The following is a 55736-nucleotide window of genomic DNA, read 5'->3' on the forward strand; positions in this document are numbered from 1 at the left end:
GAACTCCTGAGGGTAAGGCTTGGGCACAGCGACATCCTCCCAGCTCACCATCACGGCAAGCCAACTCAGATGTCACCAATCCGTGCAGCAGACCCATGAGCATGGCGAGGCGATGGGGTGTGCCCGCGGTGTGGATGTTGGTGGTGTGTTCGGTGGCGGTCGCGCCGATGTGGGAGGGGTCGAGGGGGTGACTCTGGCCGGGATCGGTTGCGGCGAGGAGAGCGTGTTCGAGGGTGAGGATCGAGCGGGCTCGGACGGCTGCGAGATTGAGCAGTTGGGAATGGAAGGCGGCGGTGCACAGCAGCGGGAACGGCAGGAGGCTTATCGCCCAGCCGAGGAGATCGAGTTTGTCGTAGAAGGCGATCGTGCCGATGAGGTAGGTCGTGGCGACGCCGATCGTCGCGAGGCTCACGGTCAGGGTGGTGGCTCGGTCGGCTCGTTCTGATTGGTAGATGGCGGTGAGTACGTGGAGCCGGTCCGGCATGGCTGCTGCTCCTGGCTGATCTCTGCGACTCACTGACGGTGGCTTCGGGTTCACGCGAGTGGTCATTCGAGCGGTGCGGGTCGCTTGACTTTCCGGGGCTGGCTGACCGTGAACGTGATTGCCGCGACTCCGGTCGACAATCTCAACACCAAGCGATTAGCGCAATGGACGAGCGGCAGGGTCTGTTACACCGATTGGAGACATCTGAGTTGGTTTGCTGTGATGGTGAACCGGAAGGATGTCGCTGTGCCCAAGCCAGCCGGCGATCACGCAACCAGACAGGCAAGCGCCGCCCCATGCGGAGTCCAGGCACCCCACGCGCTGAACGCCGCTGCGTTTGAGCCGGCCGCTCCCGTGGTATCGACCAGGATCATTTCCGTCCCGTTCCGGAGGGTGCTCATGCAGATCCAGGTCAACACCGACCACAACATCCACGGTGGCGAACGACTGGCCGCCTATGTGACGACCGACCTGGAGAGCAGCCTGTCCCGGTTCAGCGGATGGCTGACCCGAGTGGAAGTGCACCTCAGTGAGGACGGGGGCGGCAAGCCCGAGGACAAGAAGTGCGTCATCGAGGCGCGGCCGGGAGGCAAACAGCCGGTCGCGGTCACCCACCACGCGACCACTGTGGACGACGCGTACGCCGGGGCGGCGCACAAGCTGGGAAGGGTGCTGGATTCCCGATACAGCCGCGCCCACGACCACAAGGGCAGTGACAGCATCCGTCACATGCCCGCTCCGGAAGACCCGGAGCTGGTCGGCGCGATCGAGGACGAGCCTCGGGGCTGATCAAGGCGACATGGCGCTGCGGGCCTCATCGGCCGAACCTCTGGTCGGGTGTGCTCGGCCAAAGCCGACGCTGTGCCGACTTCCATCACAAGGAACACGTGCACCCGCTTCAAAGTGACCGCCCAGTACGTTCAATCAGCCCCACGACGGTCTCGTCGATCTGCGGTCGACGAGACCGATCGGGTAGGTCCGCTTCTCCGCGACCAAGCGCTGATGCCACCGCAACACCGTGCCTGGAAGACGGGGTTCCGCGTCGAGGGATCCGCGTGCCTTCGTGTGACCGCACGACTCGCGGCATTCGCATCGCGATCCGTACCGCTAATCGGCTCTCACGCGTCTGGTGTCGTATGCCCACATCGCGATCTCGACGCGGTTGCGGGCGCCGAGCTTGGTCATCAACGATGCGACGTGGTACTTGACCGTGCTCAGGCCGACGAAGAGCTCGGTGGCGATCTCGGCGTTGGTCAGGCCCCGTGCCACCAGCGCGAGCACCTCCTCCTCGCGCTCGGTGAGCAGGTCGATGGGCTGGACCGGTACCACCGGCGCCTGGCCGGCGAAGATCGCCAGCAGCCGGCTGGTGACGTTGGGGGCGATCAGCGCGTCCCCGTTGGCCGCCGCGTGGACGGCCTGCACGAGGAGCGCCGGACCGGCGTCTTTGAGCAGGAAACCGCGGGCGCCGGCGCGTAGGGCGCCGAGGACGTACTCATCGAGGTCGAAGGTGGTGATCACGACGACCGCCATCGGGTCGGTCACGTCCGGCCCGGCCAGGCGCCGCGTCACCTCGACGCCGTCGAGCCCTGGCATCCGGATGTCGACGAGGAGGACATCGGGACGCAGCCGGGTCGCCAGGTCGAGCGCTGCGAGCCCGTCTGCGGCCTCCCCCACGACCTCGAGGTCGGGTTGCGCGTCGAGGATCACCACCAGGGCGGTCCGGACCAGGTCCTGGTCGTCGGCTACGACAACGCGGATGCTCATCCCGACGCCTCCACCGGCAGCACGGCCTCGACCACCCAGCCGCCTTCGGGCCCCGGCCCCGCGGAGAACGATCCGCCGAGGAGCTGGGCGCGTTCGGCCATGCCCAGCAGGCCGAACCCGGGCTCCGGGGCCGGGCCCGGCTCGGTCCGTCCATCGTCGCTGACGCGCAGCCTGACGGCGTCGCCCTCCCGTCGTACGTCGATCCCGACGCGGGTCGCGCTCCGGGCGTGGCGTACGGCGTTGGTCAGCGACTCCTGCGCGAGCCGGTAGAGCGCGGTGTCCACGGGTCGTGCCAGCCGAGTCGACGAACCGTCCAGCGAGACCTCGACGGTGGGCGTCGCGTCGGCGCGCGCCAGAGCAGGCAGGTCCGCCACACCCAGCCGCGGTGAGTAGGCGACGGCTTCCTCCTCCCGCAGCACCCGCACCATGGATCTCATCTCCGCCAGGGTCCGCGACGCTTCTGACTCGATCACGGCCAGGAACTCGGCGGCCTTCTCAGGCTGGATGCCGGCGACCACACCACCGGCCTGCGCCTGCACCGCGATGGCCGAGACGTGGTGGGCCACTGTGTCGTGCAGCTCGCGCGCCAGCGCCACCCGCTCCTGATTGCGGATCTCGCGCTGTTGGCGATGCCAGAGGGCCGCGCGGTAGCGGAACACCGCCGCGAGGGCGACGAGCAACAGCAAGAGGACGCTCCCGCCGAAAACGTCGGCCAAGCCCGTGGGGGAGGCGTACGTCCCCAGCGCGACGACGACTGTCACGAACGCCGTCCCCAGGACCATCTCCCGTCCCGAGCCCCACCGCACCAGGGAGTAGAGCAGGATCAGGACGGCCATCGTGGAGTAGAGGCCGAGGTCCCCGGCGTGCGCAATCAGCTGGAGGACCGAGAGCAGCCCGGCGACGCCCCACCCGGCCAGGGCGGCCATCAGGGGGTGGCCCCGCCGCCAGAGCAGGGCAGGCGTCAGCGCGAGGGCGAGCACCGTGACAAGTGGCCGCCAGGCCAAGTCAGGCCGAGCGATGCCCTCGACCAAGGAAGCGGCCGCGACCACGCCCACCAGCAGCCAGTCGAGCCGACCGATGGGTGGGGCGTCAGCAGGCCGCGGCTCACGCCAGATGGAGCGCCGGACAGTGACCACGGCCCCAGCCTAGAGATCGGCGTGCCTCGGCGTACCCGCCGAAAGAACAGGAGAGAGACCATGCCATCGGCCAGGCGAACCCGAGCCTCCGGGCCGAGGCGCCCACCGCCGGGTTCAGCGATCGTGGGTCTACCGATTCCTCACCACGACAACGGAGCCCACGATGAGAACACGTCGACCCACCACCGCCACACTGGAAGACCAGCGGATCCCGGTGAGAGCGAAGCTCGCCGCAACGTGGACGAGCTTCATGTTCCTGTACGCCTACGTGGACATTCTCAACTTCTTCACGCCCGGCGTCGTCAAAGACATCCTCGACGGCAAGGTCTTCGAGTTCGACCTCTCCCAGACCTTCTCGACCACAGCGCTGACCCTCGTGGCCATCCCAGGCCTCATGGTCGTGCTGTCGATGACGCTGCCCGCCCGGGCGAGCCGCATCACCAACCTCACCGTCGCCTCGCTCTACGTCCCCGTCACGGCGTTCAACGCGGTGGGCGAGTCCTGGCTGTACTTCTACGGCCTCGGCGTCGCACTGGAACTGATCCTTCTCGCCCTCGTCGTGCGGTATGCCTGGACCTGGCCCCGTACCGCACCGTCGGCGACCGTGGCGACTGGCCCGGACCGTGAAACCGTTCGCGCCCAACAGCAAGCGTGAACCAAGAGCAGTCCCCGTCCTGATCGGAGCCACACCTCCACGCCGGCTCGTTCAGCCGGGCGACCACTTCGCGGCGCCCGCTAGGAGACCTTGCGGCGGTAGGTGATCGTGGCGAGGACGTACGCGATGACGAGGATGCCGATGCACCAGGCGAGGGCGATCCAGATGTCGGTGCCGACCGGCTGCCGCGTGTACAGGGCACGGATGGCGTTGACGATGGACGTCACCGGCTGGTTCTCGGCGAAGGCGCGTACCGGGCCGGACATGGTGTCGGTGGGCACGAAGGCCGAGCTGAGGAACGGCAGGAAGATCAGCGGGTAGGAGAACGCGCTCGCGCCGTCCACGGACTTCGCGGTGAGACCGGGGATGACCGCGAGCCACGTCAACGCCAGGGTGAACAGGATCAGGATGCCGGTGACCGCGAGCCACGCGAGCGGTCCCGCCCCTGAGCGGAAGCCCATGAGCAGAGCGACGAGCACGACGACCACGAGTGAGATCAGGTTGGCGACCAGCGAGGTCAGCACGTGTGCCCACAGCACGGACGACCGTGCGATCGGCATGGACTGGAACCGCTCGAAGATGCCGCTCTGCATGTCCGTGAAGAGCCGGAACGCGGTGTAGGCGATGCCGGAGGCGACCGTGATGAGCAGGATGCCGGGCAGCAGGTAGTTCACGTACGAGTCAGATCCGGTTTGGATCGCGCCGCCGAACACGTAGACGAACATGAGCATCATGACGATCGGCGTGATGACGGTCGTGAGGATGGTGTCCAGGCTGCGCGTGATGTGACTCAGCGATCGTCCCAAAAGGACGATCGTGTCGATGAAGAAGTGTTTGGTCATCGTCGCTCCTCTGTCAGCGTCGGGTCCTTGCGGGCACCGACCAGTGCGAGGAAGACGTCCTCGAGGCTCGGTTGTTTCTCCACGTACTCGAGCTTGGCGGGCGGAAGCAGCTGCTTGAGCTCGGCGAGGGTCCCGTGCACGATGATCCGGCCCTCGTGCAGGATCGCGATCCGGTCGGCGAGTTGTTCGGCCTCGTCCAGGTGCTGCGTCGTGAGCAGGACCGTCGTGCCCTGGCCGGTGAGTTCCCTGACGGCCTGCCACACTTCGAGGCGTCCTTCGGGGTCGAGGCCGGTCGTCGGCTCGTCGAGGAAGATGACCGGCGGGTTCCCGACGAGGCTCATCGCGATGTCGAGGCGGCGGCGCATGCCGCCCGAGTAGGTCGACACCCTCCGCGCGCCCGCGTCGGTCAGCGAGAATCGGGCCAGCAGACCGTCCGCGATCTTGCCGGGGCCTTCGAGGTGTCGCAGCCGGGCGACCAGCACGAGGTTCTCCCGGCCGCTGAGGATCTCGTCGACGGCGGCGAACTGCCCGGTGAGGCTGATGGACTCACGTACCTTCGCGGCCTGCGTGGTGACGTCGAAGCCGTTGACGCCGGCAGTTCCCTCGTCGGCTTTCAGCAGTGTGGACAGGATCTTCACGACCGTGGTCTTGCCTGCGCCGTTCGAGCCGAGCAGCGCGAAGATGCTGCCCCGCGCCACGTCGAAGTCCACGCCACGCAGCACGTGCAGCGTTTTGTACGACTTCTCCAGGCCCTGCACGTGGATTGCGGGTTGTGTCGTCATTGGACGCTCCCGAGACTGAGGACGAGCTCACGCACGGCCTGGGCGACGGCCGGCGAGTCGTTGCGCAGGATCTTGCTGTGGTTGCTCGCTACCTTCGCGCTCACCTTCAGGTTCGGGTTGGCTGCGAGCACCTGGTCGAGCACCTTCCTGCCCTCCTCCATCTCCCCCGCCCCACTGCCGAGGCTGTCGCCCGTGGCCATGACGAACCGCATCGGGCGGGTCAGGCGTTCGAGGACCGGCACGCTGTCGGCGGCGATCTGGTTGAGTTCGATGTTGACGTCGGCGTGCTCGTCGGCGCTCATCCGCGCGCCCATGCCGAATAGGGCTGCGATCGGCAGCAGCAAACGCCACTGGCGGAACATCTTCCGGATCCGCTCCCGGCCGACCTCACCGGTCAGACCGATCGGAAAAGCGTCCACGGTCACCGCGGCCAGGACGCGGTCCGGGTTCCTGTCGGTCCAGTACCAGCCGACGATGCCTCCGTAGGACCAGCCGACCAGCAGCGGCCTCTCCACACCCCTGGCGTTGAGAACGGCGTCCAGATCTCGCAGGCATGCCTCGAACGAGTAGTCCGCCGAGCGCTTGGACTTGCCGCGGGCGCGCTCGTCGTAGGTGATGTGGCGGTAGCCGGGGCCGAGGTCGGCGATGACGCGCTTCCAGTGTTTGTGGTCGGCGTAGGCGCCGTTGAGGTAGACCACAGGCCGGCCGGGACCGCCTGTGTCACGCACGTACAGCTCGGTGTCGTCGACCCGGAGCATGCCGGTCCACGCGGACGAGTTCACGGTTCTCTCCTAAGCAGACGGTGGTTCAGGCCCAGGCGACCGGGAGCTCGTGGACGCCGTAGATGTGCATGTCGGTCCTGAGTTTCACTTCGCCGGCGGGTACGGCGAGCTGAAGGGTCGGGAAGCGGCGCAACAACCCTTCGAAGCCGGCGCGCATCTCGATGCGGGCCAGTTGCTGGCCAAGACACTGGTGGATGCCGTGGCCGAAGGCGACCTGGCCGCGGACCTTGCGGTGCACGTCCAGAACATCCGGGTTCTCGAACCGCTGCGGGTCGCGGTTGGCGGCCAGCAGCGAGACGACGACGGTCGAGCCGGCGGGGATGGTCTCGCCGCCGAGTTCGACGTCCTCCGTGGCGTAGCGGTAGAAGATGTCGGCCACGGACAGGTAGCGCATGAGCTCCTCGACCGCGTCGGGGAGCAGTTCCGGGTTCTCACGCAGTTGCGCCAGTTCCGCGGGGTGCTCCAGGAGAGCGAACGTCCCCAGCGCCAGCATGTTCGCGGTCGTCTCATGTCCCGCGAGCAACAGCAGGAAAGCCATCCCGGACAGTTCCTCGATGGTGAGGTCCTCGTCGCGGGCCAGGTCGGACAGGACGTCCTCGCCGGGGTTGGCGCGCTTGCCCATGACCAGTTCGGCGAGGTAGCCGAACATGGCGCCGATCGCGGCCATCTTGTCCTCGAGCGTGATGTCCCGTTCCATGAACTTCGAGGAGTTCGACTGGAAGGTCTCGCGGTCCGCGTAGGGGACGCCGAGCAGCTCGCAGATCACCAGCGACGGCACCGGCAGCGCGAACTCCTTCACCAGGTCGACCGGCGGGGTCAGGCGAGCCAGCTCGTCCAGCTGCTGCTCGGTGATCGCGATGATGCCCTCTTCGAGCTGCTTCATCCGCTTGACCGTGAACGCGCCGGTCAGCTTGCGGCGCAACCGGGTGTGGTCCGGCGGGTCCATGCTGATGAACAGGCCCGGCGTCTGCGGGGACGGTTCGGCGGCCCCCGGCATGCCGGGGGTCTCGAACGGCACGTGGATGATGCCGATGTCCTGGCGGTTGCTGAACCTGGTGTCGGCCATGACCTGGCGCACCGCGTCGTACCCGGTGACCAGCCAGCCCTCGTGACCGTCGGGGAACACCATGGGGCTGACGGGCCGGGCCCCGCGCACGGCGGTGATCGCGCTGGGCGGGTCGAACGGGCCCGCGTCACGCTCCATCGGCAGGCCCTGCAGGACAGAAGCCGTGTGGCTCATCGGATTCCCTTCGTGGTGGTTGTCGTCACCACGATCACCGGGAGCCCAGACATGGGACTGTCACGGCGCTGACACGGGCCGTGCCCGTGTCAGTTCGGCACGTCAGGGAGCGAGTGCGACCGCCACCAGGTCACTCCAGCTCGTCTCCGCACCCACTCGAACCGCCTCGCCGAACGCCGCGTCGCCGAGGTGGCTTCGCGCTGCCCGCTCGATCCGGTCCACGTCGGGGTGTGAAAGATCCGGCAGTCCGCGCACGGCGGTGCTCGCGGCGAGCAGCTGTGTGGCCTGCTCGTGCCGGCCGCGGCGCAGTGCCAGGTCCGCGACCGCGACGAGCACAGTTGCGATCGTGGGCGCGTACCCCACCTCGGCCGCCGCCTGGCATGCGCCTGCGAGGAATTCCCGTGCCTCGTCGAGATCGTCGGTCAGGTAGCTGGACAGTGCGTGGGTCGCGGCGCGAATGCTCTCCTGGTCCGCTTCGTCGCCCCACACGCTGGTCGCGACGCCGAGCTGCTCGCGCACCGCGGCGACATCGCCGCTCCTCCTGGCGAGATCCGCCTTCGTGAGAGCGAGCATGGCCAGCGCGTCCGGCCAGGTGACGCCTTCCGCGCACCGCCCGGCTTCGGCCATGGCGGCCGCACTCGCGTCCTCGTCGCCCATCAACCAGTACAGCTGAGCTTGTCGCGCGCGCATCCTGATGACGTCGTCGACGGCACCGATTTCGCTGATGACCGCGATCGCCTCCTCGTAGTGCTCGCACGCCTCGGCGAACTCGCCACGCGTGGCGATCCGGTCCGCCAGCTCGGACAGGGCGAACGAGATCCCGAACCGCTCGCCGAGCACCCGGAACTCGACGAGCGCCTCCTCCAGGAACTGATCCGCCTCCTGCCCGCCTTCGCCGACCGCGATTCGCATCTTCCCGAGCTGCAGCCGGCCTATCGCGCGCACCCAGGGATCCTCGCTGTCCAGCGCCACTTCCCACGCGGACGGACTCTTGTCAGGCTCCTGCAACATTCGTTCCAGCGAGGCAACCAGGCCCAGCATCGGGTGGCGAACCTCAAGGCGCTGGTAGAGCTCGTAAGTCCGGTGGATCCACTCCGCCGCCTGGCGTTCGTCTCCCAGCCCGGAACTCACGAACGTCACGACGAGGCCGTACACCCACGCCCGGATCTCGTCGGGCACCTCGCCCGGAATCCCGGTGGCCGCGAGGATCAGTTCCAGGCCTTCGGACTTGTGCCCGACGAGCCACCAGTACCAGCCGGCGCCCGCCGCCAGCCGCATCGCCGCATGCGCTTCACCGGCCGCGAGCGCACCACGCATCGCAGCGCTGATGTTGTCGTGCTCGGCACTCAGTGCGGCGAGCCAGGTCAGCTGCTCGGCGCGCAGCAGGTGCGGAGCCGCTGTTTCGGCGAGCTCGGAGAAGAAGGCGAGGTGCGCCTGCCGAGCCAGCTCCGACTCCCCCGCCTCGGCGAGCCGGTGCGCGGCGTACTCCTTGATCGTGCCGAGCATCCGGTACCGCGGTGCGCCCTCGTCACCGACGACCAGCAGCGACTTCTCGGTCAGCGAGGTGAGCAGGTCCAGAACCTCGTACTCCTCGACGGCCTCGTCCGCGCAGACCCGCTCGGCCGCTTCCAGACTCGCCCCGCCGGAGAACACCGCGAGCCTGCGCAGCACCACCCGTTCGGCGTCGGTCAGCAGTTCCCAGCTCCAGTCGACCATCGCGCGCAACGTCCGGTGGCGGGGCAACGCGGTGCGACTGCCTCCGGTCAGCAGACGGAAGCGATCGTCGAGCCGAGCGGCCAGCTGGTCGACGGACATGGTGCGCAACCTGGCCGCGGCCAGTTCGATCGCGAGCGGCATCCCGTCCAGCGCCCGGCAGACGCGCGTCATCGTCGCCAACGTGCCGGCGCCGACTACGAGGCCAGCGCGCACCGCGGCCGCTCGTTCCCGCAACAACTGCACCGCCGCCGGCAGGTCCAGCGGTCCGACCGGCCACAACGCCTCACCGGTGATGCCGAGCGGCTCCCTGCTGGTCGCCAGGATTCGCAGCCGGCGGCACTCCCCCAGCAGCCGATGAGCGAACGCCGCCGCCGACTCGATCACGTGCTCGCAGTTGTCCAGGATCAGCAGCACCTCACGCTCACGGATCGCGGTGATGAGCCGCTCCACCGGTTCCGCGTTCGGCGCGTCCCCGAGCAGCGCGTCCCGGAGGCTGAGTGCGGCGAGCGTCGCCTGCACCACGTCACCATCCGGACCGATGGGCGCAAGCTCCACGAGCCACGCGCCGTCCGGCATGTCGCCGAGCAGCGTGCGCGCGGTTTCCGTTGCCAGCCTGGTCTTTCCTGAACCGCCGGGGCCGATCAGAGTGGTGAGCCGACGCTCGGCGACGAGGCCGCGGACCGCGGTGACGTCCTTGTCCTTGCCGATGTAGCTGGTCAGCTCGGCACGCAGGTTGGTCCTGCGGTTCTCGTCACGCCGGCCGACCTCGCCGCGCAACAGTGCGACGTGCAGCGCGGACAGCTCCGGTGAGGGGTCGACGCCCAGCTCGTCGGCCAGGGCTTCCCTCATGCGCTGGTACGCGAGAAGCGCCTCGCTGTTGCGGCCGGCCGCGACGAGTGCGCGCATCAGCGCGATGACGAGTTTCTCCCGCACGGGATGCGCGGCCACCAGGTCGGTCAGTTCAGCGACCAGCTCCGCACCACGCCCCAGCCCGAGCTCCGCGTCGAACCTGTCCTCCACCGTGGTCAGGCGCAGCCCTTCCAACCGGGTGGCCGCGGCCTCGAATGCAGCGCTGTCCGGCAAACCGACGTCCTGCAAGGCCGGACCACGCCACAACTCGAGAGCGTCACGCAGCCGCTGAACCCGAAGCGGTCCCTCGTCGGCACGAGCACGGGCGCCGAGGCGTTCGAACCGCACCGCATCCACAGCGTCGTGCTCCACCGCCAGGCGGTACCCGTCCGTCAGCCCCTCGACCGACAGGCCCGGCAGCGCCTTGCGCAGCCGGGAAACCAAGCGTTGCAAGGCGTTGGGCGCGTCGGCAGGCGGGTTCTCTCCCCAGATCCAGTCGACCAGCGTCGCCTTCGGGACCACGCGACCCGGTTGGAGCGCGAGGGCGACCAGCAGCGCACGCAGCCGTGCACCTGGCACGTCCGCGAGAGTGCCATCGTCCGCGCGAACCTCGAACGGTCCCAGAATCCCGATTTGCACCTGCCCGATCCTGCCACGGCCGACTGGCAGTCCCCTGACAGCTGACTCAGCCGGCAACGCGGTGGACGACGATGTCGTCGAGCCGGCTGCGGGCATGAACCTCGACCTCGGGGTTGTCCTGCGTGAACACCGTGCTGCGCACCAGACCCTTCGTGCTCTTCGCGTCGACCTCGGCGGAGGTGCCCTCACTGACGCCGATCTCGATGCCACCGGAGGCGTTCATCGCCTCCACCCGGCCACGCGTGACCCGTCCGATCCGAATAGGACAGCCAGCCCCTTTGGCGACGACGCCGCCGTCGGCCCGGCCGATGTCGAAGCTGCCGTTCGAGCCGCCCAGATCGACGTCGGAGCGGGCGTGGCCGATCCAGACCTTGCCGGTCGTGCCCTGGTACCTGACGACGCCCTCGACCTCGCCGATCCGCACATCGGCCGAGCTGCCCTCGATCACGGCGGACCCGGTGACGTGCCTGACCGCGAGCCCGCCCGTCCCGAGGTTGCCCCGCAGCGCGGCGACGCGGTCGAGCTGGACCTGCCCCGACCCGATGTTGACCTCGCAGTCGCCGAGCACGCCGTCGGCCCGCACCTCCGTCCACGCCGTGTTCAGGACCAGGCCGGATCCAGCGGGCAGTTCGATCGTAATGGCGACGGAGCCGTTCCGGCCCCCCGACTTGGTCGTCTTGACCGCCAGCACGCCATCGGCGAAGTCGACCCTGGTCTTCCCGGCGACTTTCACGTCCTTCGAGTTCGCGCTGTTGACGGGCTCGACCCGCACCACCGTGTCCGCCCGTTCACCGGCGGTGATCCGGACACGGGCACCCGCGGTGGTCAGCGTGGCGGTGATCGGGTTCGGCGTGGTGAACGTGGACATGTCGCGTCTCCCCGTGTCGGCTTTCGTGGTTGTCGTGACCACGTTCGCCAACTGGCCGGACACCGAGCTGTCACGGCCCTGACACCGGCGACATCACCAGCTGTCTTCGAGCCGGACCTCGTAGCCGTCGTCGTCGGCGGCCCGTCTCCTCGACGGTGGTGCCTTCGGCACCGGTCCGGCGGGGGGTCGTTGTGCCCTGAGCTGCTCACCGCGGCGCTCCGCCGCCTGAGCCTGTCCGGCCAGCACCGCCGCATGCTCCCGCAGCGCCGCGAACGACCGCGTGCAGTGCTGGGTCGTGTCGGCGACACGGGCGCGGAAGCGGAGGAGGTCGGCGTCGTCGATCATGCGCCCATGTCCTGCTTGAGCTTGCGGAACATCTCCGCGTCGGTGTGCTTCTTCAGCAGTTCGAGCATCGACTGGTAGTTCTCGGACGTCGTCTGCTTCACGGCGTCGGTCGCGGTGTACCAGAAGTTGACGAGCATCGGGATACCGCTGACCTGGTTCTGCGACTCCCGCAGGACGGTGCCGACGTCCTGCTCGTGGTCGACGCCCTCGGTCCACTCCCAGCCGTACCAGCGGTACCACTTCTCGGTGGCGATGTGGTTGGAGGCGAACGCCCTGGCCACGGCCCGGCGTCCGTGGACGCTGGGGTCGAATCCCATCGGGATCTCGTAGATCTCTCCCTGCCCGGGCTCCTCGCCGTGGCAGCCGAGGCCGCACAACGGGATGTGGTCGATCTTCTCGCCGTCGAGGCGGTGGATCTCGTGCGGCTTCGGCACACCCTCGAACTCGAAGAGCCGCTCGGAGAACGCCCGATAGCCGTTCTCACCGCGGCCGTAGAGCTCGCGCGTCTTGCGCATCGTCTCCTCGACCGCCCTGCCCGCGTTGTGCAGCGAGGCGCTGTACGCGGTCAGCCCGACCACGAGCTGCTGGACGCGTTCCTGGAAGGCGTCGGCCGCCGCGCCGTCCCAGGAGTCCTCGATCTTCGCCGCCCCGTCCTTCAGACAGCGCGCGATGTCGGCGAGGCCCGCGGCCAGACCGGACAGGCGGGCGCCCTCGCGTTCGACCTTGCCCCAGTGCACGCCCGAGATCTCGGCCCGCTTCTCGCCCGGCTTCGGTCGCAGGCCGAGTTCCAGCTTCTCGTCGTACTCCGGCAGCAGCGTCTCGACACCGCGGTCGAGCGGCCGCCCGATCTCGTCGGAGCTGTCACCGGTCCCCGCGGTGTCGAGCAGCGTCCGCTTCATCTCGTCGACGGCGTCAGGCTTGGCGAAGGTCATCCCGTCACCCCTGAACCGGCCGGTGTGCGGCATCCAGCCGCACGCCCTGGGCGTCGTCGGTGCCGACCATCGTCTCGGCGGACTCGGACATGGTGGCGCGCATGTGCTCGAGCACGTCCGCGAGATCGCCGAGGTCGAGCTCGATCCGGTCGAACTGCCGGACGAACTCGGTGCCCTCGGCGTGCCACGACTCGCCGAACTCGGCCTCGGTCAGTTCCGGCTTCATCATCGACGAGCGGATCTCCTCGACCTGCTCGCGCGCCGAGTCGAACACCTCGGCGAAGGCGGCGATGGCGTCCTTGTCGTACTTCACCAAGTCAGCATGCCAGCGCCGCCTTCGTCCCGTGGGGCTTTCCGGAGTCGTCTGCGCTCCAGCAGCGGAAATCGTGCGTTGCCGCGCTGACAAGCAGAACCACCGGTGACGTCGAGGGCAACGAACGCGCCTCCAGCACGCACCCCACCAAGAAAGAAGCGAGCGCGAAGGGCCGCGAGACCGCTGTCGAGCACGGCGTGGAGCACATCATCCGCAATCAGGACGGCACGATCGGCGAGCGCAACACCCACCCGCGCAGTCGAGACCCGCGCAACATCCCCGGCTGTTCGCAGCGCGGCGCGGCCACGAAGCCGGCTGGGCCGCAGAATTCCAGCCGACGTGGCCACACTGGACAGTCCTTTTTGCACAGAAGGCGGCCTGACAGAGCGACTGCCGACCTACGGGAGCGTGCCGGCACCGGCGCAGCGAAGCGTGGCGTAGACCGTCTTCCCGCCACCGGGAAGCGTGCGAGTCCCCCACTCGTTCGCCACCTCGTCGACCATCACGATGCCTCTGCCGCGAACGTCGCTCAGCCGCGACTGCCCGCGCACCGGTTCCAGTGGCGAGGAATCATCGATCTCGATCACGACCTCGTGCCGGGCCCTGGTTCGCAGGAGACGCAGCCTGCCAGGTCCTTGCGTGTGGTCCAGCACGTTGCTCACGAGTTCGCTCACCACGAGCAAGACGTCATAACGATCGTCCTCGTCGGCGTCGGACAACGCGGTGGTGATCTGACCGCGCAACGCCGACAGGTCGATGCTCCGCTCGATGGGCAGGTCGAGCACCAACGAGGTGGAATCCTCACTGGCGATGGTCACTCGGGCGCCTCCGCAGGTCCGCGATGAGCCGCTGGGGCGGTCGTCACGAAGCTACATGCGCTCACTTGACACAGCGGGACCGGATTGAACTCGGCAGGTTCCGAGCACGGGTTGGGCACGTGCCCGCCTTCGAGCGGTCCCCCTCGCCGGCTTCCGCCGCGAATGGCCGGTAGCCGTACGATGCACCGAACGTGCGTCAAGCAGCGGCGCTGTGGACTCCACCTGGATGGCGAAGGGGTGCCGCGGCATGGCGGACTACGAAGAACCTGGGCGAGCGGGGGGCGGGCCTCGGCCAGCAGCGCCCGCGCCCGCCACGATCACCAGCGACCAGCTCGACCACATGCACTCGTGCACGCAGGCTGACGCGTTCGCGATGCTGGTGCAGCGATCCCGGCACGAGAACGCGAACTCCGCCACGATCGCCAGCGACCTGATCGACACGGTCCAACGGTCCTGAACGATCTCGTCGTTCCAGTAATCTCGATCAAAGTTCACTGAGGCGCGCTTGAGCACACAGGTGTCCCTCTCATCTGGGTTCCGCCATGCCGTGGAGGCAGCAGCGATGAGTGGCACCACTACGCCGAGAGCCGTCGACCTGCCGGAGCTGCGACAGTTGCTCGCGGGTCTGACGGCGGTGCGAGACGGCGACTTCGGAATCCGTCTGCCCGACGACTCCGACGGGCTGCTGGGCGAGATCGCCACCGTGTTCAACGGCATGGTCGATCAGCTGTCGCAGTTCACCTCCGAGGTCACCCGCGTCTCCCGGGAGGTCGGTACCGAGGGCAACCTGGGCGGGCAGGCGGACGTCAAGGGCGTCTCCGGCACGTGGAAGGACCTCACCGACTCGGTGAACGCCATGGCGGGCAACCTGACCAGCCAGGTCCGCGACATCGCCCAGGTCGCCACGGCGGTGGCACGCGGCGACCTCAGCCAGAAGATCGACGTCGACGCGCGCGGCGAGATCCTCGAGCTGAAGAACACCGTGAACACGATGGTGGACCAGCTCTCCAGCTTCGCCGACGAGGTCACCCGCGTGGCCCGTGAGGTCGGCAGCGAGGGCCGGCTCGGCGGCCAGGCCGAGGTTCCGGGCGTCGGCGGCGTGTGGCTGGACCTCACGAACTCCGTGAACTTCATGGCCGGCAACCTCACCGACCAGGTCCGCAACATCGCCCAGGTGACCACCGCCGTGGCGCGCGGCGACCTCAGCCAGAAGATCACCGTCACCGCGCGCGGCGAGATCCTCGAACTGAAGAACACCATCAACACGATGGTCGACCAGCTCAGCTCCTTCGCCGACGAGGTCACCCGCGTCTCCCGGGAGGTCGGCACCGAGGGCGCGCTCGGCGGGCAGGCCGACGTGAAGGGGGTCTCGGGCACCTGGCGCGACCTCACCGACTCGGTGAACTTCATGGCGGGCAACCTCACCGCGCAGGTCCGCTCGATCGCGCAGGTCGCCACCGCGGTCGCCCGCGGCGACCTCAGCCAGAAGATCCGGGTCGACGCCCGCGGCGAGATCCTCGAACTCAAGAACACCATCAACACGATGGTCGACCAGCTCAGCTCCTTCGCCGACGAGGTCACCCGCGTCTCCCGGGAGGTGGGCACGGACGGCCGCCTCGGCGGCCAGGCGGACGTGAAGGGTGTGTCCGGCACCTGGAAGGACCTCACCGAGTCGGTCAACGTCATGGCGGACAACCTCACCGCCCAGGTGCGGTCGATCGCCCAGGTGACGACGGCGGTGGCGAAGGGCGACCTGAGCCAGAAGATCCGGGTCGACGCCCGCGGCGAGATCCTGGAGCTCAAGGAGACCATCAACACGATGGTCGACCAGCTGTCGGGTTTCGCCGACGAGGTCACGCGGGTGTCCCGCGAGGTCGGCACCGAGGGCAACCTGGGCGGCCAGGCCACGGTGCGCGGGGTCTCGGGCACCTGGAAGCACTTGACGGACAACGTGAACGTCATGGCCTCGAACCTGACCAACCAGGTGCGGTCGATCGCGCAGGTCGCCACCGCGGTCGCCCGCGGCGACCTCAGCCAGAAGATCACCGTCGAGGCCAAGGGCGAGGTGGCCGCGCTGGCCGGCGTGATCAACACGATGGTCGACACGCTGTCGGCGTTCGCCGACGAGGTCACCCGTGTCGCGCGTGAGGTCGGCACCGAGGGCATGCTGGGCGGCCAGGCTCGCGTGCCGAACGTCGCCGGCACCTGGAAGGACCTCACCGACAACGTCAACTTCATGGCGAACAACCTGACGAACCAGGTGCGCAACATCGCCCAGGTCACCACCGCCGTGGCCCAGGGCGACCTGACGAAGAAGATCGACGTCGACGCCCGCGGTGAGATCCTCGAGCTGAAGACCACGATCAACACGATGGTCGACCAGCTGTCGAGCTTCGCCGCCGAGGTGACGCGCGTGGCGCGCGAGGTCGGCAGTGAGGGCCGCCTGGGCGGTCAGGCCGAGGTCGAGGGCGTGTCGGGCACGTGGAAGCGGCTCACGGAGAACGTCAACGAGCTCGCCGGCAACCTGACCCGGCAGGTCCGTGCCATCGCGGAGGTGACGAGCGCGGTCGCCGAAGGCGACCTGACCAGGTCGATCACCGTCGTGGCCTCCGGTGAGGTCGCCGAGCTCAAGGACAACATCAACTCGATGGTGGAGTCGCTGCGTGAATCCACCAAGGCCAACCAGGACCAGGACTGGCTGAAGTCCAACCTGGCCCGCATCTCCGGCCTCATGCAGGGCCGCAGGGACCTCGCCGTCGTCGCTGAGCTGATCATGGACGAGCTGACGCCGCTGGCGTCGGCGCAGTTCGGCGCGTTCTACCTGGCCGACGACGCCGACGACCGCCAGGAGCTGCGCCTGATCAGCTCCTACGGCAACCCCGCCGACGACGCCAGGCCCACGAGATTCCGCTTTGGACAGTCACTCGTCGGCCAGGCCGCACGCAGCCGCCGCACCATCGCCGTCGACACCATGCCGGACGACTACATCGCCATCACGTCCGGACTCGGGCGGACGGCGCCGGTGAACCTGGTCGTGCTGCCGATCGTCGTCGAGGACCAGGTGCTCGGCGTGATCGAGCTGGCATCGGTGCACCACTTCACCGACATCCACCGCGACTTCCTCGAACAGCTGATGGAGACCATCGGCGTCAACGTCAACACCATCATCGCCAACGCCCGCACCGACGAACTGCTGGCCGAGTCGCAGCGCCTCGCCTCCGAACTGCAGTCGCGGTCGGGTGAACTGCAGGTGCGGCAGGAGGAACTCCAGCTCTCGAACGCCGAACTCGAGGAGAAGGCGGCACTGCTGGCCACCCAGAACCGCGACATCGAGGCGAAGAACCTGGAGATCGAGCAGGCCCGCCAGGAGCTGGAGACCCGTGCACGGGAACTCTCACTCGCCTCGAAGTACAAGTCGGAGTTCCTGGCCAACATGAGCCACGAGCTGCGCACCCCGCTCAACAGCCTGCTGATCCTCGCCCAGCTGCTGGCCCAGAACCCGAGCCGCAACCTCACCCCGAAGCAGGTCGAGTACGCGGGCATCATCCACTCCGCGGGATCGGACCTGCTGCAGCTGATCAACGACATCCTCGACCTGTCCAAGATCGAGGCGGGGAAGATGGACATCACGCCCGAACGAGTGCCGTTGCGGCAGCTGCTGGACTACGTCGAGCGGTCGTTCCGGCCGCTCACCTCCCAGAAGGGCCTCAGCTTCCAGATCACGACCGCTCCCGGCACCCCGCCGGAGCTGGTCACCGACGACACGCGCCTACAGCAGGTTCTGCGCAACCTGCTCTCCAACGCCGTGAAGTTCACCGAGACCGGCGGCGTCGAGCTGCGCATCGAACTCGCGGATCCGGACCAACTGCCGACGGGGGTGCGCGAGCACGGGCCGGCGATCATGTTCCGGGTCAGCGACACCGGAATCGGCATCGCCGAGCACCAGCTCGAGTCGATCTTCGGTGCGTTCCAGCAGGCCGACGGCACCACCAGCCGCAAGTACGGCGGCACCGGCCTCGGCCTGTCGATCAGCCGGGAGATCGCCTACCTGCTCGGCGGATCGATCGCCGCGGAGAGCACGCTCGGCACGGGCAGCGACTTCACCCTGTACCTGCCGGTCCACCGCTCCGACTTCGTCGAGCTCACGGCCGGCTCCCCCGGCGCGAAGGCACTTCCCGTGGTCGCGGCTCCGGCCGCCGTCAACGGGCATCGACGCAGGCTTCTGGTGATCGAGGAACGGCCGCAGGGGTTGCTTTCCCTGGTCGCGCAGAGCGCGGTGAACGACCTGTCCGCGAACGACGACCCGCGCGGCCCCGTGGACGTCGTCACCGCGGTCGGCCGCGAGGAGGCGGCGGCAGCGCTGGCGACCGACCCGTGCCACTGCGTGGTGCTGGAACTCGACATGCCCGACGAAGCGGCTTTGCGGTTCCTGGAAGCACTCGACGGTGACCCGGCGGCGAGCGCTGTTCCCGTGCTGGCACACCACAACCGCAGGCTCGCCGCCACCTACGAGCAGCGTCTGCTGGAACGTGGCGGCTCCCGGCCTCTGGAGCTGCTGTCCAGTTTGGACGAGCTCCGGGAGCGGATCGCGTTGCACCTCAACGCCAAGGGCCCGCAGGACGTGCTACCGCTGGTACGGCCGGAGCAGCCGAGGCCGCCGATGCCGGAGCAGGCCACCGGTCAGCTCGCCGGGCGGACCGTGCTCATCGTCGACGACGACGCCCGCAACCTGTTCGCCCTCAGCAGCATCCTGGAACTGCACGGCGTCCGGGTGCTGCACGCCGAGAACGGCAGAGAGGGAATCGAGGCGCTCGTCGGCAATCCGGAGATCGACCTCATCCTGATGGACGTCATGATGCCCGAGATGGACGGCTACGCCGCCACGACGGCGATCCGCGCCATGCCCGACCACGAGCGGTTGCCGATCATCGCGGTGACCGCGAAGGCGATGCCGGGAGACCGGGACAAGAGCATCGCCTCCGGTGCCAACGACTACGTCACCAAGCCGGTCGACGCCGACCAGCTCGTCTCCTGCGTCCGCCGCTGGATGCGGACCCGGTGACGACCGACGAGATCGGAGTCGATCGGCTCGCCGGCACGGTCGAGCGCCTGCGCCGGGAACTCGAGGAGAGCAGAGCCGCCGCCGACAGCCGGGCTCTCGTCGAACTCGCCAAGGGCGTGCTCGTCGAACGACTGCGCTGCGGTCCCGCTCAGGCAGCCGAGCAGCTCGTCCTGCTCGCCGACCGTGCGGGCACCACGCAGGTCGAGCTCGCGGTGGACATCATCAACGAGGCGTCCGGCGACCAGTTCGGCGTCGTGCCGGCCGAGTCGCCGGCAGGCGAACCGGACGACGGTGTCGCGGTTCGCCTGCGGACAGCGCAGAGCGGCGCGTTGCACGCGGACGACACCCAGTCCGTCGCACGGTCGCTGTTCGCCCACGCGCTCGCACCACTGGGCGCGACCGCGGTGGCGATCTGGTCGGCGAGCGCGGACTCCTCGCTGACCTTGGCGGGGCATGCGGGTTTCACCGCGGGCGAGGCTCAGCGCTGGCACCACGTACCACCCGGTGTGGCGACACCCGCTCGGCGGGCGTTGAGCGAGCGCGACGCCGTCTGGATCCCCGACCTCGATCTCTCGGGACTGCCGTCGATCGGAGCAGACCTGCGCGGCCGCGTCGCCGTCCCCGCCGGCACCGGTGGCCGGATCACCGGTGTTCTGGAGATCTGCTGGCCCGGTTCGCTCGAACCGCAGCCGATGAGCGTGCGCAAGCAGGTGGAGGCGCTGGCCGAACTGTGCGCCACGACGCTCGACGTCAGCGAGTCCGCGGGCCATGTCCTGTCAGCACCGTCCGAGCTCGCGGACCTGGCGGACGGGCTGCTCGATCCGGCTCTCGTCCTGGGCCCGGAGATCTCGGCGGACGGCACACTCGTCGACTTCCGGGTACATCACGCGAACATCCGTTTCGCCGATCTCGCGGGCAGGCCACGCGACGCGGTGGCAGGCAAGCTGTTGCTGGAGGCCTACCCGCTGGCCGCCGCCGAGGGTGATCTGTTCGACAAGATCGAGCGCGTGCACGCGACCGGGGAACCCTTCCGCGCCGAGCGCATGACGCTGGCGGCCCTCATCGACGAGGTGCCGCTCACCGTCAGTGCCAGCGTCAGCATCACCAGGCACGGCGTGCTGGTGCTGGTCGTGTGGCGGGTGCAGGACGAGGCCGCGCGCCTGGCGAACCTCCTGCAGCACGCCCAGCGCCTCGGCCGCATCGGAGGGTTCGAGGAGGAGCCGCACCGGGGCAAGGTCATCTGGAACAGTCAGCTGTACGCGCTCTACGGTCTGCGGCCCGGTGAGGCTCCTGTCCCCCTGGCGGACATCGCCGATCACGCTCATCCCGACGACCTGGCCTCCCTCAGCGGGTTTCTCCGCAACGTCCTGCACCACCACCGGCCCGCGTCCGCGGCCTTCCGGTTGCAGCGCGCCGAGGGCGTGATCCGGCACGTTCGCATCATCGCCGAACCCGTGCTCGACTCGCAGGGCGCGTTGCTCGCGGTCCGGGGCGCGTACCAGGACGTCTCGGCCCAGCACTGGACCGAGGTCGCGCTGTCCGCCGCGAAGGACCAGCTCGCCATCACCGCACAGGAAGTGTTGGAGCGCAACAAGCTCACGCTGCAACTGCAGCAGGTGATCATGCCGCCCACGCATCCCACGATCGACGCTTTCGGCCTGCGGATGGCCGTGCGCTACCAGCCCGCGGCGCAGGAGGAGATGGTGGGCGGCGACTGGTACGACGTGGTCGTGCTGCCGTCCAAGCAGATCCTGGTGTCGGTCGGCGACATCACCGGGCACGGAATCAAGGGCGCGACCGGAATGGTGGCCTTGCGCAACGCTCTGCGCGGTCTCGCCGCCACTGGTGCCGGACCCTCGCAACTGCTGCAGTGGCTGAACCTCGTGGCCCACCACCTCGCGGACAACATCATCGCGACGGCGATCTGCGGAATCTACGACCCGCTCACCCGAATTCTGCGCTGGGCCCGCGCAGGACACCTGCCACCCGTGCTGATCAGGAACGGGCAGAGCGAGTTCCTGCCGACCCTGCGAGGCCTGCTGCTCGGCGCGATGACGGACGTGTCCTACGAGGAGGGCGAGTTGACGCTCGAGCCGGGCGACACCTTGTTGCTCTACACCGACGGGCTGGTCGAGCGCCGGGACACGCCACTGGACGATTGCTTGGAGCGGCTGCTCGCGGCAGTGCGGGACAACCACAAGGAGCTGGACGATCTGTTGAACGACCTGCTGGCCGGCAGCGAGTCGAACACTGACGACGACACCTGCATCGTCGGCCTTCAGCTGCCGTGAGTCTCGAACATGAGCCCTCCGACGGTCCGCATCACGGCGCTGCTGCGCACCCGCCACGGCACAGCCCGCCCATGAACTGGTTGGTCCCGTCACGAACCAGGGATCGAAAGGCGTGGGCCCGAGAACCGCGACACTGCCGCGGTTCGCTGCTTCCCCTGGGCGGTGGCCTTCTCAGGCAGTCACGATCCGCAGCACCAATGCGGCTCCCGCAAGCAGCGTGAGCACGACCGCCGGCACGGTCTCGGCGACCTTGTCCTTGGCGCGCACGTGGACGATCACCGCACCCGCCATCAGCAGCGTCAGACCGAGGGCCGCCGCGATACCCAGCGGCGCCCACCACAGACCGATGAGCAGGCCCGCGGCGCCCGCGACCTCGAGCAGGCCGATGTTGCGGTAGCCGTCCGCGGTGAACCCGTGCGTCTCGGCGGCGGCGACCATCGCAGGCACCTTCATGACCTTCGAGACCCCGGCCCCGAGGAAGGCGACGGCGAGTAGTGCGCTGAGAACAAGCGTTGCGATGAACATACGGTGGAACATAGCAGATCGTTGAACCATCTCAATGGTTTAGTCGACCGCTATAGTTGTGGGGTGGACGGGGAACGGGTTGGAATGCTCCTGATGCACCTGGGCAGGGATGTCGACGCCCGGCTGCGCAGGCAGTTGAGCGTCTACGGCCTCACGCCCAGGCACGGCTTCACGCTGTCGCACCTGTGCGACAACGGCCCGACGAGCCAGCAGAGCCTGCTCGACGTGCTGGACGTCGACCCCAGCGTCCTCGTCGCGATCCTCAACGACCTGGAGAACGCCGGCCTCGCCGAGCGCAAGCGCGATCCCGAGGACCGCCGCAGGCACATCGTCGAGATGTCCGAACAGGGCCGCGCCGCGCTGACGGCCATGCAGGGCACCATCGACACGATCGAACGCGAACTGCTGGCCGACCTGTCCCCCGCGGACGCCGACCAGCTGCGCTCACTCCTGTCGAAGGTCCGCTCCCCTGCCGGTAACTCCTGCACGGGCGACTAGGAACGCTTCGTCAGGTGCTGGCCAGCCGCACCAGATCCCGCAGCCGGATGCCGGCGGGCAGGGTCGAGAGCCAGTGGCCGGTGGGCTCGCCGACGACGCACAGACCTGCAGTCCAGTCTCCGATTTCGTTGGCATGAACCGTGTCGCGGTCAGGTTCACCCGGTTCCACTGGCAACGGCACCACCGTCCCCGACATCCGCGCGGTGGCCGACCTCGGGACGTCCGGACATCGGTTGGCACGGTGAGCCGGATTCACGACCAGGCGATCTCGCCCTCGCGGGACACGAAGCGTCCGGTTCCGGCGCCGGGACCTTCCGTGGCCAGGGCGACGATCGCGTCCGTGCCCTCCGTGACGGTCTGGAAGCCGCTGTGACCGTTGAGATCGGTCGCGGTGTAGCCGGGGTCGGCGGCGTTGACCCGGATGTCCTTCAGCCCCTTGGCGTACTGCGTTGTCATCATCGTCAGCGCCGCCTTCGACGCGGTGTAGAGCGGTGCGATGACGCGCGACTCGGCCCGAGCCGGGTCGTGGGTGAGAGCGAGGGAGCCCATGCCGCTGCTGACGTTGATGATCACCGGGTCGTCCGAGCGGCGCAGCAGGGGCAGGAACGCGCTCGTGGTGCGGACGACACCGATGACGTTGACCTGGAAGACGGCCAGGGCCTCGGCGCCGGTGAGGTCTCCGAGGTCTCCCCCTGCGGGGCCGTGCACACCGGCGTTGTTGATCAGCACGTCGATCCTGCCCTCGTGGTGACCGACGTTCGCCGCCGCAGCGGCGACGGACGCGTCATCGGTCACGTCGATGGGAACGTGGCGCGCACCGAGTGCGGCGGCGGCCTCCTCACCTCGTGCCTGGTCGCGAGCTCCTGTCAGGACGGTGTGGCCGAGCTCGATCAGGCGGCGGGCGGTTTCCTGGCCGAGCCCCTTGTTGGCCCCGGTGATGAAGATGATCGTCATGCGTTCGATGCTGGTCCCGCACCGACGGGTGAACCAGGAACGGTTCGACGGTAGGAAGACCAGTACCACCCTCACACCCGGCCGGCCGCCATCGCAGGCGGGAAGATGGACGTCGTGACGAGGACATCCGGAAGCGAGCTCGGCGCGATGATTCGCGTGTGGCGGGATCGCCTGCCTCCGTCGGCCGCCGGGCTGCGCTCGGCGCGTGGAAGGCGGGCGTCGGGACTGCGGCGGGAAGAACTGGCCGAACTGGCCGGGGTGTCGGTCGACTACGTCGTGCGTCTCGAGCAAGGGCGGGCGACGACGCCCTCCGCATCGGTCGTGGCGTCCCTGGCGCGCGCCCTGCAGTTGTCCACAGAGGAGCGGGACCACCTGTATCGGCTCGCCAGGCTCGTTGCGCCGTCGAAAGGCGTGATCTCCGACCACCTGCCGCCCGGCGTGCAGCGGGTGCTCGCCCGCCTGGATGGCGCGGCGGTGGCTGTGTTCGCCGCGGACTGGCAACTGGTGTGGTGGAACCGCGGGTGGACGGCTCTCCTCGGTGATCCCGCCGCGTCGTCACCCGGGCTGCGCAACTTCGCCCGTGACAGGTTTCCGTTGGACGGCAGCGCCCCTCACCTCGCGCGGTGGCCGGTGAGCGAGGCCGACCGCGACGCCACCGATGCCGCGGTCGTGTCCGACCTCCGCCGCGCCACCGGCCGTTACCCGCAGGACGCCCGCCTGACGGCGCTCGTCCGTGACCTGAACGCCGGCAACAGCAGGTTCGCCGCGCTGTGGGCGAACGGGGAAGTCGGCACGCACCGCGAAGACCGCAAGACGATCCACCACCCGTCGGTGGGCCCGGTCACGGTGGACTGCGATGTCCTGACCGAGGGCGACTCCGAACTCAAGATCGTCATCATGACGGCCGCGCCCGGTAGCGAGGACGAGACCAAACTCCAGCTCACCACCATCGCCGGGCAACCGGCCACCGCACAGATCTGACCCTGTGCGGGCCGGAACCACGTCCATGCAGGTCAAGCCACATGGCGATACTCGTGGATGCTTCGCCCAAGGCGGTCACGTCGAATGAGCGCGCCGACGCCTGCTGACCTCTACGGAGGTACTTCCCGGCACGCACAACCACGACGTCAAGGTGTCCGTTCTAGGGTGGACGGATGAAGGTTCTGTCCATCCAGTCCGTCGTCGCCCACGGCCACGTCGGCAACTCCGCCGCCGTGTTCCCGCTGCAGCGCCTCGGGGTCGAGGTCGTCCCGGTCCCCACGGTGAACTTCTCCAACCACACCGGGTACGGCGCCTGGCGCGGCCCGCTCCTGCCGCCGTCGGACGTGGCCGAGATCCTGCTCGGGGTGGAGGAACGCGGGGTGTTCGGGCAGGTCGACGCCGTGCTGTCCGGCTACCAGGGCGGCACGGGCATCGCCGATGTGATCATCGACGCGGTGCGCAGGGTGAAGGCCGCGAACCCGGCGGCGCTCTACGCGTGCGACCCGGTGATGGGCAACGCCAAGTCCGGCTGCTTCGTCGCGCCCGAGATCCCCGTGCTGCTGCGCGACCGGGTCGTGCCGGTGGCCGACATCATCACCCCGAACCAGTTCGAGCTGGGCTTCCTCACCGGCACCGAGCCGGCGAGCATCGAGGAGACGCTGGCGTCGGCCGACCTCGCCCGCGCGATGGGCCCGTCGACCGTGCTGGTCACGAGCGTCGAGCGGCCCGACCGGGAGGAGGGCACGATCGAGATGCTCGTCGTGGACACCGCCGGGTCGTGGCTCGTGAGCACCCCGCACCTGCCGTTCAAGGCGAACGGGTCCGGCGACGTCACAGCCGCGCTGTTCACCGCCCACTACGTCCAGACCAACGACGCGGCGCTGGCGCTGGAACGCACCGCGTCGAGCGTCTTCGACCTGATCGACCTGACCCACCGCTCCGGTGAGCGCGAACTGCGGCTGGTGCAGGCGCAGGAGTTCTACGCGATGCCGCGGATGCAGTTCAAGGCCGAGCAGGTGCGCTGAGCCCGACCGACAACACCGGGATGGCGGGCCGGACCGAGCCGCCCGGCACCGTGCGGGAGAACGAGAAGCCACGTGCGCTCGCGCACTTGCCGTGCCGATCAGAAGTACTGGCCGCCGCAGCAGGACGCGATGGCCTGATGTCCACGAGCGGTTCTGTCCATCTGCGGCGAAAGCCCTCTACTCCAGCCAGGTCGCCGGGGTGGATCGGCCGGGCCGGCACCCGCCGCCACGGTGTCAACGCGACACCAGCATCCGGTCATGCCGAATCGAGGATGCCGAAGTACGAACCTGCCGGGTCCGAACAGGCCAAGTCAGCCTCTGGTATCGGCTGATGTGCGAGGACCAGGACGAAGTCAGATGCCCGGGGTTGATCGGGTGGTCACGGGCCCTGCTTCTTGGCGCGTCGCCCAGAGCCGAAAAATGAGAATCGTGACCGGGCCGGACTCCCAGAACCTGGCAGGTTGACCGTACCGACAACACCCAGTTGGACCAGGTTACCGTGGACGGTGCCGGTGTTGACGTTGTACGCCCTCTTGGCCCGGGGACCGAACAGCACCTCGGGCCACAGAGCGTCGAGCAGGACGGAGAAAGCGCCACCACCGTCATAGGCGGCCTTGAGGCCGTTCGCCAGTTCCTCCGCGAGGTGGATCGTGTCGGACTCGCTTTCCGCGCGAGCCGCATCCAGCGCATCGCCCAGGCCGGGCACCGCACGGACCGCTTTCTCCAGCTGCGTCAGAGCTGCGGAATCCGACTCCCCCACGGAACCGATGAGTGCGGCGGCAACGGACAACATCCACATGTCCACCATGGTCAATCCCCCCAAGAGACCCTGCGCCCCAGGTCAAACCGTTCGAGAACACTAACATTCACGTGGTCCGGACACGATGATCCTTCCAGCCTCCGGAGGATGCGCCGACGGCGCGACCGACCGCATGGCGCCCGCGCAAATCGTGCCGGGACGGACGCTCATGCCGCGGACCGCGTGATGAACCACGCCCCCGCCGCTGTCGGGAGCGATCGAAATGCGTTGCACAGGTCCGGTCCGTCGTCGAAGCTTCAGCGCGTGGGGATGTTGGACGCCGTTGCGGCTCGGGTCGCGCGTGGCGAGAAGGTGCGGTTCCGCCCGACCGGCTCGTCAATGGTGCCGTTGATCCGCAGCCGCCAGTTGGTGACCGTCGCTCCCGTTGACACGGCCACACTCGACGTGGACGACATCGTGCTGGTGCGGGTCGCCGGAACGATCTACCTGCACCGGGTGACCGCGATCGCTGGGCAGCGGGTGCAGATCGGGAACAACCGAGGCCGGATCAACGGCTGGACCACCAGGGACCGCGTCTTCGGACTCTGCGTGGACGTGGACGGCGTCCCGCGCAAGAACGTCGAAGGCAAGATCGCCCCGGCCGAGACCGCTTGATCCTCGTCCTGGCACGACGCTGAATCCCTGTGTTCGGTGTGTCGCCGCTCCTCGCGGGCCGAGTCCGGTCCAGTCCGTCGACAGCCGGGCATTCCACGTGGACGCCCGCGACGCCTGCCCTGTCGCGGCATCAGCGTCCGCCGCTGCGATCGGTGGATCAGGGTGTCAGGCCGGCGGGATGGTGAAGATCAGGCCCTGGCTCATGGTCGAGCGGATGCCCTGCACGTCCGTGGTGACGACCTTCGCCCGGTGCTGCCTGTCGGGGGTCAGCCCGGTCAGCGTGACCTGCTTCTCGGTCACCAAGCCGGTGTGCCCGCCGTCCAGGTACACCTCGTAGCCCAGGGTCGGGTTCCACCAGGAGGAGGCTTCCCAGGCCAGCGTCACGGACGTCGGGGTCGTCGAGACCACCCGCAACCCGCTCGGGCGCGGCGGCCGCTCGAAGATGGCGGACTGCGACCACACGGTGCCCAGCAGGTCGTTCTGCGCCGGGTCGTGCGAGCAGGACGCGGTGACCGTGCCGAGAGGAGTGCCGTCGGCGCGCTCGGGGCGCAGTGTCAGCGCCAGGTCGTCCACGTGCAGGTCGTAGTAGCCCTGCGTGGTCAGGTACTGCGTCGGGAAGGAGCCCGCGGCCCGCACCGCGGCCCTCTGGGTGGTCGTCAGCCACGTGGGCGCGACGGTGAACGAGGCCTGGGTGGTCCGCGTCCCGTCCGGGCCGGTGATGTGCGCGTCGAGTGTCGCGGTGCTGTCGGTGTCCAGGCGCACCCCGCCGGCCATCGTCAGGACCGGGCGCAACTCGCGCAGGTCCAGGTCCACGTCGATGTAGGCGGGTTCGTGCCTGGCGACCGTGTTCGGGCCCGCGCCTTCGTCCGGCAGACCACCGACGACCCACACGGTCATCCGGGCGCCCGGCCCGAGGGAGGTCGTGCAGGTGTAGTCCATCCGCACCGCGGTCGTCTGCGCCGACGCCGAGGTCGCGGCTCCCGTCAGCGCCCCGACGGCCACCAGGGCAGATACCAGGGACAGGGCGGTGACGCGGAACGGGTTCCCTTTTCTGCGCAACTTCATGCCCTTTCCGTGTTCACTCGACCACGGACAGTGTCCCGTACACCGACGTCGGTACGTGTCGCCCATTCAGCCGCAGCGAGGTGGAGGCGATGTCCGAGCAACGCCGACATCCCACGCCACAACGAATGCACTCTCGCACCGCTGGCCGCCCGGCGGTCAAACCCTTGGCGGCCAACGAGATCACCATCTCGTCCACGCGACCCACTCGCCTCTGCCGCTCGGCCACGACCCGTCAACGCAGTGATCAGTTCGGCGTTCGTCGACGTGGCCACATCAGAATCGAGCAACGCCTCGCACTTCGTGGACTGCGCGAAGAGCGTGTGACCGCATCGACGCGCAGGTCCAAGACTCGCAGTCGACCGCCCGGATCAGGAGTCGCCACCCGCACCGGTCGATCGGCGGGTTAGGCGGAACTCCCAGGGGTAGTTCGGTTCGAGGAGAACGCTTCCTGGTTCGGGCGCCGGGATGGTCATCACCGACCGTGGCGCCGTTGGCGGGTCGCCGGGGTCGTCCGTCGGGATCACGGTGCCGGCGCTGTCGATCGCCGTGCAGGCCACCGAACCAGGACTGTCGGCTCCGCGCCGGTGGTGCGGGGCTCACGCGAAGGAGGATCGATGGAATTGACGGCTACGACCACCATTCGCAAACCCGTGTCGGAGGTGTTCGCGTTCTGGCGCGACCTGGAGAACCTCCCGACGTTCATGGCGCATCTAGAGAACATCCGCGCCACCGGCGACAGGACGAGTCACTGGGTCGCCGACGCCCCGTTCGGGGAGAACGTCGAGTGGGACGCGGAGATCATCGAGGAGGTGGCCGCCGAGAAGATCGCGTGGCGGTCGACCGGTGACGCGGACGTGCCGAACGCCGGCACGGTCCGGTTCGTGACCGCCCCGGACGGTGTGAGCACCGAGGTGCACGTCGGGCTGGTGTACGAGATTCCGGGCGGCGTGATCGGCAAGGCGGTCGCCAAGTACTTCGGCGAGGAACCGCACCAGCAGCTCGACGACGACCTGCGCCGGCTCAAGCAGGTGCTGGAGACCGGCGAGGTCGTCCGTTCCGACGGCGCCCCGTGGGGCAAGCGGGCACGCAAGGAGTTCCCGCAGCGTCCGGCACAACCGCTGTCGGACGCCGAGCTGGAGAAGGGACCGCACGCATGAGGGCGAACACCTGGGCGGGCCGCAACAAGGTCGAGGTCCGTGACGTGCCGGACCCGAAGATCCTCAACGCCCGCGACGCCATCGTCCGGATCACCTCCACCGCGATCTGCGGCTCGGACCTGCACCTGGTGGACGGGTACGTGCCCACCATGCAGGACGGCGACGTGCTGGGTCACGAGTTCATGGGCGAGGTCGTCGAGGTCGGCTCCGGTGTCGACCCGGGTCGGCTGCGCGTCGGGGACCGGGTCGTCGTGCCGTTCCCGATCGCCTGCGGTGCGTGTGCCGCCTGCGCCGCGGAGCTGTACTCCTGTTGCGAGAACTCCAACCCGAACGCCGGCATCGCGGAGAAGATGTTCGGGCACCCGGTCGCGGGGATCTTCGGCTACTCGCACCTGACCGGGGGCTTCGCGGGCGGTCAGGCGCAGTACGCCCGCGTGCCGTTCGCCGACGTCGGCCCGTTGAAGATCGAGTCGGACCTGACCGACGAGCAGGTGCTGTTCCTCTCCGACATCCTGCCCACCGGCTACATGGGTGCCGACATGTGCGACATCCAGCCCAGCGACGTGGTGGCGGTCTGGGGTGCCGGTCCGGTGGGCCAGTTCGCCATGGACAGCGCCAGGGTCCTCGGCGCCGCGAAGGTCCTCGCCATCGACAAGGAGCCCTACCGGCTGCGCATGGCGGAACAGGCCGGCCACACGCCGGTGAACTTCGAGGAGGTCGACGTGCGGTCGCGCCTGCTGGAACTGACCGGTGGGCGCGGGCCGGACAAGTGCATCGACGCGGTCGGCCTCGAAGCCACCCACGGCAGCGCGCACATCGCCGCCTACGACCGGATCAAGCAGGCCGTGCGGTCCGAGTCCGACCGTCCGCACGTGCTGCGCCAGGCCATCATGTCGTGCCGCAGCGGCGGTGTGGTCTCGGTGATCGGCGTGTACGGCGGACTGATCGACAAGTTCCCGGCCGGCGCGTGGATGAACCGGTCGCTGACTTTGCGGACGGGGCAATGCCACGTGCACCGCTACATGAAGCCGTTGCTGCACCGAATCGAGCGCGGGGAGATCGATCCGACCCGGATCATCACGCACACCCTCGCGCTGGACGAGGCGGAACGTGGCTTCGAGATGTTCAAGAACAAGCAGGACGACTGCGAGAAGGTCGTCCTCAAACCCTGACGGCGACCCGCGTTCGGCCACCGTGGCGGACACGGTGGCCGAACGCGGGTGAGTCACCCACGCAGCATGGCCAGCACCGCCAGGGACCGTTGCACGGCCGGGGTCGCAAAGACCAGACAAAGCTCCGACCCCACCCGGTTCGCGTGTTGCTCGGCCCGCGCGAGCGCCCTCAGGCCGGCGGTGCCGAGGAACGTGACCTCGGTGAGGTCCACCACGATCTTCGCATCCGAAATGTCCAGATGCGGCTCGATCGCCCCGACCAAAAGGTCCACAGTGGACGCATCGATCTCTCCGCTCACACGGACTCTGATCACCTTCGCGACGGCGACGGGAACCACCACGCTCACCTCCAGCAGCTCTTGGAGTGAGGACGATCCCGTACAACACGCGTGCGGTGCTTCGGTCCGCGAGGCGGAATTCCCCGGCGGGCTGTAGGCCTGAGGGGTCACTTGTGGAGCTTCTCGCGGCGCTCCTGCTGGCGGTAGCCGTAGGCGGCGTTGCGCACCGCCTCGTCGCTCTCCAGCCGCGCACCGAGCGCACCGGCCACGGTCGCGACCGACGCGGCGAGCCACGCCAGGCCGAGATAGTCGCGAACGGCCGGTGGATGGCCGATTTCCTGTGCCAGCACGGAAGGTTCGAGCACGAGCAAGGCCGACGCGAGCACCACCACGAACAAAGCCAGGTACAACGTGGAGATTCCCAGCACCAGGGTGAGCGCGGTGGTGAGGTTGTACAGCCGCGCACGTTCCTTCCCGACCGCGTCGGACGGACGCTCCCACAGCTTGTGGGTGACGATCAGCCACACCACCATGGCCATGATCGACAACAGCGTCGCCGCCACCAGCCTGAGCACGCTCGAGTGGGTGCCGAGCATCCACATGGTCGGGCTGATCAACGTGTACGCGCCCGTGCCGAACGCGGCGACGAGCACGCTGGACAGCCCCATCGCGAGCCGCCACGGCCGATTCGCCCGGATCATCCCCGCGAACATCCGCAACCGGCCGCGCAGCCCTGGAGCCACGAACCGCACACCGATGTCATCCGTGGGCGAGTCCACCCGTCGCGCGAGCCGTCCCATCGGGACTTCACGGTCCCTGAGCTCGGCGACAACGGCACTGACCACGTCACCGGTCTTGCGATGCAGACCCCAGCTACCCAGGGCCGGAAGTGACGCCACAGCCAGCCCGTCGTCGGCACTCGCGTCGGCCACCACCGGGTCCGTCCCGTCCCTGCGCGGCAAATCGGTCAGGCACACCCACAGGTCGCAACGCTCCTCCACGACCTGATCACGCACCGCCTGCACCACATGCCGCACCGAGCCGTGCTCATCCGCGGCGAACTGATCGCACACGGGCACCACCCGCCACTCCACATCACCGTCCACATCGCGACGCAGTCGCTGCGGCAGGTCTTCGGCGAGATCCTCCACGATGTCGGTCGCCAGCCCGGGATCGGCGAGCAGACCGAGCACTACGGTCTCCTGCATGCGCCGTCGAGTACCCCGGCCAGAACTCGGATAGTCATCCGGAACCAGCTGATGATCAGATCGCGGACTGCTCGTGGTACGGGTTGTCGACCAGCACGCCGGTCATCCAGATCTGTGGATGGGCCTTCACCATCGGGATGATCACGTCACCGTCGAACAGGTCGAGGTCGTAGAAGCACAACGCGTACACCGGCCGCCTGTTCACCCACAGGCCCGCGTTGATCTCGTGCCGGAAGAGCGCGTCGAGCTGGTCCTGGCTGCGCAACGATCCTCCTGCCCAGCCCATGTCGCCCGCGATCCGGCACGACGTCCCCTCCCCCTGCGACCACTCGTCCAGCTCGGCCAAGATCGCGTCGCTGTCCAGCACGTCGTCGCACTGATACCGGCTTCCCGGCTCCTGCACCCGCAGTCGCGGGTGCGGACCTCCCAGTCTCTGTTCCGCGTCGTCCTTCTCCCCGGCGACGGCGAAGTACTGGCACGCCTCGCCGCTTCGAAGTCCGTCGGACAGGAACGGGATCAACAGGTCGTCGCGTTCGGCGCCACCGTGGTGGAACACGCACAGGTGAGAATGCATCCTGAGCGTGGCGCCGTCGAACACCGCGTTCGTCACCGCTCCTCCAGCGGTTGCCCTTGCAACACATGCCACGCACGGGTCGCGACGTGAACGTTCAACCGAGTCTCCACTTCACCCAGGTCGAAACCGGTGATCTCCTTCATCCTGCCCAGCCGATACCGCAAGGTGCTGCGGTGGATCATCAGCGCGGTCGCGGTGCGGTCGTAGTTGCCGCCGCACTCCAGGAACTGGGAGAGCGTGCGGATCATGTCCGCGTCCCGGGTGTTGTCGTACTCGATCAAACTGCCCAGCCACTCCCACACGAACGACATGACTTCGTCGCGACTTTTGCCCGTGTCGAGGATTCGGTACAGACCGAGCTGGTCGAACGACGCAGCACCGCGGGGCGTGCCCGAGGTCTGCCGGATGCGCAACGTGCGCATCGCCTCGCGGAACGATCGAGGCAGGCCGTCCGGGGTGTCGCAGCTGCCACCGACAGCGATCACGCCTGTGTCCGTGCCCAGTTCATGCGCCACCGTCCGGAAAAACGCCTCACCGTCCGGACGTCCGCGCACGAGCATCACCACGACGCCGGACCGACGTGAGCACAACGCTTTCCACTCCAGCTCGACTATCGCGCGCGACAGCGCCTGCGACAGGGCGCCATCGGCTTGGGTACCGCCCCACTGCGCCACCAGCACGCAGTGCGTGCCCCGCAGATCATGACCCAGCGCGCCGGCACGCGCGTACGCGCTGTCGTTGTCCGTACCGTCCACCAGGTCGTCCACGAGTTCGCGGTGCAGCCGCAGTTCCATCTCGGCGAGGCTGCGCTGGTGAGCCAACTCGAGCGCGAGCACGGTCGTGCCGTACTCCAGCGTGAAGATCTCGTGGTCCCGCGCGGTCTTCCCCGGATCGATCAAGGACACCACGCCCAGCACCTCGTGGTGCGGCTTGACCAGCGATATCAACCGTTCCCGCTCCCGTAGCGGGTAGGTCCGGCGGGCAGCGCGGCGCAGCAGGTCCTCCCTGCGACGAGCGGGCAGCTTCGGGTACGGGTCAGGACGGCCCGGCCCCGCCCACGCGCGCAGGTTCCCGAACTGGTCCTCGATGGCGACGGGCAGCGCGGTGAGCTCACTGAGCGCATGCGCGATCCCCTGTTCGCCGGCCCCACGAGCACTCACGCGAGTCAGCACGTCGTGCACGCGTTGTTGTTGCCGCAACTTGTTCACGGTCACGGTCAGCCGTGCGTTGACCTCCGCCCGTTCATCGTTGGACCGCCTCAGCTCATCCGCGTGCTCATCGCCCTTGCGGTGCAGGTCCGCATTCGCCAGCGCGGCGCTGGTCTGCTGGCCGAGCACCTTGAGCAGGAACAGCTCGTCCACCGTCGGTTCGGACTCCGCGACCATGACCAGGCAGCCGGCGAGCCCGTTCAGTCCTCTCAGCAGGAACGCCCAGCGCCAGGTCCCGTCGGGAAGCACCACACCGGAGCCACGATCGTCGAGCTGGGACACGAAGCGGTCGAGCTCGGAATCAGCGGGCAGGTCCGAGGGTTGCCGCACCAGCGCGCCTTCGGCCACGAGATACGTCGCCACGACCGTGCACGGTCCCAGAGACGGCACCGAGGTCGCCGCGAGAGCGATGATCTTGGCAGAGTCCCTGCCGCCGAACATCTTCATCGACAACACGAAGAGGCCGTAGAAATTGGACAGTTGCGCGCGAGCCCAACCATCCAGTCCTCCAAGGCCGACGGCCATGCCTCCTCCGCACGGTTGTTCGTTGCCAAGCAGCCTAACGCCGCCGCCGTTGTGCTGCCGGGTCTATCTCAGCAGGCGGGTTTCGCCCTCCCAGGGCGACGCGCCACGACGCGTGTCTTCGTCAGGGTTGATGCGATGCACGTTGCCGGGAACGCAAGAGCCAGGAGGGAAAGAGCCCAGATGACATTGATGCGTTTCGACCCGTTCCGCGAACTCGACCGGCTCTCCGAACAGACGGTGCGCACACCGCGTGCACTGCCGGCGGAGGCGTTCCGCCGTGGCGACCGGTTCATCGTCGCCCTCGACCTGCCAGGCGTTGACAGCAAGGACGTCGACGTGACCGTGGAACGCAACGTGGTCACGGTCAAAGCCACGCGTCACCCGCTGCGGCAGGACGGCGACGAGGTGCTGATCGACGAACGGCCGCACGGTGAATTCAGCCGCCAGTTCTTCCTCGGCGACATGCTGGCCGCCGGCGAACTGTCCGCCGAGGTCGATCACGGCGTGCTCGTGCTGACCATTCCGGTCGCCGAATCCAGCAAGCCGCGCAAGATCGAAATTTCCGAGCAAACAACGGTCAACGCCTGAGGGAGCAGCCATGACCACTCATCACTCGGGTACTCACGCACGCGCTGACACGAGCGCCGCCACCGCCCAGAGCATGTCGCGACGGCGCACGATCGCGTCGTTCGGCAACTACCGCGACGCCGAGCGCGCCGTAGACCACTTGTCAGACAACAAGTTCCCGGTCGACCGCACCGCGATCATCGGCGTCGACGTCCGCATGGTCGAGCAGGTCGTCGGACGGATGAACTGGGGCCGCGCGCTGCTGAACGGTGCCATGTCCGGCGCCATTCCGGGCCTGCTGTTCGGCTGGATCTTCGGCCTGTTCGACCTGATCAATCCGCTCGTGGCCGCGTTCACGCTCGCCCTGTACGGCCTGGTGTTCGGCGCGCTCATCGGCGCCGTCATCGGCGCGATCTTCTACGCGATGCAGCGTGGCAGGCGGGACTTCAGCTCTGTGACCATGATGGTGCCGAGCCGGTACGACCTCGTCGTGGACGAGGAAGTCGCGGACGAAGCACAGCGGCTGCTCGCCGGCATGACCCCCATCGGGGGTGCCGCGTAATGGCCAAAGCAGTGGGAATCGACCTGGGCACGACGAACTCCGCGATCGCGGTCGTGGAGGACGGCCAGCCCGTTGTGATCACGAACGCCGAGGGCTCCAGGACCACCCCGTCCGTCGTGGCGTTCACCGACAGCGGCGAACGGCTGGTGGGCCAGCTGGCGAAGCGCCAGGCCGTGCTGAACCCGCACGGCACCATCTACTCGGCGAAGCGCTTCATCGGCCGCCGGTTCGAGGAGGTCGCCGAGGAGGCGAGGACGGTCACGTTCGACGTCGTCCCCGGGCCGAACGACTCGGTGCGTTTCAAGGTGCGCGACAAGCTCCACGCGCCGGAGGAGATCAGCGCACAGGTTCTGCGCAAGCTGGTCGACGACGCCGGCAAGTACCTCGGCGAGAAGGTGCGCGAGGCGGTGATCACCGTGCCCGCCTACTTCAACGACTCGCAGCGCCAGGCGACCAAGGACGCCGGCAAGATCGCCGGTCTCGAGGTCCTGCGGATCATCAACGAGCCGACGGCGGCCGCGCTGGCGTACGGGTTGGACAGGAAGGGACACGAGACCGTGCTCGTGTTCGACCTGGGCGGTGGCACGTTCGACGTGTCCCTGCTGGACGTCGGCGACGGCGTGGTCGAGGTGCGGTCCACCTCCGGTGACACCCACCTGGGCGGCGACGACTTCGACCGCAGGCTCGTCGACCACCTGGCCGACAGGTTCAAGAACGACACGGGGATCGACCTGCGGGACGACGCCCAGGCGCTGCAACGGCTGTCCGAGGCGGCGGAGAAGGCGAAGGTCGAGCTCAGCTCGGTCACCCAGACCCAGGTGAGCCTGCCGTTCATCACCGCCGACTCCGGCGGCCCCAAGCACCTGACCGAGACGGTGACGCGGTCGACCTTCGAGCAGATCACGGCCGACCTGGTGGAGCGCTGCCTCGGCCCGGTCGAGCAGGCCATGGCCGACGGCAAGGTGTCCGCGAACGACATCGACGAGGTCATCCTCGTCGGCGGTTCGACCAGGATCCCGGCCGTGCAGAAGCTCGTCCGCCGGCTGACCGGTGGCAAGGACCCGAACATGAGCGTCAACCCGGACGAGGTCGTGGCGCTCGGTGCCGCGGTGCAGGCCGGTGTGCTCAAGGGCGAGGTCAAGGACGTGCTGCTGCTCGACGTCACCCCGCTGTCCCTGGGCGTGGAGACCCGCGGCGGCGTGATGACCAAGATCATCGAGCGGAACACGACGATCCCGGCCCGCCGCTCCGAGGTGTTCTCCACCGCCGAGGACAACCAGCCCGCGGTGGACGTCGTGGTGTTGCAGGGCGAACGCGAACGCGCGGCCGACAACCGGGTGCTGGGCCGGTTCCAGCTCAGCGGGATCAGGCCGGCGCCGCGGGGCGAACCGCAGGTCGAGGTCATCTTCGACATCGACGCCAACGGCATCCTCAACGTGACCGCCCGCGACAAGGACACGGGCGCGGAGCAGGGCATCACCATCAGCGAGAGCTCGAACCTGGACACGTCCGAGATCGAGCGGATGGTGACCGACGCCCAGGCACACCAGGCGGAGGACCAGCGACTGCGTGAGGCCGTGGACGCCCGCAACACCCTCGACTCGCTCGCCTACCAGGTCGAGAAGACCCTGTCCGACCTCGGCGACAACGCGCCGGCGCACGAGAAGGCCCGCGCCGAGATGCTGGTCTCCGAGACGCGCGAGGCGTTGCAGGACGACCCGCCGATGGACCGCGTGCGAGAGCTGACCGACGAGCTCACCCAGGTGCTCAACGGCCTGATGGCGGCACGGTCGTCCGCGCCACCGCCGTCGTCGGGCCAGACCTCGGCCACAGCGTCGGACGACGACGTCATCGACGCGGACTTCGATCGGGTCTGATCACGATGACCTCCCAGGGGAACGCCGCGAACTCCGCGGCCGAGACCGGGGCCGGCGTGACCCCTCCTCAGTCGCCGGCCCCGGACCGGGACGTCGCCGAGCTGGAAGACCGCTGGCTGCGCGCCATGGCGGAGCTCGACAACGTGCGCAAACGCCACAGCCGCGAGCTGGAACGCCAACGCACAGCCGAACGCGCGCGGGTGGCGTCGGCCTGGCTGCCGGTGCTCGACAACCTGGAACTCGCGCTCGGGCACGCGTCCGGCGACGCGTTCGCCGAAGGCGTGCGGGCGACCCTCGACCAGGCCGTCGAGGTGCTCGCCCGGCTCGGCTACCCGCGCCAGGACGCCACCGGCGTGCCGTTCGACCCGGCGGTGCACGAGGTCGTGACGGTGCTGGACGACCCGGACGCGCCGCCGAACACGGTCGTGCGCGTGTTGCGGCCGGGCTACGGCGACCTGCGTCCCGCCGCCGTCGCGGTGGCGCGCGCACGGGAGTGAGGCGACGTGGCCACGGACTTCTACGAGGCGCTGGGCGTACCCCGCGGCGCGAGCAGCGAGGAGATCCAGCGGGCGTACCGCAAACTCGCGCGGAAGTACCACCCGGACGTCAACCGCGACCCCGGTGCCGAGGACCGGTTCAAGGAGGTCAGCGAGGCCTACGAGGTCCTGTCGGACGCGGACCAGCGCAAGCGGTACGACCGGTTCGGCGCCGACTTCCGCCGAGTCCCGGAGGATTACGGGGAACGCGCTCCTCGGGGACGCACGGTGTACACGAGCGGGCCTGGCCAAGGCGGGTTCGAGGACTTCGACTTCGAGGACCTGTTCGGCGGCGTCTTCCGCCGCGGCGGACGCGGCGGCCCGGTTCCGGGCGCCGACCAGGAGGCCGAGCTGACGCTCTCGGTCGAGGACGCCTACCGGGGTGGGCATCGCAGACTGACCATCGGCGACCGCGAGCTGGACGTGACGATCCCGCCCGGTGTGGTGGCCGGCCAGCGCATCCGCCTGGCCGGCCAGGGCGGGCAGGGCTCCGGCGGCGGCGCGTCCGGGGACCTGTTCCTGGTGGTCCGGATCGCGCCGCACCCCCGGTACCGGCTGGAAGGCCGCGACGTCGTCGTGGACCTGCCGGTCACACCGTGGGAGGCGGCTCTCGGTGCCACTGTGCCGATCATGACGCCGGGCGGCGAGGCGAAGGTCCGCGTGGTCGCCGGGTCGTCGAGTGGACGACGGCTGCGGTTGCGCGGTGAGGGCATGCCGAACCCGCGCGGCAAGGCCGGTGACCTCCACGCGGTCGTGAAGGTCATGGTGCCGAAGTCCCTCGGCAAGCGGGAACGGGAGCTGTTCGAGGAACTGGCCGCGGTCTCCGACTTCGATCCGAGGGGCTCGTGATGTACGTCCTGACGAAACCGTCCCGGCTGAGCATCGACCGGGTGTCCGTCCACACCGGACTCCACCCGGAACTGGTGCGCCGGTTCGCCGCGCTCGGGCTGATCGAGTGCGCGGTGGACGACGGCGGACGGCTGTGGTTCCCACCGGACACCGCGGCCCGCATCGCACGGATCCAGCGGCTGCGCGGCGGGCTCTCGCTCAACTACAACGCGGTCGCGCTCGTGCTGGACCTGCTCGACCGGATCCGAGTCCTGGAAGCACAAGTGCGCGGGAGTGAGCCATCGTGGAAGTGAACCGGCTATGGACGTGAACCGGCTGACGCAGAAGTCGCAGGAGGCGCTGCAGTCCGCCCAGGAGGTCGCCCAGCGGCTCGGGCACACCGAGACCGACGGCGAACACCTCCTGCTGGCTCTGGTCGAGCAGCCCGACGGCCTGGTGGCCCGCCTGCTCACGCAGGCGGACGTGGACGTGCAGGCGCTGACGGACGACGTGCGGACCGCACTCTCCCGCCGCCCCAGGGTGACCGGACCGGGTGTCCAACCCGGACAGATCAACGTCACCCGCCGTCTGCTCGGTCTGCTCGACGCCGCGGAACGGGAAGCCAAGCGACTCAAGGACGAGTACGTCAGCGTCGAGCACCTGCTGCTCGCGCTGGCGGAGGAGGGCAACGGCACCAAGGCCGGTCAGGTCCTGGCGAAGCACGGCATCACGCGGGACCGCTTCCTGGAGAGTCTGACCAGGATTCGCGGCAACCAGCGCGTGCGCAGTGCCACGCCGGAGGGAACCTACGAGGCCCTGGAGAAGTACGGCCGCGACCTCGTCAACGACGCGCGGACCGGCGACCTCGACCCGGTGATCGGCCGGGACGCCGAGATCCGCCGGGTGATCCAGATCCTGTCCCGCAAGACGAAGAACAACCCGGTGCTGATCGGCGAGCCCGGCGTCGGCAAGACCGCGATCGTCGAGGGCCTCGCGCAGCGGATCGTGCGCGGCGACGTGCCGGAAGGCCTCAGGGACAAGACGGTCTTCTCCCTCGACATGGGCTCGCTGGTGGCCGGCGCCAAGTACCGCGGCGAGTTCGAGGAGCGGCTCAAGGCCGTGCTCGCCGAGGTGAAGGCGGCCGAGGGGCGGATCCTGCTGTTCGTCGACGAGCTGCACACCGTCGTGGGCGCGGGCGCCGCCGAAGGGTCCATGGACGCGGGCAACATGCTCAAACCCATGCTCGCTCGCGGTGAGCTGCACATGATCGGCGCCACCACGCTCGACGAGTACCGCAAGCACATCGAGTCCGACGCCGCGCTGGAACGACGGTTTCAGACCGTGGTCGTGGCCGAGCCGTCGCCGGAGGACGCGATCTCGATCCTGCGCGGGCTGCGGGAACGCCTCGAGGTCTACCACGGTGTCAAGATCCAGGACGCCGCGCTCGTGTCCGCCGTGGTGCTGTCCCAGCGCTACATCACCGACCGGTTCCTGCCGGACAAGGCGATCGACCTGGTGGACGAGGCGTGCGCGCGGCTGCGCACCGAGATCGACTCGATGCCCGCGGAACTGGACGAGACGTCGCGGCGCGTGACCCGGCTGGAGATCGAGGAAGCCGCACTGGCCAAGGAAACCGATCAGGCCAGCGAACAACGGCTGGACGCCCTGCGCAAGGAACTCGCCGACCTCCGCGCGGAGCTCGACGCCATGACCGCGCAGTGGGAGGCGGAGCGGCAGGCCATCCGGCGCGTGCAGGACCTGCGCGGTGAGTTGGAACGCGTACGCCGGGACGCCGAAGAGGCGGAACGTGCCTACGACCTCAACCGAGCCGCGGAACTGCGCTACGGCAAGCTCGCCGAACTGGGGAGTCAGCTCGCGTCCGAGGAGGAAAGGCTTGCCGGCAAACAGGGTCAGCACCGCCTGCTCAAGGAAGTGGTGACCGAGGACGAGATCGCCGAGATCGTCGCGGCGTGGACCGGCATCCCGGTGTCGAGGCTCCAGGAGGGCGAACGCGAGAAGTTGCTGAGGCTGGACCAGATCCTGCACGAGCGGGTGATCGGCCAGGAGGACGCGGTGCGGCTGGTCGCCGACGCGATCATCCGTGCGCGAGCGGGCGTGAAGGATCCGCGCAAGCCGATCGGGTCGTTCATCTTCCTGGGCCCCACCGGGGTCGGCAAGACCGAGCTGGCGAAAACGCTGGCCGCGGCGCTGTTCGACAGCGAGGACAACATGGTGCGCCTCGACATGAGCGAGTACCAGGAGAAGCACACGGTCTCACGACTCGTCGGCGCGCCTCCCGGCTACGTCGGCTACGACGAGGGCGGCCAGCTCACGGAAGCGGTGCGGCGCAAGCCCTACTCCGTCGTGTTGCTGGACGAGATGGAGAAGGCGCACCCGGACGTGTTCAACACGTTCCTGCAGGTGCTCGACGACGGCCGGATCACCGACGCGCAGGGCCGCACGGTCGACTTCCGCAACACCGTCATCATCATGACGTCCAACATCGGCTCGGAGCACCTGCTGGACGGCGTCACCCCCGACGGAGAGATCAAACCGGACGCACGCGGGGCCGTGATGGCGTCACTGCGCGACCACTTCCGGCCCGAGTTCCTCAACCGCGTCGACGACATCGTGCTGTTCACGCCACTGCGGCTGGAGCAGATCGAACGCATCGTGGACCTGCAGTTCGCCGAGCTGCGCGCCCGCCTGGCCGAACGCCGCGTCGACGTCGAGCTCACTCCCGCGGCCCGCGAGTTCATCGCCAGGCGCGGCTTCGACCCCGTCTACGGCGCGCGGCCACTGCGCCGCTACATCGCGCACGAGGTCGAAACCCGCGTGGCACGGGCGCTGATCGCGGGTGACCTGGCGGAGGACACGACGATCCGGGTGGACGTGGTGGACGACGAGCTGTCCGTCGTCACGTCCGGTGAGAGCAGGGCCGCGGCATGAGGACGACGAACATCACGTGCCCGAACTGCGGCAAGACCAACCGCATCCCCGTGGCCGCCCAGGGCAAGCCGAAATGCGGCAACTGCGCACGGCCACTGCCGTGGATCGTCGACGCGCTGGACGTCGACTTCGCCGAGGTGGCCGAGCAGGCGGACGTTCCCGTGCTGGTCGACATGTGGGCGACGTGGTGCGGGCCGTGCAGGATGGTCAGCCCGGTCCTGGACCAGCTCGCACACGAACGCGCGGGTGACATCAAGCTCGTGCGGGTGGACGTGGACCGCGCACCCCGTCTGTCAGAACGGTTCGACGTGCGCTCGATACCCACGCTGATGATTCTGCGCGACGGCGAGGTGATCGCGCGGCAACCCGGCGCGGTGCCCGCACCCCAGCTGCGCGCCTGGCTCGACGAGGCTCTCGTTCCGGAGGTGAGGACATGATCGGCCGATCCCTTCTGCGGCAACTGCCCGCGCGCGTCACCACGGGCGCGTACGTGCTCAACTCAGGACTCGGCAAGCTGCACGCCGACCAGCAGACCGCCGAGTCGTTGCAGGGCTTCGCCGCGACCACGTATCCGGTGCTGGGCAAGCTGGACGCCCAGCGGTTCACGACGCTGCTCGCGGCCGGGGAGATCATGACCGGCGTGGCCCTGCTGGTGCCGCTGGTGCCCGCGGTCGTCGCCGGTGCCGCGCTCACCGGGTTCGGCGGCGCGTTGCTCGGGCTCTACCTGAAGACACCCGGGATGCGCCGGGAAGGCAGCCTGCGGCCGACCGAACAGGGCATCTCGCTGGCGAAGGACGTGTGGCTGGTGGGCATCGGCCTGTCGCTGGTGCTCGACGACGTGATGCGGGAGGACCGGTGACCACGGTCGTGGACGAACACCTCGCACTCGTGCGCGAGGTGGTGCCGCAGACCCCGCAGGGCTGCCGGGAGTGCCTCATCGCGGGCACCCCGTGGGTCCACCTGCGACTGTGCCTCACCTGCGGACACGTCGGCTGCTGCGACTCCTCGCCGATGAAGCACGCGCGCAGGCACGCTTTCGGCATCGGCCATCCGATCGTGCGTTCTTTTGAACCCGGCGAGAACTGGCGGTGGTGTTATGTCCACCAGGCTTTCGTCTGAGCAGCGTTCGTCCGGGCCGCGGGAGACACCGGACGAGCACGGTGCCTTCCCCCGCCTCGACAGCGACCAGATCGACCAGATCGCGCTGCACGGCACAAGGCGTCCGACACGAGAAGGGGAAGTGCTGTACGCCGAGGGCGACCGCGACCACGACTTCTTCGTGATCGTCAGCGGCGTCGTGCAGGTGCTGGAGCACGGCGAGGTCGTGCGGGTGCACGGGCCAGGCCGGTTCCTCGGCGAACTCGGCCTGCTGGAAGGACAACCGTCGTTCGTGACGGCCGTCGTCGCACAGCCCGGCGAGGTCGTCCAGCTGACCGCGGGCGAGCTGAACGAGCTGGTGCGCAACGACCCCGTGCTGGGAGGCCTCGTCCTGCGCGCGTACCTGATGCGCCGGGCGGTGCTGATCGGCAGGGGCAGCGGCCTGCAGATCATCGGCTCGTGCTTCTCGCCGGACACCAAGCGGCTGCTGGAGTTCGCCGCGCGCAACCGGATCCCGCACCGGCTGGTCGACATCGACAACGACAGCGACGCCGAGGAACTGCTGCGCAGGTTCGGCGTGACCGTCCACGAGACCCCCGTGGTCGTGGTGCCCGGAGGCGGGACGCTGCGCAACCCGGGCAACCGGGAACTGGCCCAGGCGCTGGGCCTGCACGCGTCGTCCCCGCCGAGCGACCTCACCGACCTGCTCGTCGTCGGCGCCGGCCCCGGCGGCCTCGCGGCCGTCGTCTACGGCGCGGCGGACGGGCTGGGTGTGGTGGCCGTCGACTCGGTCGCCGCCGGCGGCCAGGCCGGGACGACGTCGCGGATCGAGAACTACCTGGGTTTCCCGGCCGGCATCTCCGGCCCGGATCTGGCCGAACGCGCCGTCCTGCAGGCCGGGAAGTTCGGCGTGCCCGTGAACGTGTCCGCGGAGGCGATCTCGTTCTCCGCGCACGACGGCCACTACGTGGTGGGCTTCGACGACTCGTCAGAGGTCAGGACGCGATCACTGGTGATCGCGACCGGCGCGCGCTACCGCAAGCTCGACCTCGCCCGGCTCGCCGATTTCGAGTCGACCGACGTGTACTACGCTGCCACGATCCACGAAGCACGCGCGTGCCAGACGAACCCGGTCGCGATCGTGGGCGGGGGCAACTCGGCGGGCCAGGCGGCCGTGTTCCTCGCGGACCGGGTCCCCCACGTCCACCTGGTGGTACGCGGCGGTGACCTGAACAAGGACATGTCCCGTTACCTGGTCGACCGTGTGCTGAACCATCCCCGGATCGAGGTGCTGCTGCACCACGAGGTCGTGGAGCTGCTGGGCGACGACAAGCTCGAGGGCGTGGTCGTGGAGGACAACCGGGTCCACGACCGGCGCACCCTGCCGGTGCGGGCGCTGTTCGTGTTCATCGGCGCGAAGCCGTGCACGACCTGGCTCTCATCGTTGATCGCGCTCGACGAGGACGGTTTCGTCCTCACCGGTGAACACGTCGCCACCGACGATTCCTGGTGGCACCGGGGCAGAAGGCCGTTCCCGCTGGAGACGAACCGGCCGGGCGTGTTCGCGATCGGCGACGTGCGCAGCGGTTCGATCAAACGGGTCGGCTCCGCGGTCGGCGAGGGCGCGATGGTGGTCCGGCTCGTCCACGACCACCTCTCGTTCGGAGCGAGGAGATGACCTGGCGGCGGAGGGTGGCGGAGCGGAGTACTCCATTTGGCATGCTGTGAATCGTGGAAAGACTGCTCAACCACCCGGTGGCCCGCGCGACCCGGATCGATGAGGCGGAGGACTCGGTCACCCGCGTGTTCCTGCCGCACCAGATCGCGCCCGCCGGCGGCGAGACACCGCTCGACATGCGGTTGAACGCGGTACGGCTCGGCTCCCTCACGGCCGCCTACCTCGGGTACGGCCAGGAAGTCGACATGCGCACCACGAACGCGACCGCCTACCACTTCAACATGCCGGTGCAGGGACGTGCGCGGTCGTCGTTCGGGCGGGTGTCGGTCGACGCCGGTCTCGCCGAGACCGTCGCGTACCTGCCCGGTGAACCGGCGTTGATCAAATGGAGCGCCGACTGCGCGCAACTGTGCCTCATGGTGGAGCGGGTGACGCTGGAACAGCGGCTCTCCGCCATGCTCGGGCGCCCGGTGAGCCGGATCGGGTTCGCGCCCGCACCGCAGCCGGGCGTGCTGGACGTGCTCGCCCCGTTCCTGCGGGAGTTCGAGGGGCCGGCACTGCTGCGCCGCCACCCCCTCGCGGCCGGCACGCTGGAGCAACTCGTGCTCGACGGCCTGCTGCTCACCCTGCGGCACGATCACCACGCGGATCTGGAGAGATCACGCCACATCCCGCGGGGGCCGGTGCGCGAGGCCGTGGAACTGCTGGAGGAACGGCCGCACGAGGCGTGGACGACCACCACCCTGGCGGCGGCGGTCGCGGTCTCGGCGCGGGCACTGCAGGCCGGGTTCCAGCAGCACACCGGGATGTCGCCGACGACGTACCTGCGCAACGTGCGGCTGGGTCGTGTCCACCGCGACCTCACGGCGGCGGCGCCCGGCCTGACCGTCACCGACGCCGCCGCGTCCTGGGGGTTCGTCCACCTGGGACGGTTCGCGGGAACGTATCGCGGGCGGTACGGGGAGACGCCCTCCGAGACACTCAGAAGAAGCCGCAGACGCCGGTGAACCCCAACAGGGCGCTGCCACCGGTGACGAACACGTCGACGTCGCGAGAGCCCGCCAGCCGGGTGACCCGCACGAGGGCGGCGACCCCGCACGCGTCGATCTCCGGCACCGCGCGCAGATCCACCACCATCAGCACCAGAGGCCAGTCCAGTCCGATGAGGCCGGTCAGCACGGTCTCCTCGAACTGACGGGCCGAGCGCTCGTCGAGGACACCACGAACCTCGGCGATCACCACGCCGGGCCCGCCCCCGCAGAACTCAAGATCCACATGCTCAGTCAACTGTGCTGGTCCGCCCGGCACCATCCGCCTGACGACTCGTCTTCGTCCGTTTCAGGAGCCCGGCTCCCCGCGCGCCCGCCCGTTCGTAGGCGCGGACGGTGTCGGCCGCGACCCGGTCCCACGAGTACCGCGCGCACGCCCGGTCGCGGCCCGCGGCACCGAACTCCTGGCGGCGGACGTCGTCACCGAGCAGCCCGCACAGTGCCCTCGCCAGAAGGCGCGGTTTCCCAGGCGGGACGTGCAGACCCGTCACCCCGTCCACCACCGAGTCCGCCAACGCGCCCACCGCGGTCGCCACGACGGGCACGCCACATGCCATCGCCTCGAGCGAGACGTGACCGACCGGTTCACACCGCGGCGCGCACACCACGACGTCCGCGGAACGCAGCAAGGCGACCGACCGCTCCCGTGACACGCCTCCGGTGAACACGACCCGGTCCGCTACCCCGGCGTCCGCGGCGAACGCGCGCAACCGCCGCGTTCCCGGCTCCTGCCCGATCTGCCGTCTCGCCGGTCCGCCGATGATCAGCAACTCGGCGTCCTCCACGTGGGACAGCACTTTCACCAGGTCGGCCAGACCGCTCTGCGGAACGGCCGTCCGCACCGCCACGATGCGGCTTCGCGTGCCGCGTTTCGCCCTTCGCCCCCACGGGGTGAACATCTGCACGTCCACACCGGTCGGAACGACGGAGATCCGGCTCCGGCTGACACCGGTGCGCAGGAGCGCGAGCACCTCGTTGGACGACATCGCGGCGACCCGCGTGACCTCGCGCCCGACGATTCGTTCCGCCAGCGACCGCCTGACAGAACCGCCGAGCCCGTAGTACGTCTGCACCACGGGAATCCCCCGGTGTTCGGCCAGCACGCTGGCCAGTCCCGACGTCCAGCCGTGCGCGTGCACGACGTCCGGCGGGGCGTCCCGCCACTCGCGGCCGAGAAGATCAGCGAGCCGGCCGACCTGGTGGATCATCTCGTTCTCGTCGATCCGCACCGCGGGCCCGGCAGACACGTTCACGACGTCGTAACCGAGCTCCGCGCGGTCGCGATCCGGCAGAAGCGCGCTCTCCTGGCGGGTGTAGACCGTGACAGCGTGGCCGCGGCGGGCAAGCGCCGCCGACAGTTCCGCCACGTGCACACGCTGTCCGGCGCCGGACTCCCCCGCCGACACCATCGCGATCCGCAACCGGTCGTGCTCCACGTCCGCCTCCTCACGTCGATTCCAGGAGGCAATCGTCGGCGGACCGGCCACGGCGACGCTTCGGCCGAGGAGGACCAACTCAGCGACCGTTTCCGGTCACGGGTGCAGCACGACCTTGGTGAAGCCGTCGACCCGTTTGTCGAACTTCTCGTACGCCATGGGCGCCTCGTCGAGCGGCAGTTCGTGCGACACCACGAAGCTCGGCTTCGCGCGGCCCGCGATGATCAGGTCACGCAACCGCGTGTTGTAGCGCTTCACGTCGCACTGGCCCGTGCCCATGCGCAGGCCCTTCTCGAACATGCGCCCGATCGCCACGAGCAGCATGCCCTGCCTCGACTGCTCGTCCGGCCCGCCGGGGTCGGCGGGCACGTACAGCCCGGGGACGCCGAGCATTCCGGTCGCACGAACCGCCTCGATCAACGAGTTCAGCACGACGGCCGGTTCCTCTTTGGCGCCGCTGTCCGAGTGCGCTTGATAACCGACGGCGTCGACACCCTTGTCCGCACCGCCGAGCTCGGCGCACTGCTCGAGGATCTGCCGCGCCGCGTTGCCCTCGCTGAAGTCGATCGGCACCGCGCCGATCTCCTCGGCCTTGCGCAGTCGTTCCGGGACGCGGTCGACCACGAACACCTTCGCCGCACCGCGCAGCAGCGCGGAGTAGGCGGCCATCAAGCCGACCGGACCGGCGCCGAACACCGCGACCGATTCGCCGAGGGTGACCTCGGCGAGTTCGCAGCCGTGGTAGCCGGTCGGGAAGATGTCGGCCAGCAGCACGAAGTCGAGCTCGTGGTCGGTTCCTGGCGGCAGTGCAAGGCAGTTGAAGTCCGCGTACGGTACGCGGAGCTTCTCCGCCTGCCCACCGGAGTACGGGCCCATGGACACGTATCCGTAGGCACCTCCGGCGAACCCGGGATTCACCGTGAGGCAGAACCCCGTGTGGCCGCGCACGCAGTTGACGCAGAACCCGCACGCGACGTTGAACGGCATCACCACCCGATCACCCGGCTTGATCGACGTGACACCGTCACCGGCCTGCTCGACCACGCCCAAGTTCTCGTGTCCGAACACGATTCCCGGTTCGGCGGCGGTCCGCCCCTCGTACATGTGCAGGTCCGATCCGCAGATCGCGGTCGAGGTGATGCGGACGATCACGTCGTTGGGGTGCTGGAGTTCCGGATCCGGCACCTCTTCGACGGCCACCTCGTACGGCTTCTTGTAAACGACAGCTTTCATGATCACCACCTTCTTGCGTCTCAGCGGCTCGACACCCCGAAGACCGGGGTGCCGTCCGTGTCCGTGCGGGCGTCGAGAACCTTGTCGTTCAGGTAGTCCGCCGATTCCGGCGCGACGAAGACACGTTCGCCGGAACGAGCGGTGACCACCTCGTCGCCCTCCTCGGGCGCGTCGGCTCGCGCGACGTGCAGGTCGCCGTCCGCGAAGTCGAGGCGCAGTCCCGCCGACGGCCGCTCCCCCGCCATCAGTTCCCTGATCACACCAGCGGCGACAGGCGTCATCTCCAGCACAGCAACCTCCCGATCGATCATCGACGACCCAGGACGACTGTCAGCTCGGTCCGCTGCTCGCCGCGTTGCACCGAAACAGAAGTCCTTTCCTCGACGTGCGAAGACCGCAACACGGCCTGCACGTCCTGCACACCGCCCACCTCCTGGTCCTTCATCCGCACGATCACGTCCCCGGCTCGCATCCCGCCGGTCTCAGCGGGCCCTCCGGGCTCGACCTCCAGCACCAGAGCCCCGCGCTCCGCCGAGATCCCGAACCGCGAGCGGATCTCCGGCGTCAGGTCGCCCAGGGACGCCCCGAGGTACGGGTGCTCGACCTTTCCGGCCGACAACAACTTCTCCGCCACGTCCAGGGCCACGCCGGACGGAATCGCGAAGCCCAGGGACACCGCGCCCTGCGCGGGCGGGATGTAGGCCTCGTTGATCCCGATGACGCGTCCGGCCGAATCGAGCAGGGCACCACCGGAGTTGCCTGGCGAGATCGGCGCGTCGGTCTGGACGAGCTCGACCTGCGGCCCACCGGGCAACGTCCGGTGCAGACCGGACACGATTCCCGCCGTCACCGTGAACTCCAGCCCGAGTGGACTCCCGATCGCCAGCACGGTGTCCCCCGGCCTGGGCAACTCGGCGCGGAACTCGGCGGCAGGCAGGTCCTTCCGCTCGGTGCGGATCACCGCGAGATCCGACAACGGATCCGTGGCGAGCACCTCGCCGCCGGACTCCTGCCCGTCGGCGTACCGGATGCGCACCTGCCTGTTGGTCTTCACCACGTGTTCGTTCGTCACCACCACGTCGGAACGCAGTACGACGCCACTGCCCACGCCGTCCTCGACCCGGACGGTCACCGCGGAAGGCGCGGTGCGCGTGACCACGTCGGCGTAGGAGCCGCTACCGGCAGGCGGCGAGGACCGGCTGTCCGTGCACGCGACCAAACCCAGCAACATCAACAAAAATGCCAGAACTCTTGCCATCATGCCGCCCGGCTACCCGGCGAAAACCGGCTCACACGAGCTCTTTCGCCGTCGTGCTGCCACTTGACTCCGGAGGACGAACGCGGGCGGGAAATTTAGTCCTCGCAGGAGAAAGCGCACTCCGCCGAACCCTTGCCAGCCTGCTGGTGGTGACAATCACGAGAGGTGGTAGGACGATGACGCTCATGCGGTCCGACCCGTTCCGCGAGCTCGACCGGTTCACCGAGCAGGTGTTCGGCGGGACGCGGACGCGTTCGATCATGCCTGTCGAGGCCTACCGCCGAGGTGACGAGGTGTGCGTCCACGTCGACCTGCCCGGCGTCGCCCCCGAGGACGTGGACGTCGCGATCGAGCGCAACGTGGTCACCATCCGCGCCACCCGGCGTCCACTGCACGCGGCGAACGACGAGGTCATCATCGACGAACGGCCGCAGGGTGAGCTCAGCCGCCAGTTCTTCCTCGGTGACCACCTGGACACGAACGTGCCGAAGGCGAGCTTCAGCAGGGGCGTGCTCACGCTGCGGATCCCCGTGTCGGAGGAGAGCAAGCCGCGGCGCGTCGAGGTCCTCAGCCATGACGACGACCAGCAGCGCGTGATCGAGGCCCAGCACACCGGAACCTGAGAAGCCCGAGACGGACGGGGAGGGATCATGCGCGCGACCACGTCACCCCCTGGCAACGCCCGAACGACATGACGGGAGGCTGGGCCTTCGAGGGGCACCCCACCGCGCTCTCGGGCGGCACGGTCACCCTCGTCAACGGCACATCGTTCTGCGTGTGCGGTCACGACGGCGAGATCCACGCCAACGGGCCGCAGGGCACGTTCTTCATGGACACCAGGATCGTGTCCTGCTGGCGCGTGAGGATCGACGGCGCACCGGCCGAGCCGATCACCACGGTGCCGGCGGAACCGTTCCGCACGACGTTCCTCGGGCGAGCGCTTCTCGGCCGGCGTGGCGAGAGCTCGCTGCTGGTGGAACGCACGCGGTACATCGGCGCCGGCATGCGCGAGGACGTGGTGCTGCGCAACTACGGGCCACAGGACGTGTCCGTCACGCTCACCGTGCACGTGCAGGCCGACTTCGCGGACCTGTTCGAGGTCAAGGAAGACCGCGTGCGCGCCGACCACCGACGGCACGGCGCGGAGGCCCGCGAGGACGGCCTCGCGCTCAGCCGGGGCAGCAGGGGCGTGAGGGTGAGTGCCGATCACGCCGAGTACGACCTGGATCGTTTGACCTTCCAAGCACTGGTGCCCGCGAGGGGTGAGTGGTCGACCCGTGTCACCGCGCGGCCGGTGGTGGACGGCGAGCTGGCGCCCGCGTTGTTCCCGCTGGATCAGCCCGTCGAGCAGTCGGCGCCGATGGCACGGGCGCGGCAGTGGCACGAGATGGGGCCGGTGCTTCGGGTGTTCGGCGCACCGGCGTTGATGCGCACGCTTCAGCAGAGCAGGGAGGACCTGGGCGCGCTGCGCATCTTCGACCCGGAACGGCCGCAGGACACGGTGATCGCGGCCGGAGCACCGTGGTTCATGACCTTGTTCGGGCGCGACTCGATCCTGTCGTCTCTGATGGCACTGCCGATCGACCCGACGCTGGCGCTCGGTACCGCACAAACCCTCGCGCGCCACCAGGGCACGACCGTGGAGCAGAACAGCGAAGAGGAACCCGGCCGGATCCTGCACGAGATCCGGTTCGGCGCGGACTCCTCTCTCGCGCTCGGCGGACGCAACGTCTACTACGGCACCGCGGATGCCACGCCGTTGTTCGTGATGCTGCTCGGCGAGCTGAGCCGGTGGGGCATCGGCGACGACCGGATGGCCGCACTGCTCCCCCACGCCGACCGCGCGCTCGAGTGGGTGGATCGCTACGGCGACCGCGACGGCGACGGATTCGTCGAGTACCACCGCGCCACCGAGCGCGGCCTGGTGAACCAGGGCTGGAAGGACTCGTGGGACGGCGTCAACTTCGCCGACGGCACGATCGCGCGCAGCCCGATCGCGTTGTGCGAGGTGCAGGGCTACGTGTACGCGGCGTTCCGTGCGCGGGCATGTCTCGCACGGGTCGCCGGTGATGATCCGAAGTACTGGGAGGATCGCGCTCAGGCGCTGAAGGAGAGGTTCAACGAGGCGTTCTGGCTGCCCGAACTCGGCCGTTACGCCGTCGCACTGGACCACGCCAAGCGACCCGTCGACTCCGTCACGTCCAACATCGGGCACTGTCTGTGGACCGGCATCGTCGACGAGGACAAAGCCGGGCAGGTCGCGGAATCGCTGATGTCCGAAGAGATGTTCACCGGCTGGGGTGTGCGCACCCTCGCGTCCGGCATGGGCGCGTACAACCCGATGAGCTACCACAACGGATCGGTGTGGCCGCACGACTCGACCCTCGTGGCGGCAGGGCTGATGCGGTACGGGTTCGTCGAGCACGCGCAACGCCTTGCGAGCGCGCTGTACGACGCGGCGGAGGCATTCGGAGGCAGGCTTCCCGAGCTGCTGTGCGGATTCGACCGCAGCGAATACGCACAGCCGGTGCCCTATCCGACGTCGTGCTCGCCGCAGGCATGGGCATCGGCATCACCCGTGCATCTGCTTCGGGTGTTGCTGCGCCTGGAACCCGCCGTGCCGGACAGAACCGTGTGGCTCGCACCGGCGTTGCCGGACAGGTTCCTGCCGATCGCGCTCGACAACGTGCCGCTGGCCGGCGCGCGGGTGACCGTCGAGGTCGACTCGGAGGTCCGAGTTGCCGGTCTCCCAACGGAAATGGTGTTCTCAAAGGACGTCCCGGCTGGTTTCGTCGCGCGTGCTGGGGAAACTCGTCCGGAATGGACGAACTGAAAATCGCGATGGTGGCGCCTCCCTGGTTCGAGCTCCCACCGAAGGCTTACGGCGGTATCGAATCCATGTGCGCGGACCTCACCGAGCAGCTGATGAGACAGGCCGTGCACGTCACGTTGATCGGCGTCGGACAGAACGGCACGAGCGCGAAGTTCATCTCGGTTTCGCAGGCGCCACAAGAAGAACACATGGGTATGAACATGCCCGAGGTCGGGCACGCGGCCGCTCTGCCCGACGTGCTCGCCGATCTCGACGTCGACCTGGTTCACGACCACTCGCTGGCCGGACCGCTGCTGGCCCGCGGACGTGCGCTGCCCACCGTGGTCACCGCGCACGGTCCGACTACCGGCGAGATGGGACGGTACTACCGGGATCTCGGCGACAGCGTGCATCTCGTCGCACTGTCCGAGGCGCAGCGCACCCATGCGCCGGATCTGAACTGGGTGGCCACGGTGCACAACGCGGTGCGTGTGGCCGAGTTCCCCTTCCGCAAGGACAAAGAGGACTTCGCGCTGTTCCTCGGCCGCTCCTCGCCGGAGAAGGGCATTCCGGAGGCGATCAAGGCGGCCAGGGCAGCGGGTGTGCGCCTGCTGATCGCGGCGAAGTGCCGTGAGCGGAACGAGATTCGCTACTTCGACGAGGTGGTGAAGCCGTTGCTGTTCGAAGGCGACGGCGTCGACTGGCTCGGCGAGGCGAACCGTGAGCGCAAACTCGCGTTGCTCGCCGCAGCCAGGTGCCTGCTCTTCCCGATCCAGTGGGAGGAGCCGTTCGGCCTCGTGATGGCGGAGGCACTGGCGTGCGGGACGCCGGTGGTGGCACTGCGCCGAGGTTCCGTGCCGGAAGTGGTGAGACACGGCGAGACCGGTTGGGTGTGCGACGACCTGGACGAACTCGCTGACGCACTTCGCCGGGTCAGCTCGCTGAGTCCCGCGCGGTGCCGGGCGGACGCCGAGGAACGCTTCGACGTCTCACTGATGGCGCAACGCTACGAGTCGGTGTACCGGTCGGTCGTGGGACGAGCCGCTGGAAGTGGCGGACGCGGTCTCCAGTTGGTCAGTGAGCGCTGAGCGGGAAGACCTCAAAGCACCGATGACGAGGAGCATCGCTGGACGAACAGCTGAGGCGGTCCGTCGGTCACTGACCGGCGGACCGCCTCGGGTCGTGCGCGAAAACGTCCGTCTCATACCCGCAGGGTGAAACCGACGACCGGATGTCGTCACGCGAGCACGTGGAGCGAGAAGCGCACGACCGCGATGCTCAAAGAACGTCCACGTCCTGAGGAGGCAACCGTGCCGGTCATGAATGTAAGCAGGTTCGAACACTTCTTCCGCACGGCGGCAAGTCTCGACGTCGACAAGGACGACCTCAAGCGCTACAACGACTTCATCGACCAGCAAGTGCAGGACATGTACCTGATGGCCGGAGTCACCGCGAAGACGAACGCACGCGACGTGGTGCAGGCCTACGACTTCCCGATCACCAAGGGCCTGCAGGAACGCATTCGCGAGTTCGACAAGCTGTTCGCCGATCTCGAGGACGTCCTGGACGCGATGGTGGCCCGGCCACCGGACATCACGTTGTCGGAGGAGGCCGAGGCCTGGGTGCCCCGCATCGCCGGCGGGATCAGCGTGGGGCTCGCCCGCACGTTCAAGATCATCGAACCGGGCCTGGTGAACCCGCAGACCAGGCACTGGGAGTCGGCGTTCCGCCTGTTCGACCTTCTTCTGTGACCTGTGAGCGCGACTCCACAGGAATGGCGGTTCAGGTGCAGAGATCCAGCTGGCTGCCGCAAAGCAGCGTCGGCGCCACACAAGCGTAGACGGCTTCCCCGTCATGGCTGGGCAAACCGGCTGCCTCGGCACCGCTGCGACGTTGCGGGGAGACGACCTGCGCCCTGCCGTAAACAGTCACGGAGTGTGCTTTCTGCGCACCATCGACGAAGTCGTCGACCTGGAACGCGACGAACTCGAATCCGGCCGGCAACAACCGGGTCGCGGTGATCTGGTCAAGACTGACCATGATCACTTTGTTGCGCACGACGAATCGCACGGGCTGGGCCACCGGCAGACCAGCCGAGGTGTACAACAGCCGTCCCAGGCTGACGCGGTCCAGCAGGTCCCAGCACTCACCGTTGGTGAGCTCGTGTCCAGCCATCACCGCACATCACGCGGGGAACGCCGACGAGCACCGCGCCGGCCCCTCGTGCAACACCCAACATCCACAGTCTCAGTGAACCGTTGCCGCCCGTCCAGCACTATCCGCCTGACGCAGGGTCGTCATCCGCTTCCGCGGCTGCGCCGAGGTGAACGTGGCCCGCCGTCGCAGTGACCCGCACATCCTGCTCAGAACCGCGGACTTTCTGCACCTGGGTGCCCGCTCTGGTGAGCACCCAGGACGGGTGGCAGCCCGCGCCCAGTTGCCCGGCCTCGCCACCCGCATCTCCTGACCGTCTCATCATCAACAAGAGGCTCATGCGCGATCCGCTCGGACACCTTCCACTCGCTGACCTGGTCGTATCGCGGCACTCCCGCGCCGGGTCAGGGCGTGTGCACCCGGTCGACCCTGACGGTGAGCAGGACGCGCTGCCCCTGACCGTCGCCGAAACCGGGGTACGGCCGGCCGATGTACTTCTGCGACAACTCGTCGATGTGCTCACGGGCGCCGTCGGTCGTGATGTCCACGACGCTGCCGCGCAGAGCCCAGTACCGCGAAGGCGCGGCCGGGTCTGCGATGCCGATGGCGATGCGCGGGTCGCGCCGGAGGTTGCGGGTCTTCTGGTGGGTGTCCACGGTGTTGATGAGCACGTGTTCGCCGTTCGTGCCCACCCAGGTCTGGGAGATCTGCGGCGCCCCGTCGGGCATGAGCGTGGTCACGAAGCAGATGGACTTGGCGTTGAGGACGGCGATCAGGTCGTCGGGCAGAACCGTCATGTGCTTGGCCTTCACGTCTGGTCGTTGTAGAGGTGGTCGATGACCGCTTCGTCCGGCTGGTCGCCGGACAGGTCGGCGTGGCGCACGCCCGCCAGCGCGATCCGGAGAGCGCGGCGCCACAGCCGTGGAGCGTGAGCACGGGAGGCGTCCATGACGCTGCCCACCATCACGTGCACCGCGGCGAAGTCCGCGGGGGTCGCCCCGTCCGGCAGCTGACCCGCGCGGACGGCCCGGTCGACGAGGCCGGCCACCAGCGGGGTCATCCGCTCGTGCGCGTGCTGCACCAGCGCGGTGGCCTGGTTGCGGCTTCGCAGCAACTCCCCCAGCCCCCGGCTCTGCGCCTCGATCTCCAGTTGCCGCTCGATGAACCAGGTGAGGCCCGCCCAGGGGTCGTCGTAGCGCGAGGCCTGCTCCGCCAAGCCGATCACCGTGTCGATGTGCTCGCTGAACAGGGCGTCCAGCAGGTCCTGCCGTTGCGGGAAGCGCCGGTAGATCGTGCCCATCCCGGTGCCGGCGGCTCGCGCGATGTCCTCGTACGAGACGTTCAGCCCTTGCGAGGCCATGAGGTCGTAGGCCGTGCGCAACAGCAACTGGCGATTGCGCTCGGCGTCACGACGCAGAGGAGGAGCTGCTTCGGTCACAGGCGGAGCGTAGACAAGTGGAAGAGAAATTCCAAGTTGAATACTTCTTCCACTTCTCGGCTACGCTCGCACCGTTCGCCTCCGACGACCCTGGGAGCTCCCGGTGACATCCCCTTCCGCCGACGACGTGGTCGAGCCGTTCACGATCGCCGTCCCCGA

58 protein-coding genes and 1 pseudogene (1 of these 59 running past the window's edge) are annotated in these 55736 nt (G+C 68.7%); 29 read left to right on the forward strand and 30 right to left on the reverse strand.

Annotation, left to right across the window (positions count from 1 at the left end):
* A partial coding sequence (locus ACIRG5_RS00005) for a hypothetical protein (protein ID WP_402897704.1) occupies positions 1-484 on the reverse strand: 484 nt, incomplete at its 3' end.
* Positions 485-883: 399 nt separating this feature from the next.
* On the opposite strand from ACIRG5_RS00005, the gene ACIRG5_RS00010 reads away from it, so the two are divergent.
* Positions 884-1273, forward strand: a complete 390-nt coding sequence (locus ACIRG5_RS00010; protein ID WP_402897707.1) for an HPF/RaiA family ribosome-associated protein — start codon at positions 884-886, stop codon at positions 1271-1273.
* A gap of 318 nt (positions 1274-1591) precedes the next feature.
* On the opposite strand, the gene ACIRG5_RS00015 is transcribed toward ACIRG5_RS00010, so the two are convergent.
* Complete coding sequence (locus ACIRG5_RS00015) at positions 1592-2248, reverse strand: response regulator (protein WP_402897710.1); 657 nt, start codon at positions 2246-2248, stop codon at positions 1592-1594.
* The gene (locus ACIRG5_RS00020; RefSeq protein ID WP_402897711.1) at positions 2245-3384 is read right to left on the reverse strand and encodes a sensor histidine kinase; all 1140 of its coding nucleotides are present in this window, start codon (positions 3382-3384) and stop codon (positions 2245-2247) included. The genes ACIRG5_RS00015 and ACIRG5_RS00020 overlap by 4 nt, the downstream gene beginning before the upstream one ends.
* A gap of 163 nt (positions 3385-3547) precedes the next feature.
* Here ACIRG5_RS00020 and ACIRG5_RS00025 point away from each other — a divergent pair, with 163 nt between their 5' ends.
* Positions 3548-4039: a DUF6326 family protein gene (locus tag ACIRG5_RS00025; protein WP_402897713.1), complete on the forward strand. Its 492-nt coding sequence runs from the start codon at positions 3548-3550 to the stop codon at positions 4037-4039.
* Between the two features lie 80 nt (positions 4040-4119).
* Here the strand turns inward: ACIRG5_RS00025 and ACIRG5_RS00030 are convergent, their stop codons facing one another.
* The 9 genes from ACIRG5_RS00030 to ACIRG5_RS00070 all read right to left on the reverse strand — a co-directional run bounded on the left by ACIRG5_RS00030 (position 4120) and on the right by ACIRG5_RS00070 (position 13347).
* Positions 4120-4881, reverse strand: coding sequence for an ABC transporter permease (locus tag ACIRG5_RS00030; RefSeq protein ID WP_402897716.1), 762 nt, complete (start codon positions 4879-4881; stop codon positions 4120-4122).
* The gene (locus ACIRG5_RS00035) at positions 4878-5663 is read right to left on the reverse strand and encodes an ABC transporter ATP-binding protein (RefSeq protein WP_402897719.1); all 786 of its coding nucleotides are present in this window, start codon (positions 5661-5663) and stop codon (positions 4878-4880) included. Before ACIRG5_RS00035 ends, ACIRG5_RS00030 begins: the two co-directional genes overlap by 4 nt.
* Positions 5660-6445 (reverse strand): alpha/beta fold hydrolase, encoded by a 786-nt coding sequence (locus ACIRG5_RS00040; protein ID WP_402897722.1) that lies wholly within the window; start codon positions 6443-6445, stop codon positions 5660-5662. Before ACIRG5_RS00040 ends, ACIRG5_RS00035 begins: the two co-directional genes overlap by 4 nt.
* A 25-nt stretch (positions 6446-6470) precedes the next feature.
* Positions 6471-7685, reverse strand: coding sequence for a cytochrome P450 (locus ACIRG5_RS00045; RefSeq protein WP_402897724.1), 1215 nt, complete (start codon positions 7683-7685; stop codon positions 6471-6473).
* 102 nt (positions 7686-7787) lie between these two features.
* Complete coding sequence (locus tag ACIRG5_RS00050; protein ID WP_402897726.1) at positions 7788-10889, reverse strand: BTAD domain-containing putative transcriptional regulator; 3102 nt, start codon at positions 10887-10889, stop codon at positions 7788-7790.
* A 46-nt stretch (positions 10890-10935) separates the two neighbouring features.
* The gene (locus ACIRG5_RS00055) at positions 10936-11757 is read right to left on the reverse strand and encodes a hypothetical protein (protein WP_402897729.1); all 822 of its coding nucleotides are present in this window, start codon (positions 11755-11757) and stop codon (positions 10936-10938) included.
* A gap of 93 nt (positions 11758-11850) precedes the next feature.
* Positions 11851-12102 (reverse strand): hypothetical protein, encoded by a 252-nt coding sequence (locus tag ACIRG5_RS00060; RefSeq protein WP_402897732.1) that lies wholly within the window; start codon positions 12100-12102, stop codon positions 11851-11853.
* Complete coding sequence (locus tag ACIRG5_RS00065; protein WP_402897735.1) at positions 12099-13034, reverse strand: WXG100 family type VII secretion target; 936 nt, start codon at positions 13032-13034, stop codon at positions 12099-12101. Before ACIRG5_RS00065 ends, ACIRG5_RS00060 begins: the two co-directional genes overlap by 4 nt.
* Before the next feature lie 4 nt (positions 13035-13038).
* Positions 13039-13347, reverse strand: a complete 309-nt coding sequence (locus ACIRG5_RS00070; protein ID WP_402897738.1) for a WXG100 family type VII secretion target — start codon at positions 13345-13347, stop codon at positions 13039-13041.
* Positions 13348-13433: 86 nt separating this feature from the next.
* On the opposite strand from ACIRG5_RS00070, the pseudogene ACIRG5_RS00075 reads away from it, so the two are divergent.
* Positions 13434-13538, forward strand: a pseudogene (locus tag ACIRG5_RS00075) (DUF2188 domain-containing protein); the annotation flags it as partial.
* Between the two features lie 207 nt (positions 13539-13745).
* Here the strand turns inward: ACIRG5_RS00075 and ACIRG5_RS00080 are convergent.
* Positions 13746-14165: an ATP-binding protein gene (locus ACIRG5_RS00080; protein WP_402897740.1), complete on the reverse strand. Its 420-nt coding sequence runs from the start codon at positions 14163-14165 to the stop codon at positions 13746-13748.
* A 211-nt stretch (positions 14166-14376) separates the two neighbouring features.
* On the opposite strand from ACIRG5_RS00080, the gene ACIRG5_RS00085 reads away from it, so the two are divergent.
* From ACIRG5_RS00085 to ACIRG5_RS00095, 3 genes are all read left to right on the forward strand, one after another.
* Complete coding sequence (locus ACIRG5_RS00085; RefSeq protein WP_402897743.1) at positions 14377-14622, forward strand: hypothetical protein; 246 nt, start codon at positions 14377-14379, stop codon at positions 14620-14622.
* A gap of 105 nt (positions 14623-14727) precedes the next feature.
* Positions 14728-19227: a HAMP domain-containing protein gene (locus ACIRG5_RS00090; RefSeq protein WP_402897746.1), complete on the forward strand. Its 4500-nt coding sequence runs from the start codon at positions 14728-14730 to the stop codon at positions 19225-19227.
* Positions 19224-21518 (forward strand): SpoIIE family protein phosphatase, encoded by a 2295-nt coding sequence (locus ACIRG5_RS00095; protein ID WP_402897749.1) that lies wholly within the window; start codon positions 19224-19226, stop codon positions 21516-21518. Before ACIRG5_RS00090 ends, ACIRG5_RS00095 begins: the two co-directional genes overlap by 4 nt.
* Before the next feature lie 171 nt (positions 21519-21689).
* Here the strand turns inward: ACIRG5_RS00095 and ACIRG5_RS00100 are convergent, their stop codons facing one another.
* Complete coding sequence (locus tag ACIRG5_RS00100) at positions 21690-22043, reverse strand: DoxX family protein (RefSeq protein ID WP_402897752.1); 354 nt, start codon at positions 22041-22043, stop codon at positions 21690-21692.
* Positions 22044-22106: 63 nt separating this feature from the next.
* On the opposite strand from ACIRG5_RS00100, the gene ACIRG5_RS00105 reads away from it, so the two are divergent.
* The gene (locus tag ACIRG5_RS00105; protein WP_402897755.1) at positions 22107-22541 is read left to right on the forward strand and encodes a MarR family winged helix-turn-helix transcriptional regulator; all 435 of its coding nucleotides are present in this window, start codon (positions 22107-22109) and stop codon (positions 22539-22541) included.
* Between the two features lie 10 nt (positions 22542-22551).
* Here ACIRG5_RS00105 and ACIRG5_RS00110 read toward each other — a convergent pair whose 3' ends face one another.
* Entirely contained in the window at positions 22552-22710 is a 159-nt protein-coding gene (locus tag ACIRG5_RS00110) for a hypothetical protein (protein ID WP_402897758.1), read from the reverse strand.
* A gap of 83 nt (positions 22711-22793) precedes the next feature.
* Positions 22794-23495, reverse strand: coding sequence for an SDR family NAD(P)-dependent oxidoreductase (locus ACIRG5_RS00115; RefSeq protein ID WP_402897760.1), 702 nt, complete (start codon positions 23493-23495; stop codon positions 22794-22796).
* 105 nt (positions 23496-23600) lie between these two features.
* Here ACIRG5_RS00115 and ACIRG5_RS00120 point away from each other — a divergent pair, with 105 nt between their 5' ends.
* Both ACIRG5_RS00120 and pdxY read left to right on the forward strand, forming a co-directional pair.
* Positions 23601-24476 carry a helix-turn-helix transcriptional regulator gene (locus tag ACIRG5_RS00120; protein ID WP_402897763.1) on the forward strand — a complete coding sequence of 292 codons (876 nt, stop codon included), beginning with the start codon at positions 23601-23603 and terminating at the stop codon, positions 24474-24476.
* Positions 24477-24649: 173 nt separating this feature from the next.
* A complete protein-coding gene (gene pdxY, locus ACIRG5_RS00125) occupies positions 24650-25501 on the forward strand; it encodes a pyridoxal kinase PdxY (protein WP_402897765.1) in 852 nt (283 codons plus the stop codon).
* 379 nt (positions 25502-25880) lie between these two features.
* On the opposite strand, the gene ACIRG5_RS00130 is transcribed toward pdxY, so the two are convergent.
* Positions 25881-26309: a hypothetical protein gene (locus ACIRG5_RS00130; RefSeq protein WP_402897768.1), complete on the reverse strand. Its 429-nt coding sequence runs from the start codon at positions 26307-26309 to the stop codon at positions 25881-25883.
* Between the two features lie 255 nt (positions 26310-26564).
* Between ACIRG5_RS00130 and ACIRG5_RS00135 the strand changes: the two genes are divergently transcribed.
* The gene (locus ACIRG5_RS00135; RefSeq protein ID WP_402897771.1) at positions 26565-26915 is read left to right on the forward strand and encodes a hypothetical protein; all 351 of its coding nucleotides are present in this window, start codon (positions 26565-26567) and stop codon (positions 26913-26915) included.
* Positions 26916-27080: 165 nt separating this feature from the next.
* Here the strand turns inward: ACIRG5_RS00135 and ACIRG5_RS00140 are convergent, their stop codons facing one another.
* Positions 27081-27980, reverse strand: a complete 900-nt coding sequence (locus ACIRG5_RS00140; protein WP_402897774.1) for a DUF6801 domain-containing protein — start codon at positions 27978-27980, stop codon at positions 27081-27083.
* 614 nt (positions 27981-28594) lie between these two features.
* Here ACIRG5_RS00140 and ACIRG5_RS00145 point away from each other — a divergent pair.
* Positions 28595-29137: an SRPBCC family protein gene (locus ACIRG5_RS00145; protein ID WP_402897777.1), complete on the forward strand. Its 543-nt coding sequence runs from the start codon at positions 28595-28597 to the stop codon at positions 29135-29137.
* Positions 29134-30309 (forward strand): zinc-dependent alcohol dehydrogenase, encoded by a 1176-nt coding sequence (locus tag ACIRG5_RS00150; protein ID WP_402897779.1) that lies wholly within the window; start codon positions 29134-29136, stop codon positions 30307-30309. The genes ACIRG5_RS00145 and ACIRG5_RS00150 overlap by 4 nt, the downstream gene beginning before the upstream one ends.
* Positions 30310-30362: 53 nt before the next feature.
* Here the strand turns inward: ACIRG5_RS00150 and ACIRG5_RS00155 are convergent, their stop codons facing one another.
* The 4 genes from ACIRG5_RS00155 to ACIRG5_RS00170 form a co-directional block, all read right to left on the reverse strand.
* Positions 30363-30647 (reverse strand): STAS domain-containing protein, encoded by a 285-nt coding sequence (locus tag ACIRG5_RS00155; protein WP_402897781.1) that lies wholly within the window; start codon positions 30645-30647, stop codon positions 30363-30365.
* Between the two features lie 107 nt (positions 30648-30754).
* The gene (locus tag ACIRG5_RS00160; protein WP_402897783.1) at positions 30755-31795 is read right to left on the reverse strand and encodes a hypothetical protein; all 1041 of its coding nucleotides are present in this window, start codon (positions 31793-31795) and stop codon (positions 30755-30757) included.
* Between the two features lie 55 nt (positions 31796-31850).
* Entirely contained in the window at positions 31851-32405 is a 555-nt protein-coding gene (locus ACIRG5_RS00165; protein ID WP_402897785.1) for an MEDS domain-containing protein, read from the reverse strand.
* Positions 32402-34102 carry a PucR family transcriptional regulator gene (locus ACIRG5_RS00170; protein WP_402897788.1) on the reverse strand — a complete coding sequence of 567 codons (1701 nt, stop codon included), beginning with the start codon at positions 34100-34102 and terminating at the stop codon, positions 32402-32404. Before ACIRG5_RS00170 ends, ACIRG5_RS00165 begins: the two co-directional genes overlap by 4 nt.
* Positions 34103-34117: 15 nt before the next feature.
* Here ACIRG5_RS00170 and ACIRG5_RS00175 point away from each other — a divergent pair, with 15 nt between their 5' ends.
* Genes ACIRG5_RS00175 through ACIRG5_RS00230 form a run of 12 tightly spaced genes read left to right on the forward strand, consistent with a single transcriptional unit; the run spans position 34118 to position 45204 of the window.
* Positions 34118-34690 carry an Hsp20/alpha crystallin family protein gene (locus ACIRG5_RS00175; protein ID WP_402897791.1) on the forward strand — a complete coding sequence of 191 codons (573 nt, stop codon included), beginning with the start codon at positions 34118-34120 and terminating at the stop codon, positions 34688-34690.
* A 10-nt stretch (positions 34691-34700) separates the two neighbouring features.
* Positions 34701-35231, forward strand: a complete 531-nt coding sequence (locus tag ACIRG5_RS00180; RefSeq protein ID WP_402897794.1) for a general stress protein — start codon at positions 34701-34703, stop codon at positions 35229-35231.
* Positions 35231-37108 (forward strand): molecular chaperone DnaK, encoded by a 1878-nt coding sequence (gene dnaK, locus ACIRG5_RS00185; RefSeq protein WP_402897797.1) that lies wholly within the window; start codon positions 35231-35233, stop codon positions 37106-37108. The genes ACIRG5_RS00180 and dnaK overlap by 1 nt, the downstream gene beginning before the upstream one ends.
* Positions 37109-37113: 5 nt before the next feature.
* On the forward strand, positions 37114-37605 hold the full coding sequence (locus tag ACIRG5_RS00190) for a nucleotide exchange factor GrpE (protein WP_402897799.1): 492 nt from the start codon (positions 37114-37116) through the stop codon (positions 37603-37605).
* A gap of 6 nt (positions 37606-37611) precedes the next feature.
* On the forward strand, positions 37612-38493 hold the full coding sequence (locus ACIRG5_RS00195) for a DnaJ C-terminal domain-containing protein (RefSeq protein WP_402897802.1): 882 nt from the start codon (positions 37612-37614) through the stop codon (positions 38491-38493).
* Positions 38493-38786, forward strand: a complete 294-nt coding sequence (locus ACIRG5_RS00200; RefSeq protein WP_402897805.1) for a chaperone modulator CbpM — start codon at positions 38493-38495, stop codon at positions 38784-38786. Before ACIRG5_RS00195 ends, ACIRG5_RS00200 begins: the two co-directional genes overlap by 1 nt.
* Before the next feature lie 7 nt (positions 38787-38793).
* Complete coding sequence (gene clpB / locus ACIRG5_RS00205; protein ID WP_402897807.1) at positions 38794-41421, forward strand: ATP-dependent chaperone ClpB; 2628 nt, start codon at positions 38794-38796, stop codon at positions 41419-41421.
* Positions 41418-41858 carry a thioredoxin gene (gene trxA, locus ACIRG5_RS00210; RefSeq protein WP_402897809.1) on the forward strand — a complete coding sequence of 147 codons (441 nt, stop codon included), beginning with the start codon at positions 41418-41420 and terminating at the stop codon, positions 41856-41858. Before clpB ends, trxA begins: the two co-directional genes overlap by 4 nt.
* The gene (locus tag ACIRG5_RS00215; RefSeq protein ID WP_402897811.1) at positions 41855-42280 is read left to right on the forward strand and encodes a hypothetical protein; all 426 of its coding nucleotides are present in this window, start codon (positions 41855-41857) and stop codon (positions 42278-42280) included. Before trxA ends, ACIRG5_RS00215 begins: the two co-directional genes overlap by 4 nt.
* The gene (locus ACIRG5_RS00220) at positions 42277-42540 is read left to right on the forward strand and encodes a UBP-type zinc finger domain-containing protein (RefSeq protein ID WP_402897814.1); all 264 of its coding nucleotides are present in this window, start codon (positions 42277-42279) and stop codon (positions 42538-42540) included. Before ACIRG5_RS00215 ends, ACIRG5_RS00220 begins: the two co-directional genes overlap by 4 nt.
* Positions 42518-44197 (forward strand): FAD-dependent oxidoreductase, encoded by a 1680-nt coding sequence (locus ACIRG5_RS00225; RefSeq protein WP_402897816.1) that lies wholly within the window; start codon positions 42518-42520, stop codon positions 44195-44197. Before ACIRG5_RS00220 ends, ACIRG5_RS00225 begins: the two co-directional genes overlap by 23 nt.
* A 53-nt stretch (positions 44198-44250) precedes the next feature.
* Positions 44251-45204: an AraC family transcriptional regulator gene (locus tag ACIRG5_RS00230; protein ID WP_402897819.1), complete on the forward strand. Its 954-nt coding sequence runs from the start codon at positions 44251-44253 to the stop codon at positions 45202-45204.
* Here the strand turns inward: ACIRG5_RS00230 and ACIRG5_RS00235 are convergent.
* The 5 genes from ACIRG5_RS00235 to ACIRG5_RS00255 form a co-directional block, all read right to left on the reverse strand.
* Positions 45179-45472, reverse strand: a complete 294-nt coding sequence (locus ACIRG5_RS00235; RefSeq protein ID WP_402897822.1) for an STAS domain-containing protein — start codon at positions 45470-45472, stop codon at positions 45179-45181. The two genes, ACIRG5_RS00230 and ACIRG5_RS00235, sit on opposite strands and share 26 nt — an antisense overlap.
* Positions 45473-45476: 4 nt before the next feature.
* Entirely contained in the window at positions 45477-46667 is a 1191-nt protein-coding gene (locus ACIRG5_RS00240) for a glycosyltransferase (RefSeq protein WP_402900811.1), read from the reverse strand.
* 111 nt (positions 46668-46778) lie between these two features.
* Complete coding sequence (locus ACIRG5_RS00245) at positions 46779-47915, reverse strand: glutathione-independent formaldehyde dehydrogenase (protein ID WP_402897825.1); 1137 nt, start codon at positions 47913-47915, stop codon at positions 46779-46781.
* A 20-nt stretch (positions 47916-47935) separates the two neighbouring features.
* Positions 47936-48226, reverse strand: a complete 291-nt coding sequence (locus ACIRG5_RS00250) for an iron-sulfur cluster biosynthesis protein (protein WP_402897828.1) — start codon at positions 48224-48226, stop codon at positions 47936-47938.
* Positions 48223-49146 (reverse strand): S1C family serine protease, encoded by a 924-nt coding sequence (locus tag ACIRG5_RS00255; protein WP_402897831.1) that lies wholly within the window; start codon positions 49144-49146, stop codon positions 48223-48225. Before ACIRG5_RS00255 ends, ACIRG5_RS00250 begins: the two co-directional genes overlap by 4 nt.
* 203 nt (positions 49147-49349) lie before the next feature.
* Here ACIRG5_RS00255 and ACIRG5_RS00260 point away from each other — a divergent pair, with 203 nt between their 5' ends.
* From ACIRG5_RS00260 to ACIRG5_RS00275, 4 genes are all read left to right on the forward strand, one after another.
* Positions 49350-49796 carry an Hsp20/alpha crystallin family protein gene (locus tag ACIRG5_RS00260; protein ID WP_402897833.1) on the forward strand — a complete coding sequence of 149 codons (447 nt, stop codon included), beginning with the start codon at positions 49350-49352 and terminating at the stop codon, positions 49794-49796.
* 68 nt (positions 49797-49864) lie between these two features.
* On the forward strand, positions 49865-52006 hold the full coding sequence (locus tag ACIRG5_RS00265) for a glycogen debranching N-terminal domain-containing protein (RefSeq protein WP_402897835.1): 2142 nt from the start codon (positions 49865-49867) through the stop codon (positions 52004-52006).
* The gene (locus tag ACIRG5_RS00270) at positions 51994-53073 is read left to right on the forward strand and encodes a glycosyltransferase family 4 protein (RefSeq protein WP_402897838.1); all 1080 of its coding nucleotides are present in this window, start codon (positions 51994-51996) and stop codon (positions 53071-53073) included. The genes ACIRG5_RS00265 and ACIRG5_RS00270 overlap by 13 nt, the downstream gene beginning before the upstream one ends.
* 231 nt (positions 53074-53304) lie before the next feature.
* The gene (locus ACIRG5_RS00275; RefSeq protein ID WP_402897840.1) at positions 53305-53736 is read left to right on the forward strand and encodes a DUF1931 family protein; all 432 of its coding nucleotides are present in this window, start codon (positions 53305-53307) and stop codon (positions 53734-53736) included.
* Positions 53737-53767: 31 nt separating this feature from the next.
* Here ACIRG5_RS00275 and ACIRG5_RS00280 read toward each other — a convergent pair whose 3' ends face one another.
* The 3 genes from ACIRG5_RS00280 to ACIRG5_RS00290 form a co-directional block, all read right to left on the reverse strand.
* Positions 53768-54160: a pyridoxamine 5'-phosphate oxidase family protein gene (locus ACIRG5_RS00280; protein WP_402897842.1), complete on the reverse strand. Its 393-nt coding sequence runs from the start codon at positions 54158-54160 to the stop codon at positions 53768-53770.
* A gap of 383 nt (positions 54161-54543) precedes the next feature.
* Positions 54544-54951, reverse strand: a complete 408-nt coding sequence (locus ACIRG5_RS00285; RefSeq protein WP_402897845.1) for a PPOX class F420-dependent oxidoreductase — start codon at positions 54949-54951, stop codon at positions 54544-54546.
* On the reverse strand, positions 54948-55577 hold the full coding sequence (locus ACIRG5_RS00290) for a TetR/AcrR family transcriptional regulator (protein WP_402897848.1): 630 nt from the start codon (positions 55575-55577) through the stop codon (positions 54948-54950). Before ACIRG5_RS00290 ends, ACIRG5_RS00285 begins: the two co-directional genes overlap by 4 nt.
* A gap of 103 nt (positions 55578-55680) precedes the next feature.
* On the opposite strand from ACIRG5_RS00290, the gene ACIRG5_RS00295 reads away from it, so the two are divergent.
* Positions 55681-55736: the 5' portion of an epoxide hydrolase family protein gene (locus ACIRG5_RS00295; protein ID WP_402897850.1), read on the forward strand. 1120 nt of this gene lie beyond the right edge of the window; 56 of the gene's 1176 nt are visible here — the first part of the coding sequence; the start codon lies at positions 55681-55683; its stop codon lies off the right edge, out of view.

Origin of the sequence: Lentzea sp. NPDC102401, from assembly GCF_044765805.1 — a bacterium.
In the GTDB taxonomy this organism is placed as follows: domain Bacteria; phylum Actinomycetota; class Actinomycetes; order Mycobacteriales; family Pseudonocardiaceae; genus Lentzea; species Lentzea sokolovensis.

What these genes read in the sequence shown, in the direction of transcription:
- ACIRG5_RS00160 (WP_402897783.1), bottom strand. Translation starts at nt 31,795, where the DNA reads ATGCAGGAGACCGTAGTGCTCGGTCTGCTCGCCGATCCCGGGCTGGCG.
- clpB (WP_402897807.1), top strand. Translation starts at nt 38,794, where the DNA reads ATGGACGTGAACCGGCTGACGCAGAAGTCGCAGGAGGCGCTGCAGTCC.
- ACIRG5_RS00025 (WP_402897713.1), top strand. Translation starts at nt 3,548, where the DNA reads ATGAGAACACGTCGACCCACCACCGCCACACTGGAAGACCAGCGGATC.
- ACIRG5_RS00060 (WP_402897732.1), bottom strand. Translation starts at nt 12,102, where the DNA reads ATGATCGACGACGCCGACCTCCTCCGCTTCCGCGCCCGTGTCGCCGAC.
- ACIRG5_RS00280 (WP_402897842.1), bottom strand. Translation starts at nt 54,160, where the DNA reads ATGGCTGGACACGAGCTCACCAACGGTGAGTGCTGGGACCTGCTGGAC.
- ACIRG5_RS00130 (WP_402897768.1), bottom strand. Translation starts at nt 26,309, where the DNA reads ATGGTGGACATGTGGATGTTGTCCGTTGCCGCCGCACTCATCGGTTCC.
- ACIRG5_RS00055 (WP_402897729.1), bottom strand. Translation starts at nt 11,757, where the DNA reads ATGTCCACGTTCACCACGCCGAACCCGATCACCGCCACGCTGACCACC.
- ACIRG5_RS00065 (WP_402897735.1), bottom strand. Translation starts at nt 13,034, where the DNA reads ATGACCTTCGCCAAGCCTGACGCCGTCGACGAGATGAAGCGGACGCTG.
- ACIRG5_RS00255 (WP_402897831.1), bottom strand. Translation starts at nt 49,146, where the DNA reads ATGTTGCTGGGTTTGGTCGCGTGCACGGACAGCCGGTCCTCGCCGCCT.
- ACIRG5_RS00260 (WP_402897833.1), top strand. Translation starts at nt 49,350, where the DNA reads ATGACGCTCATGCGGTCCGACCCGTTCCGCGAGCTCGACCGGTTCACC.
- ACIRG5_RS00180 (WP_402897794.1), top strand. Translation starts at nt 34,701, where the DNA reads ATGACCACTCATCACTCGGGTACTCACGCACGCGCTGACACGAGCGCC.
- ACIRG5_RS00150 (WP_402897779.1), top strand. Translation starts at nt 29,134, where the DNA reads ATGAGGGCGAACACCTGGGCGGGCCGCAACAAGGTCGAGGTCCGTGAC.
- ACIRG5_RS00015 (WP_402897710.1), bottom strand. Translation starts at nt 2,248, where the DNA reads ATGAGCATCCGCGTTGTCGTAGCCGACGACCAGGACCTGGTCCGGACC.
- ACIRG5_RS00275 (WP_402897840.1), top strand. Translation starts at nt 53,305, where the DNA reads ATGAATGTAAGCAGGTTCGAACACTTCTTCCGCACGGCGGCAAGTCTC.
- ACIRG5_RS00100 (WP_402897752.1), bottom strand. Translation starts at nt 22,043, where the DNA reads ATGTTCATCGCAACGCTTGTTCTCAGCGCACTACTCGCCGTCGCCTTC.
- dnaK (WP_402897797.1), top strand. Translation starts at nt 35,231, where the DNA reads ATGGCCAAAGCAGTGGGAATCGACCTGGGCACGACGAACTCCGCGATC.
- ACIRG5_RS00045 (WP_402897724.1), bottom strand. Translation starts at nt 7,685, where the DNA reads ATGAGCCACACGGCTTCTGTCCTGCAGGGCCTGCCGATGGAGCGTGAC.
- ACIRG5_RS00190 (WP_402897799.1), top strand. Translation starts at nt 37,114, where the DNA reads ATGACCTCCCAGGGGAACGCCGCGAACTCCGCGGCCGAGACCGGGGCC.
- ACIRG5_RS00170 (WP_402897788.1), bottom strand. Translation starts at nt 34,102, where the DNA reads ATGGCCGTCGGCCTTGGAGGACTGGATGGTTGGGCTCGCGCGCAACTG.
- ACIRG5_RS00090 (WP_402897746.1), top strand. Translation starts at nt 14,728, where the DNA reads ATGAGTGGCACCACTACGCCGAGAGCCGTCGACCTGCCGGAGCTGCGA.
- ACIRG5_RS00200 (WP_402897805.1), top strand. Translation starts at nt 38,493, where the DNA reads ATGTACGTCCTGACGAAACCGTCCCGGCTGAGCATCGACCGGGTGTCC.
- ACIRG5_RS00140 (WP_402897774.1), bottom strand. Translation starts at nt 27,980, where the DNA reads ATGAAGTTGCGCAGAAAAGGGAACCCGTTCCGCGTCACCGCCCTGTCC.
- ACIRG5_RS00120 (WP_402897763.1), top strand. Translation starts at nt 23,601, where the DNA reads ATGGACGTCGTGACGAGGACATCCGGAAGCGAGCTCGGCGCGATGATT.
- ACIRG5_RS00265 (WP_402897835.1), top strand. Translation starts at nt 49,865, where the DNA reads ATGACGGGAGGCTGGGCCTTCGAGGGGCACCCCACCGCGCTCTCGGGC.
- ACIRG5_RS00215 (WP_402897811.1), top strand. Translation starts at nt 41,855, where the DNA reads ATGATCGGCCGATCCCTTCTGCGGCAACTGCCCGCGCGCGTCACCACG.
- pdxY (WP_402897765.1), top strand. Translation starts at nt 24,650, where the DNA reads ATGAAGGTTCTGTCCATCCAGTCCGTCGTCGCCCACGGCCACGTCGGC.
- ACIRG5_RS00145 (WP_402897777.1), top strand. Translation starts at nt 28,595, where the DNA reads ATGGAATTGACGGCTACGACCACCATTCGCAAACCCGTGTCGGAGGTG.
- ACIRG5_RS00010 (WP_402897707.1), top strand. Translation starts at nt 884, where the DNA reads ATGCAGATCCAGGTCAACACCGACCACAACATCCACGGTGGCGAACGA.
- ACIRG5_RS00250 (WP_402897828.1), bottom strand. Translation starts at nt 48,226, where the DNA reads ATGATCGATCGGGAGGTTGCTGTGCTGGAGATGACGCCTGTCGCCGCT.
- ACIRG5_RS00030 (WP_402897716.1), bottom strand. Translation starts at nt 4,881, where the DNA reads ATGACCAAACACTTCTTCATCGACACGATCGTCCTTTTGGGACGATCG.
- ACIRG5_RS00225 (WP_402897816.1), top strand. Translation starts at nt 42,518, where the DNA reads ATGTCCACCAGGCTTTCGTCTGAGCAGCGTTCGTCCGGGCCGCGGGAG.
- ACIRG5_RS00245 (WP_402897825.1), bottom strand. Translation starts at nt 47,915, where the DNA reads ATGAAAGCTGTCGTTTACAAGAAGCCGTACGAGGTGGCCGTCGAAGAG.
- ACIRG5_RS00115 (WP_402897760.1), bottom strand. Translation starts at nt 23,495, where the DNA reads ATGACGATCATCTTCATCACCGGGGCCAACAAGGGGCTCGGCCAGGAA.
- trxA (WP_402897809.1), top strand. Translation starts at nt 41,418, where the DNA reads ATGAGGACGACGAACATCACGTGCCCGAACTGCGGCAAGACCAACCGC.
- ACIRG5_RS00270 (WP_402897838.1), top strand. Translation starts at nt 51,994, where the DNA reads ATGGACGAACTGAAAATCGCGATGGTGGCGCCTCCCTGGTTCGAGCTC.
- ACIRG5_RS00035 (WP_402897719.1), bottom strand. Translation starts at nt 5,663, where the DNA reads ATGACGACACAACCCGCAATCCACGTGCAGGGCCTGGAGAAGTCGTAC.